General features: G+C 63.3%; 49 protein-coding genes (1 of these 49 running past the window's edge). 25 read left to right on the top strand and 24 right to left on the bottom strand.

All coding sequences use genetic code 11. The features are described 5' to 3' along the window. Positions 1 to 78 precede the first annotated feature (78 nt). The 3 genes from ACTHN9_RS14805 to ACTHN9_RS14815 all read right to left on the bottom strand — a co-directional run bounded on the left by ACTHN9_RS14805 (position 79) and on the right by ACTHN9_RS14815 (position 5041). Positions 79 to 1566: a purine-cytosine permease family protein gene (locus tag ACTHN9_RS14805; protein WP_440537521.1), complete on the bottom strand. Its 1488-nt coding sequence runs from the start codon at positions 1564 to 1566 to the stop codon at positions 79 to 81. 67 nt (positions 1567 to 1633) lie between these two features. Next, positions 1634 to 2323 carry a type IV pili methyl-accepting chemotaxis transducer N-terminal domain-containing protein gene (locus tag ACTHN9_RS14810; RefSeq protein ID WP_440537522.1) on the bottom strand — a complete coding sequence of 230 codons (690 nt, stop codon included), beginning with the start codon at positions 2321 to 2323 and terminating at the stop codon, positions 1634 to 1636. An 867-nt stretch (positions 2324 to 3190) separates the two neighbouring features. Next, positions 3191 to 5041 carry a M24 family metallopeptidase gene (locus tag ACTHN9_RS14815; RefSeq protein ID WP_440537523.1) on the bottom strand — a complete coding sequence of 617 codons (1851 nt, stop codon included), beginning with the start codon at positions 5039 to 5041 and terminating at the stop codon, positions 3191 to 3193. Positions 5042 to 5333: 292 nt separating this feature from the next. Here ACTHN9_RS14815 and ACTHN9_RS14820 point away from each other — a divergent pair, with 292 nt between their 5' ends. After that, a complete protein-coding gene (locus ACTHN9_RS14820; protein WP_440537524.1) occupies positions 5334 to 6071 on the top strand; it encodes a helix-turn-helix domain-containing protein in 738 nt (245 codons plus the stop codon). Positions 6072 to 6159: 88 nt separating this feature from the next. Here the strand turns inward: ACTHN9_RS14820 and ACTHN9_RS14825 are convergent, their stop codons facing one another. Beyond that, the gene (locus ACTHN9_RS14825) at positions 6160 to 6966 is read right to left on the bottom strand and encodes a COG4705 family protein (protein WP_440537525.1); all 807 of its coding nucleotides are present in this window, start codon (positions 6964 to 6966) and stop codon (positions 6160 to 6162) included. A gap of 296 nt (positions 6967 to 7262) precedes the next feature. Between ACTHN9_RS14825 and ACTHN9_RS14830 the strand changes: the two genes are divergently transcribed. Beyond that, positions 7263 to 8972 carry an acid phosphatase gene (locus ACTHN9_RS14830; RefSeq protein WP_440537526.1) on the top strand — a complete coding sequence of 570 codons (1710 nt, stop codon included), beginning with the start codon at positions 7263 to 7265 and terminating at the stop codon, positions 8970 to 8972. 86 nt (positions 8973 to 9058) lie between these two features. On the opposite strand, the gene ACTHN9_RS14835 is transcribed toward ACTHN9_RS14830, so the two are convergent. Then, positions 9059 to 9478, bottom strand: coding sequence for a secondary thiamine-phosphate synthase enzyme YjbQ (locus ACTHN9_RS14835; RefSeq protein WP_440537527.1), 420 nt, complete (start codon positions 9476 to 9478; stop codon positions 9059 to 9061). A 126-nt stretch (positions 9479 to 9604) separates the two neighbouring features. Here ACTHN9_RS14835 and mnmH point away from each other — a divergent pair, with 126 nt between their 5' ends. Beyond that, positions 9605 to 10654 (top strand): tRNA 2-selenouridine(34) synthase MnmH, encoded by a 1050-nt coding sequence (gene mnmH, locus ACTHN9_RS14840; protein WP_440537528.1) that lies wholly within the window; start codon positions 9605 to 9607, stop codon positions 10652 to 10654. A gap of 47 nt (positions 10655 to 10701) precedes the next feature. Here the strand turns inward: mnmH and ACTHN9_RS14845 are convergent, their stop codons facing one another. Together ACTHN9_RS14845 and ACTHN9_RS14850 are read right to left on the bottom strand one after the other, a co-directional pair. Continuing rightward, the gene (locus tag ACTHN9_RS14845; RefSeq protein WP_440537529.1) at positions 10702 to 12261 is read right to left on the bottom strand and encodes a methyl-accepting chemotaxis protein; all 1560 of its coding nucleotides are present in this window, start codon (positions 12259 to 12261) and stop codon (positions 10702 to 10704) included. Between the two features lie 224 nt (positions 12262 to 12485). Continuing rightward, a complete protein-coding gene (locus ACTHN9_RS14850; RefSeq protein ID WP_440537530.1) occupies positions 12486 to 13388 on the bottom strand; it encodes a DMT family transporter in 903 nt (300 codons plus the stop codon). A gap of 63 nt (positions 13389 to 13451) precedes the next feature. Here ACTHN9_RS14850 and ACTHN9_RS14855 point away from each other — a divergent pair, with 63 nt between their 5' ends. The 8 genes from ACTHN9_RS14855 (at position 13452) to ACTHN9_RS14890 (ending at position 20689) form a co-directional block, all read left to right on the top strand. Then, positions 13452 to 14354: a LysR substrate-binding domain-containing protein gene (locus tag ACTHN9_RS14855; RefSeq protein ID WP_440537531.1), complete on the top strand. Its 903-nt coding sequence runs from the start codon at positions 13452 to 13454 to the stop codon at positions 14352 to 14354. A gap of 198 nt (positions 14355 to 14552) precedes the next feature. Then, positions 14553 to 14888, top strand: coding sequence for an ArsR/SmtB family transcription factor (locus ACTHN9_RS14860; protein ID WP_440537532.1), 336 nt, complete (start codon positions 14553 to 14555; stop codon positions 14886 to 14888). Beyond that, positions 14885 to 15412, top strand: coding sequence for an SRPBCC family protein (locus tag ACTHN9_RS14865; protein WP_440537533.1), 528 nt, complete (start codon positions 14885 to 14887; stop codon positions 15410 to 15412). Before ACTHN9_RS14860 ends, ACTHN9_RS14865 begins: the two co-directional genes overlap by 4 nt. A gap of 92 nt (positions 15413 to 15504) precedes the next feature. Then, positions 15505 to 15942, top strand: a complete 438-nt coding sequence (locus ACTHN9_RS14870; protein WP_440537534.1) for a DUF1801 domain-containing protein — start codon at positions 15505 to 15507, stop codon at positions 15940 to 15942. A 35-nt stretch (positions 15943 to 15977) separates the two neighbouring features. Next, the gene (locus ACTHN9_RS14875) at positions 15978 to 16589 is read left to right on the top strand and encodes a TetR/AcrR family transcriptional regulator (protein ID WP_440537535.1); all 612 of its coding nucleotides are present in this window, start codon (positions 15978 to 15980) and stop codon (positions 16587 to 16589) included. A gap of 250 nt (positions 16590 to 16839) precedes the next feature. Beyond that, complete coding sequence (locus ACTHN9_RS14880) at positions 16840 to 17226, top strand: VOC family protein (protein ID WP_440537536.1); 387 nt, start codon at positions 16840 to 16842, stop codon at positions 17224 to 17226. Positions 17227 to 17356: 130 nt separating this feature from the next. Next, positions 17357 to 20293 carry an EAL domain-containing protein gene (locus ACTHN9_RS14885; protein ID WP_440537537.1) on the top strand — a complete coding sequence of 979 codons (2937 nt, stop codon included), beginning with the start codon at positions 17357 to 17359 and terminating at the stop codon, positions 20291 to 20293. Between the two features lie 63 nt (positions 20294 to 20356). Further along, entirely contained in the window at positions 20357 to 20689 is a 333-nt protein-coding gene (locus tag ACTHN9_RS14890) for a DUF2322 family protein (protein WP_440537538.1), read from the top strand. A 157-nt stretch (positions 20690 to 20846) separates the two neighbouring features. On the opposite strand, the gene ACTHN9_RS14895 is transcribed toward ACTHN9_RS14890, so the two are convergent. Beyond that, positions 20847 to 22004 (bottom strand): CaiB/BaiF CoA transferase family protein, encoded by a 1158-nt coding sequence (locus ACTHN9_RS14895; protein ID WP_440537539.1) that lies wholly within the window; start codon positions 22002 to 22004, stop codon positions 20847 to 20849. Positions 22005 to 22266: 262 nt separating this feature from the next. Here ACTHN9_RS14895 and ACTHN9_RS14900 point away from each other — a divergent pair, with 262 nt between their 5' ends. Then, positions 22267 to 24387, top strand: coding sequence for a D-(-)-3-hydroxybutyrate oligomer hydrolase (locus tag ACTHN9_RS14900; RefSeq protein ID WP_440537540.1), 2121 nt, complete (start codon positions 22267 to 22269; stop codon positions 24385 to 24387). A 31-nt stretch (positions 24388 to 24418) separates the two neighbouring features. On the opposite strand, the gene ACTHN9_RS14905 is transcribed toward ACTHN9_RS14900, so the two are convergent. Continuing rightward, positions 24419 to 25225, bottom strand: coding sequence for a YkgJ family cysteine cluster protein (locus ACTHN9_RS14905; RefSeq protein ID WP_440537541.1), 807 nt, complete (start codon positions 25223 to 25225; stop codon positions 24419 to 24421). Between the two features lie 402 nt (positions 25226 to 25627). On the opposite strand from ACTHN9_RS14905, the gene ACTHN9_RS14910 reads away from it, so the two are divergent. Next, complete coding sequence (locus ACTHN9_RS14910; protein ID WP_440537542.1) at positions 25628 to 26218, top strand: BPSL1445 family SYLF domain-containing lipoprotein; 591 nt, start codon at positions 25628 to 25630, stop codon at positions 26216 to 26218. On the opposite strand, the gene ACTHN9_RS14915 is transcribed toward ACTHN9_RS14910, so the two are convergent. The 5 genes from ACTHN9_RS14915 to ACTHN9_RS14935 all read right to left on the bottom strand — a co-directional run bounded on the left by ACTHN9_RS14915 (position 26211) and on the right by ACTHN9_RS14935 (position 32937). Continuing rightward, positions 26211 to 27332, bottom strand: coding sequence for a 3-deoxy-7-phosphoheptulonate synthase (locus tag ACTHN9_RS14915; RefSeq protein WP_440537543.1), 1122 nt, complete (start codon positions 27330 to 27332; stop codon positions 26211 to 26213). The genes ACTHN9_RS14910 and ACTHN9_RS14915 overlap by 8 nt on opposite strands. Positions 27333 to 27527: 195 nt before the next feature. Next, positions 27528 to 28862: an argininosuccinate synthase gene (argG, locus tag ACTHN9_RS14920; protein ID WP_440537544.1), complete on the bottom strand. Its 1335-nt coding sequence runs from the start codon at positions 28860 to 28862 to the stop codon at positions 27528 to 27530. A gap of 243 nt (positions 28863 to 29105) precedes the next feature. Then, positions 29106 to 30833, bottom strand: coding sequence for an FAD-dependent oxidoreductase (locus ACTHN9_RS14925; protein WP_440537545.1), 1728 nt, complete (start codon positions 30831 to 30833; stop codon positions 29106 to 29108). Positions 30834 to 30941: 108 nt separating this feature from the next. Further along, positions 30942 to 31937 carry a threo-3-hydroxy-L-aspartate ammonia-lyase gene (locus tag ACTHN9_RS14930; RefSeq protein WP_440537546.1) on the bottom strand — a complete coding sequence of 332 codons (996 nt, stop codon included), beginning with the start codon at positions 31935 to 31937 and terminating at the stop codon, positions 30942 to 30944. 28 nt (positions 31938 to 31965) lie between these two features. Then, on the bottom strand, positions 31966 to 32937 hold the full coding sequence (locus ACTHN9_RS14935; protein WP_440537547.1) for an ornithine cyclodeaminase family protein: 972 nt from the start codon (positions 32935 to 32937) through the stop codon (positions 31966 to 31968). Positions 32938 to 33116: 179 nt separating this feature from the next. Between ACTHN9_RS14935 and ACTHN9_RS14940 the strand changes: the two genes are divergently transcribed. Beyond that, the gene (locus ACTHN9_RS14940) at positions 33117 to 33749 is read left to right on the top strand and encodes a helix-turn-helix transcriptional regulator (RefSeq protein ID WP_440537548.1); all 633 of its coding nucleotides are present in this window, start codon (positions 33117 to 33119) and stop codon (positions 33747 to 33749) included. A gap of 16 nt (positions 33750 to 33765) precedes the next feature. Here the strand turns inward: ACTHN9_RS14940 and ACTHN9_RS14945 are convergent, their stop codons facing one another. After that, on the bottom strand, positions 33766 to 34365 hold the full coding sequence (locus tag ACTHN9_RS14945; RefSeq protein ID WP_440537549.1) for an acetate uptake transporter: 600 nt from the start codon (positions 34363 to 34365) through the stop codon (positions 33766 to 33768). A gap of 375 nt (positions 34366 to 34740) precedes the next feature. Here ACTHN9_RS14945 and ACTHN9_RS14950 point away from each other — a divergent pair, with 375 nt between their 5' ends. The 3 genes from ACTHN9_RS14950 (at position 34741) to ACTHN9_RS14960 (ending at position 37552) form a co-directional block, all read left to right on the top strand. Beyond that, positions 34741 to 35970 carry an MFS transporter gene (locus ACTHN9_RS14950; protein WP_440537550.1) on the top strand — a complete coding sequence of 410 codons (1230 nt, stop codon included), beginning with the start codon at positions 34741 to 34743 and terminating at the stop codon, positions 35968 to 35970. Positions 35971 to 36146: 176 nt separating this feature from the next. Continuing rightward, on the top strand, positions 36147 to 36698 hold the full coding sequence (locus ACTHN9_RS14955; protein ID WP_440537551.1) for a YbhB/YbcL family Raf kinase inhibitor-like protein: 552 nt from the start codon (positions 36147 to 36149) through the stop codon (positions 36696 to 36698). 20 nt (positions 36699 to 36718) lie between these two features. Further along, entirely contained in the window at positions 36719 to 37552 is an 834-nt protein-coding gene (locus ACTHN9_RS14960) for a helix-turn-helix transcriptional regulator (RefSeq protein ID WP_440537552.1), read from the top strand. Between the two features lie 21 nt (positions 37553 to 37573). On the opposite strand, the gene catC is transcribed toward ACTHN9_RS14960, so the two are convergent. The 3 genes from catC to ACTHN9_RS14975 form a co-directional block, all read right to left on the bottom strand. Continuing rightward, positions 37574 to 37852, bottom strand: coding sequence for a muconolactone Delta-isomerase (catC, locus tag ACTHN9_RS14965; RefSeq protein WP_440537553.1), 279 nt, complete (start codon positions 37850 to 37852; stop codon positions 37574 to 37576). A gap of 77 nt (positions 37853 to 37929) precedes the next feature. Beyond that, positions 37930 to 39057, bottom strand: a complete 1128-nt coding sequence (locus ACTHN9_RS14970) for a muconate/chloromuconate family cycloisomerase (protein ID WP_440537554.1) — start codon at positions 39055 to 39057, stop codon at positions 37930 to 37932. Between the two features lie 104 nt (positions 39058 to 39161). Further along, positions 39162 to 40097 (bottom strand): LysR family transcriptional regulator, encoded by a 936-nt coding sequence (locus tag ACTHN9_RS14975; protein ID WP_440537555.1) that lies wholly within the window; start codon positions 40095 to 40097, stop codon positions 39162 to 39164. Between the two features lie 177 nt (positions 40098 to 40274). Between ACTHN9_RS14975 and catA the strand changes: the two genes are divergently transcribed. The 6 genes from catA (at position 40275) to ACTHN9_RS15005 (ending at position 48290) form a co-directional block, all read left to right on the top strand. Further along, a complete protein-coding gene (catA, locus tag ACTHN9_RS14980) occupies positions 40275 to 41210 on the top strand; it encodes a catechol 1,2-dioxygenase (RefSeq protein WP_440537556.1) in 936 nt (311 codons plus the stop codon). A gap of 146 nt (positions 41211 to 41356) precedes the next feature. Further along, entirely contained in the window at positions 41357 to 42715 is a 1359-nt protein-coding gene (locus tag ACTHN9_RS14985; protein ID WP_440537557.1) for a Rieske 2Fe-2S domain-containing protein, read from the top strand. Continuing rightward, a complete protein-coding gene (gene benB, locus ACTHN9_RS14990) occupies positions 42712 to 43200 on the top strand; it encodes a benzoate 1,2-dioxygenase small subunit (RefSeq protein WP_440537558.1) in 489 nt (162 codons plus the stop codon). The genes ACTHN9_RS14985 and benB overlap by 4 nt, the downstream gene beginning before the upstream one ends. 37 nt (positions 43201 to 43237) lie before the next feature. After that, positions 43238 to 44260: a benzoate 1,2-dioxygenase electron transfer component BenC gene (gene benC / locus ACTHN9_RS14995; RefSeq protein ID WP_440537559.1), complete on the top strand. Its 1023-nt coding sequence runs from the start codon at positions 43238 to 43240 to the stop codon at positions 44258 to 44260. Further along, on the top strand, positions 44257 to 45033 hold the full coding sequence (benD, locus tag ACTHN9_RS15000; protein WP_440537560.1) for a benzoate diol dehydrogenase BenD: 777 nt from the start codon (positions 44257 to 44259) through the stop codon (positions 45031 to 45033). The genes benC and benD overlap by 4 nt, the downstream gene beginning before the upstream one ends. A gap of 134 nt (positions 45034 to 45167) precedes the next feature. Then, complete coding sequence (locus ACTHN9_RS15005; protein ID WP_440537561.1) at positions 45168 to 48290, top strand: diguanylate cyclase domain-containing protein; 3123 nt, start codon at positions 45168 to 45170, stop codon at positions 48288 to 48290. 27 nt (positions 48291 to 48317) lie between these two features. Here ACTHN9_RS15005 and ACTHN9_RS15010 read toward each other — a convergent pair whose 3' ends face one another. Genes ACTHN9_RS15010 through ACTHN9_RS15020 form a run of 3 tightly spaced genes read right to left on the bottom strand, consistent with a single transcriptional unit; the run spans position 48318 to position 51156 of the window. Then, a complete protein-coding gene (locus tag ACTHN9_RS15010; protein ID WP_440537562.1) occupies positions 48318 to 49094 on the bottom strand; it encodes a GntR family transcriptional regulator in 777 nt (258 codons plus the stop codon). A gap of 50 nt (positions 49095 to 49144) precedes the next feature. Further along, the gene (locus ACTHN9_RS15015; protein WP_440537563.1) at positions 49145 to 50092 is read right to left on the bottom strand and encodes a PDR/VanB family oxidoreductase; all 948 of its coding nucleotides are present in this window, start codon (positions 50090 to 50092) and stop codon (positions 49145 to 49147) included. Between the two features lie 8 nt (positions 50093 to 50100). Next, on the bottom strand, positions 50101 to 51156 hold the full coding sequence (locus tag ACTHN9_RS15020; protein WP_440537564.1) for a Rieske 2Fe-2S domain-containing protein: 1056 nt from the start codon (positions 51154 to 51156) through the stop codon (positions 50101 to 50103). 443 nt (positions 51157 to 51599) lie between these two features. On the opposite strand from ACTHN9_RS15020, the gene ACTHN9_RS15025 reads away from it, so the two are divergent. Together ACTHN9_RS15025 and ACTHN9_RS15030 are read left to right on the top strand one after the other, a co-directional pair. Further along, on the top strand, positions 51600 to 53081 hold the full coding sequence (locus tag ACTHN9_RS15025; RefSeq protein WP_440537565.1) for a benzaldehyde dehydrogenase: 1482 nt from the start codon (positions 51600 to 51602) through the stop codon (positions 53079 to 53081). A 146-nt stretch (positions 53082 to 53227) separates the two neighbouring features. Then, entirely contained in the window at positions 53228 to 54328 is a 1101-nt protein-coding gene (locus ACTHN9_RS15030) for an NAD(P)-dependent alcohol dehydrogenase (RefSeq protein WP_440537566.1), read from the top strand. Positions 54329 to 54478: 150 nt separating this feature from the next. Here the strand turns inward: ACTHN9_RS15030 and ACTHN9_RS15035 are convergent, their stop codons facing one another. The 3 genes from ACTHN9_RS15035 to ACTHN9_RS15045 form a co-directional block, all read right to left on the bottom strand. Beyond that, a complete protein-coding gene (locus tag ACTHN9_RS15035) occupies positions 54479 to 55252 on the bottom strand; it encodes an SDR family NAD(P)-dependent oxidoreductase (RefSeq protein WP_440537567.1) in 774 nt (257 codons plus the stop codon). A 46-nt stretch (positions 55253 to 55298) separates the two neighbouring features. Then, positions 55299 to 56198 carry an amidohydrolase family protein gene (locus ACTHN9_RS15040; protein ID WP_440537568.1) on the bottom strand — a complete coding sequence of 300 codons (900 nt, stop codon included), beginning with the start codon at positions 56196 to 56198 and terminating at the stop codon, positions 55299 to 55301. Positions 56199 to 56269: 71 nt separating this feature from the next. Next, positions 56270 to 57671 carry the 3' portion of a feruloyl-CoA synthase gene (locus tag ACTHN9_RS15045; RefSeq protein WP_440537569.1) on the bottom strand. The gene runs 455 nt beyond the window's last position, so only the last 1402 of its 1857 coding nucleotides appear in the window; the start codon falls outside the window, past its right edge — the gene reads right to left on this strand; its stop codon occupies positions 56270 to 56272.

Consider the following 57671-nt stretch of genomic DNA (forward strand, 5'->3'; position numbering starts at 1 on the left):
CGATAGGCGATAGGCGATAGGCGATAGGCGATAGGCGATAGGCGATAGGCGAGGTTCGACGAGCGCGGGTCACGGCAACTATCGCGACTGCCTCTCGGTGCCCGTCACGGGCTCGGGCACCCATCCGCCGGTGCCGGCGCCCGACGCCTCGCCGGGCAAAATTAGACGATCGGGTACGTGCGCGCGATTGCCCCGCACGGCAACGTAGTAGAGCACCGCGGGGACGACGAGGCCGACGATCCACGAAATGTCGGCGCCGCCGAGCTTATCGGCGAGCGGGCCGGTATAGAAACCCGTGGCGATGAACGGCATCTGCACCAGCACGCCGATCGCATAGACGACAAGGCCGACGACGTTGAAGCGGCCGTAGCGTCCATTGGGATCGTAGAGCGCGGGGATGTCGTAGCGCTCTTTCGTCACGCAGTAGTAGTCGACGAGATTGATTGCGCTCCACGGCGTGAAGAACGCCAATAAGAATAGGATGAACGACGAGAATGCTTTTAGGAACGCGTGCTGCCCTGCCAGCGCAAGCCAGACGACGATTGCCAGCATGCCCGCGATGCATGCCGTGCGCAGGGTAGCGGAGAGGCTGCGGCGCCCGGCTAGCCCTGTCGAAATTGTCGCGACGGACATGACGCAGCCGTAAGCGTTGAGCGTGGTGGCGGTGAGTTTGCCGAGTGCGATGGTGAAGTAAAGCCATGCGGCCGCCGCGCCGCTTCCGCCGAGGCCGACGACGAACGCTACCTCATGGCCGGCGAACGCATGGCCCGCGAGGGCTGCGGCGAAGACGCCGAACGTCATCGACGCTTGGGAGCCGATGACCGAACCCAGCCAAACTGCCCAGAAGGTGCGCAGCGACGAGGTACGACGTGGCAGGTAGCGCGAGTAATCGGCGACATAGGGCCCGTAGGCGATTTGCCAGGAGGCCGATAGCGACATCGCCAACAAGAAGTCGGCGACCGTGAAGTGTCGAATGGCCAAGAGTGCGCCGACATCGTGTTCGGCCAACAACCGGCTGAAGAGATAGACGAACGCCGCGACGCCGACCACGCTCATGAGACGTCCGAGCCCGTGAATGAGGCGATAGCCGAGAATGGCGGAGACCATGACCAGCGCCGCGAAAATCAGGACGCCCGCTGTGGGCGAGAGGCCGCTCAATTGCGCCACGGCCTGCCCGGCCAACACTGTTCCGCCGGCAGAGAAGCCGATGTACATGAGGCACACGAGCACAAGGGGCAGCGTGGCGCCTAGGACGCCGAATTGAACGCGGCTCGAGATCATCTGCGGCAGCCCAAGTCTCGGCCCTTGCGCGCCATGTAGTGCCATCACGGCGCCGCCAAGAATCTGCCCGAGGGCTAGCCCCACGAGCGACCAGAATACGTCGCCCCCGAGGACGACGGCGAGTGCGCCCGTCACGATCGCCGTGATTTGCAAATTGGCGCCGAGCCAGAGCGTAAATTGACCGACCGGTCTGCCGTGCCGTTCGTCATCGGGGATGTAATCGATCGTGCGGCGTTCGGCAAGCGAGCGGTTCGGTGCGTCGGATGCGGGAAGCGTAGTGGTCATGGCGCGGCGCGCGGCGCATCGGCCACGCATCTGTGACGAGATCGACCACGATACGTATCGCAAAATTTCAGCGCAAGCGGGCCGGCGCGGCGCGCGCCGTCATGACGCCGTGAATCATGCGCTCCATGTCCTTCACGATGTCCGACAGCAGCGAAGTCACGACCGCGAACTCTCGCCCATACGGCCCGGCGCGCCCCGCCGAAATGCGGGCATTGATCGCGACGATATTCGCTTGCATCGAGATCCGCCCGAGTTGTTCGGCCAGTTGCTCATCGCGCTTGGACGCCGCGCGTTCCACATTGCGCATTTCGTGTTGGTAGGCGAGCGTGATCGCCTGCAGCAATTCGAGCAGCGGCGACGCTTGCGCGACGAGCGCACCGGCCGCGGCCTGCGCATCACCCGATTCGGACGATAAGCGGGACGCGGCCATGCCGGCGTCGTCGATGAACCGGCGAATTCGTTCGTCGGCGCGATGCGAGCCGAAATACAGTTGGCGCAGTGCCTCGCAAAACACGCCGGGCAAACGATCGTTGCCTTCGACGAGATCGGCGTGGGCCGCGGCGAAAGTCGACAAGCAGCCTTTGGCGATAGCGGCCGCGTCCGCGTGGCCCTGCGCGGCGAGCAGCACATGGAGCACAATGCGCTGCGAAAGCATTCGTTGACGGCCGGCAAGATTGATGAGTTCGCCGATCGTCTCGGCGGAAACGGCGTGGTCCTCGCGCGCGCGGCGCGCATCGGTCGGCTTTAATTTGATCATGGCAGGGCGCGGCCCTGGGTTCGGCCGCTATAGCATTGGCTTGGGACACACCTGCGGCCGCGACGCGACGCGGGGTGGCGTTCCGATTGGCGCGAGCCTTTCGCGATCATCGGCCGGCCAGACCACGCAATAGCCATGCCATGCAACGGCTGCGGCGCGGCCTTTCATTTAGCGGTAAGTCGAGCGCGCCGGCGCGCACAAGCATGGCGAGGGGGGCCGCGCATCCGTGCGCGGGGGCTCCCGATGGTGCAGCCGGCACTGCCGCGGGGCGCGGGGGCGGCTCGCTAGAGCCGCCGACCACGAGCGAGTCGAAGGAAGGGCAGTCTAGGGCCTGACAGTCATAGCGGGCGTGAGAGACGAGCAGAGTGCAGTCGCGGGGCACGAACGAAATCGAGCATGAGCAGATTGGGCCTGACAGTCATTGCGGGCGTGTGGGTAAACAACCTTTGCTGTCCGCCCAAGGACGCGCCTTTCTTTTGGTTACTTTTCTTTGGAAGTGCAAAGAAAAGTGACCGCTGCCCCGCGGAGGGGCGACGCTAATAGACCGATAAGAAACCAAGTTCAACGACGAGCAGAGTGCAGTCGCGGGGCGCGAACGAAATCGAGCATGAACCGATTGGGCCTGACCGTCATCGCGGGCGTGTGGGGTAGACAACCTTTGCCGTCCGCCCAAGGACGCGCCTTTCTTTTGGTTACTTTTCTTTGGAAGTGCAAAGAAAAGTGACCGCTGCCCCGCGGAGGGGCGACGCTAATAGACCGATAAGAAATGAAGTTCCACGACGAGGCGAGCCTAGCGACAACGGAGCGACAACGGAGCGACAACGACAGCACCAACACCTTACCGCCCCGGCCGGAGGGGCGCCCAGTTCACAAAAGCGGGCAAGCGGTCACGCTATTCCCGAGTTCCGCGCAAACCCGCTCATACTCGCGCAGGTAATCGCGCTCGTTCTGATCGAGCATATCGACATCGATCAAATCCCAGTCATACCCGACGGCCACGATGTTCTCGAATTCGACCATCCCGGCGTGAGAAGCGCTTGGCCGAATAATGACGACATTCTCGATACGAACCCCGCCTTTCCCGGCCAGATAGATCCCAGGCTCGATAGAGATAACGGCATTGGGCACGAGCCCGAACTTCGACCCGGGTGCGAACCGCACCCCCGATTCATGCACGTGAATCCCGATGCCATGCCCGGTGCCATGGTTAAAGTCGTAGCCGCGCGCGCGGCAGACGTCGCGCACAGCTTCGTCGACCTCCTCTCCGGTCAGATCCGCGGGGAAGCGTGCAACAAGCCCTTTAATGCACGCCTTAAGCGCGATCGTATAAATTTCCCGCTGCCATGGCTGAGCTTGCGTAGCCGCATCGGTCTTGCGCAGCACGACGCGCGTGCAATCGGTGGCGAAACCGCCTTCGTAATAGGCGCCGCTGTCGAGCAGAACGAGTTCGCCGTCCTCGAGCGCGACGTCCGCGCTCGCGGCCGTGTAGTGGGCATGCGCGCTATTGGCGCCGTGCGCCGCGATCGTCGTAAAAGTGAGCCCCACGGCGCCGCGCGCGGCATAGGCATCGTTGATCTTACGCGCCAAGTCATACTCGGAATGCCGCTGTCCCGGCTCGCCGTACTTGGCCCAACGCATCGTTTGCGCGATGGCGGCGCTGCTGCGCGCGAACGCATCGCGGAAGCGATCGAGCACCTGGGGCGTCTTCGACGCACGCATCGATTCGACGGGACTGAAGCTCGAGTGCCGCGCATGCGGCCATACGCGGCTCAGCGCGTCCGGCATCGCACAATTGACCGACTCGGCGCCGTAGCAAATATGATCGACATCGAACAGCGCGAGAAAACGCGCGAGCGCAGCCAGGTCGTTTCGGAAGACCTGCAGCTTCGGGTAGGACTCGAGTTCGACCGGACACTCATCGCAGCCTTCGGGCAAATACAACGCCACTTGATCGCCTACCACGAACAAATATCCGAGATGCGACGACGCATTCGGCATGTGATAGCCGCGGCTATTCAAGAGGTAGCCGATATCGTCGGCCGCGCACGTGAGCCAGCACACGCGCGCACCCGCGTTGCCCAGATGGCCGCGCAAGCGATCGTTCAATGCGGCGATATTGCTGGCCACCGCCCTGCCCGTCATCGATTCCGGCACCTCGAAGATCGGCCGCGCCACCTGCCAGCCGGGCAAATCGATTGCGCGATCGATTTCGCGCGAGGAAAACGCGGTCCACCGCAGCGCACTGCCGCGCGTATCGTCGAACAAGCGGTCCCGTTGGCCAACGCTGACACGCAGCGCGTCGTAGCCGACCGAGCGCAACGTATCGGCATGCTTCGACAGCCACATGGCGAGGGCGGACCAGATCGGCAAACCGAGTTCCAGCTTCTCGAGGTGCACGTAGGCCGTGTCGCACTGCGATTCCGCTTGCAGGTGATAGCGGCCGTCGACGAACAACACGAAGCGCGCCACGCCGATTCGGGCCGCCGCCGCTTGGCTGAGGAAGATGCCCGAGCCCATCGAACCGTCGAAGCCGGACAGCGCGAAACGCTGGCTATTTCGACGCGGCACGTATTCGGTGATGAATTCGTCCTGCGACGTGACCACGAGCGCGTCGAGTTCGCTACGCTCGAGCAACGTGCTCAGGCGCGCCTGCGTATCGGCTACCGAAGGTTCGTAGGCCGGTAGATCGGAAAAGTTGTATTGAAGTCGGTCGATCATCGTTTTTGCTCGTTCGTCGATGCGCGCAGCGCTCGCGGTTGTCCCCATCGTGAAAACTACCGTCGCGGCGAATTTACGTCAAGCTAAAATTTTGGTGCTACTAAAACTTTCACCTCAATCCGCCCGTGCGCCCGACACAGCGCCCCACCCCGAAACTGCGCGGTACAATGCGCCCACATTGCTGCCGGGCTGTCACCGACGCGCCGATCCGCGCCGACAAGCGGCCTGCCTGTCGTACCGTGCGCCAAAGCGCCGAATCGACGGCTTACGGCGATCGCCGCCAAGAGGATTCATGGATTCGGATATCAATCACATCGGCCAGCGCATTCGGCGCCTGCGCCGGGAATCGAAGATGACGCTGCTCGAAGTGGCGACGGCGTCGAGCTTGTCGGTCGGTTTTTTGTCGCAGGTCGAGCGCAACTTGACGGGCATTTCCATCTCGTCGCTCGTCAATGTCGCGAAAGCGTTGAGCGTACCGCTCGGCGTCCTGCTCGAGCATCCTCGTCAAGCGCAGCCCGATTCGCACGAAGGGCGGCGCGAATCGTATCAAGTCGGCCCGATGCAGCAAAAGTACGAACGGCTATCGACGACGTTCGACGGCAGCATGCTCAACGCCGTCAAAGTGCTGATGATGGAAGGCTACAGCTCCGAGTGGGTCGCCCATGGCGGCGACGAATTCGTCTACGTGCTGTCCGGCAAATTGCGTTATACGGTCCGCAAAAAGGACTACGAACTCACGGCGGGCGATTCGCTGCATTTCGACGCGCAGCATCGGCACCGTGTCGTCAATGTCGGCCCCGGTCCGGCCGAGGTCATCGCCGTGGGCACCCTCCCGTTGTTCGACGACGGACATGCGGCGCTCGAGCCGCTCTCGCGCTCGCCCCAGCGCCGCGGCACAGCCGCTGCAAAGAAAACGGCGGCGCCGTTGCAGACGAAAGCGCGTGCGGCTGGCCGGTCGGCGCCAGCCCAACCGGCAGCGTCCGATAAGACCGCGCAGCCCGCGCGGCGGCGCGACAAGAAAAAAGCCTGATCCCGCTCGCCCTGCGGCTCGCAAGCGCATAGCGCGCCGGGCCGTAGGGCGAGCGCAGCCATCGAGCCGTCCGCCGCCCAAACGGGTGTCAGTGCGACGAGGAAACCGCCGCCCGCCGCGCATCGCGGCGCCAAAAATGCTGAACCACGACGACCGAGGCCATGACCGCGAGAATCGCGAGGGAAGCCGAGACGCGGTTCAGATTGAGCCCGCCTTCGGCGACCGGTTTGGTGAGCGTATCGCCGAGCGTGGCGCCGAGCGGGCGCGTCAGCACGTAGGCCGCCCAAAACAGTACGCCGATCGGCACGCGCCGCGCCAGCAGCCACACGAGCGCCACCACGACCAATAGCCCCGCGAACAGCAACGCACCGTGTTCGAAGCCGAGGCCTAAGTTGTCCGCTGCAAAATCGCCGAGCGCCGTGCCCAGCGTATTCGACACGAGAATCGTGACCCAGTAGAACACCTCATCGCGCGGCTTCAAGATATGGTCGTATTCGATTCGGCCGGCGGTGGCGCGCCATGCCGCCAGCACCATCAAGACGGCCAGCAGCAGGATCGCCGACGACACGACATAACCGAGTCCGGCCGTGCGATCGAGAAAATCCGAGGTCGTCGTACCGACGGTCGTCGTCGCGACCACCACGGCCCAGTATACCGCGGGGTGGTAGCTGCGCGAGCGGACCTGAATCGCCAGCGTGACGACGAAGAAGGCCACGAAGATCAGCGTCGCGACGGCGTAACCGAGCTGAAAGGTCATTGAAAGCGCATCGCCGCCGGTTTCGCCGACCGTCGTCGCCAAAATCTTGACGAGCCAGAACACGGCCGTCGCTTGAGGCACCTTGCTGAGCCATGCCTCGCTATCGTGCGGGACCGCCACCGAGGTTCGTGTGGTCATCTTCCGTTCTCCTTGATCGATTCGGGATGTCGAACTGCAAACGCGTCGCATTATCGCCAGCCTTACTTAAGGCTTGCTTATCAGCATCGTTCGGGCCACGGATGTTTCGTGCTCGATGCGGCTCAGCCCTTCCGCTCGTCCGGTTCTTCGCGCACGTGGACGTGCTCGTCGCGCGCCTCGCGCTACTATGTCGCCCTTATCGCCGAGCGCCGCGCACCGCTTTGCATGGCGATTCAATGCGCATCCATCCCGGTGCGCCCAGGCGCACATGCGCCCTGATCGACGGAGACAAGCCGATGCAAGAGCACACGCCGAAAGTCCCGCAGCCTCTCCCGCAAGAATCGGACAACGCGGACCAGCCCGCGAACCCCGATCGACGTCGCTTACTGGGCGGCCTCGCCGCCGTGGGCATGGGGCTTGCGCTGCCCGCGTGCGCGCCGCCGAGCAGCGCGGCACAGCGCGATGGCTCGCGCGCGCGAACGGCCGCCGAGGAAACGCTCGACGGCGCCCTGCGCGCACACGTGCGCCACATCGTCGTCATCTACGCGGAGAACCGCAGCTTCGCCAATTTATATGGGAATTTTCCCGGCACGCGTTATGCGCTCGACGCTGCCGCCGCGCAAGCCCCCGCGCAGTTGGATCGCGACGGCCGCACCCCTTTGCCGTACCTGCCGAAGATCTGGGGCGGCCTCGTGCCGCAAGCGCAGCAGGTCGGCTCGACCCGCTACATGATCGGCCAGGAAGCAATCGCGCACCTGCCCAACCGGCCGTTCGTCGTGGCCGACGCACACGGCACCCCACTGCCCAATGCGGTGATCACGCGCGACTTGTGGCACCGCTTCTATCAGAACCAGATGCAAATCAACGGCGGGCGCAACGACCAGTTCGTGGCCTGGGCCGATTCGGGCGCGCTCGTCATGGGGCATTACCGAAATTCGGCGCAGACCCTCCGGCTATGGAATCTGGCCCGGCAATACACGCTGTGCGACAACTTTTTCATGGCCGCGTTCGGCGGATCCTGGCTCAACCACATCTTCCTGATTTCGGCGCAGGCGCCGTTCTATCCGAATATCGCCACGAGCCCCGCCAGTCACTTGGTCTCGGTACTCGAAGGCGACGATCCGCTCGGCACGAGGCTCAAGCTTGCGCCTCATGCCGAGCCATCCGCGCTCGACGGGCCGCCCCAATTCGTTCGCGACGGCGCGTTCACGCCCGACGGATACGCCGTCAATACGATGGCACCGCCCTATCAGCCGAGCTTCGTCGCGCCGGCCCCGGGCGGCGATGCCACGCTCGCCGATCCCGCGAATCCGCGCGTGATGCCGCCGCAGCGCTACGCCACCATCGGCGATCGGCTCTCCGCGAAAGGCGTCGATTGGGCGTGGTACAGCGGCGCCTGGCAATACGCGCTCGAGCACCGCGAAACGGGCATGAGGCCGGACTTTCAATACCACCATCAGCCATTCAACTACTTTGCCAATTTCGCGCCGCGCACCGCCTTGCGCGAGCGGCATCTACGCGACGCGGGGGTGGGCAACGACGCATCGACCAACCGGTTCATCGCCGATATCGACGCGGGCCGCCTGCCCGCCGTCTCGTTCTATAAGCCGCAGGGCGATCTGAACATGCATGCGGGCTATGCGGACATCGAATCGGGGGACCGGCACATCGCCCATGTGATCGATCGCATTCGCAACGGGCCGCAGTGGAAGGACACCGTCATCGTGATGACGCACGACGAGAACGGCGGCTGGTGGGATCCGGTGGCGCCGCCGAAAGGCGATCGCTGGGGACCCGGCTCGCGTGTTCCGGCGCTCGTGATCGCGCCGTTCGCGAAGAAAGGGTTCGTCGACCACACGTTCTACGATACGAACTCGATCTTGCGGTTTATCGATCGCGTTCATGGTTTGACGCCGCTCGATGGGGTAGCGGCACGCCATCAAGCGTTTGCGGAGCGTGGGGAAACGCCGCCTGGGGATTTGACGGGTGCGTTGGAGTTGGGGTGAGGGGTGGGCCGGTGCGGGCAGCACCCATGCGCATCGGCTGCTACGCATTCGCTGCGTCGATTTCTCGCGATCGGCTGTCGAACAACCTACTCCCCCATCACATGCATCACCACATCCCGCGTATGCGGCTGCCGGCGATGCTCGAACAAATAGATCCCCTGCCACGTCCCCAACACCAGCGCGCCGTTTTCGATCGGGATCGATAGCTGTACCTGCGTGAGCGCGGTACGCAAGTGCGCCGGCATATCGTCCGGCCCTTCCGCGTCGTGCTCGTAGCGCTGCGCGTCCTCGGGCGCAAGCACCTCGAAATACCGTTCGAGATCCCGCTTGACGGAAGGGTCTGCATTCTCCTGAATCAAAAGCGACGCCGACGTATGCCGGCAATACAGCGTGAGCAAGCCCATCTCGATCGACTGGCGCGCGACGTACTCGCGCACTCGGTCCGTGATCTCGACTAGGCCGCGCCCACGCACGGCGATTTGCAGATGTTCGAGGGATTGGCGCATCGGTTCTCCTGGGTGCGACGGGGCGCGTGCTCGCCGCTTACTGAAAACCACAAGCATAGGCCATGCTCGGGTCCGCGCCGCGCCGTGTCATAATCGCCCGCACCCTCGCCCTTCTTTTCTTGGCCTGTGAAAGACCTCAGCGTCAACCTCGAGCGTCTGGCCGATTTCGACGAAATCGTCGATGTCCGCACGCCGCTCGAGTTCGCCGAAGATCACATCCCCGGTGCGATCAACGCGCCGGTGCTCGAGAACGAGGAACGTGTCGTGGTCGGCACGCTCTATGTGCAGGCCTCGGCATTCGAGGCGACCCGCGTCGGCGCGGCCATGGTCGCGCGCAACATCGCGCGGCACTTGGAAACGACTTTTGCCGATCGCCCTCGCGGTTGGCGCCCGCTCGTCTATTGCTGGCGCGGCGGCAAACGGTCCGAATCGCTGGCCGTCTGGCTCAATCTCATGGGATGGCAAGCGCGCCGGCTCGACGGCGGCTACAAAACGTACCGGCGTTCGGTGTTGGACGCGCTATCGGTATGGCCGCCGCGGTTCGAATACATCGTCCTCACGGGATCGACGGGGTGCGGCAAAACACGGCTGCTACGCGCACTGGCGAACACGGGTGCGCAAGTGCTCGACCTCGAACGGCTCGCTTCGCATCGGGGCTCTTTGCTGGGCGCCCTCGTAGGCGCGCCGCAGCCCTCGCAAAAGGCGTTCGAAACAGCACTCGTCCAAGCGCTGCGCGCGTTCTCCCCGGATCGTCCCGTGTTCATCGAAGCGGAAAGCCGCACCATCGGCCGCGTGGCGCTGCCCGACAGTTTGCTTGGTGCCATGCACCGATCGCGCTGCATCGGCGTGTATGCGCCGCGCGACGAACGGATCGCCTTCTTGCTCGACGACTACGCGCATTGGTTCGACGCGCCGGGCGAATTCAAAGCGCAATTGACGAAGCTGATCGGCTTGCACAGCCGCGAATGCGTGACGCGTTGGTGTCGTCTGATCGATGAGCATGCGCGCGCCGAACTCTTCGACGAACTGATCGCGCTGCATTACGATCCGGCATACGCCCGCAGCAGCAAAGGCCATTTCGTCGAATTGCCGCGCGCGATTGCGTTCGAACTCCATCCGAACGCCGCGGACATCGATGCGCAAGCGCGAGCGTTGCTCGCTCGCTTACACCTGTGAGGTGAGCGGCGCGCAGGTCGCACGCCGCCCGCCTTCGGTCGACCGCGTCAGCACCCGGCCGCGCGCACGCGGAATGTGCCGACGACGTCGGACAGCAGGCGGGCCTGCTCCTGCATGGCCTGTGCGGCGCCGGCCGCTTGCTCGACCATCGCCGCGTTTTGCTGCGTGGTCTGGTCCATTTGCGCAATCGCGATGTTCACTTGCTCGATGCCGCGGCTTTGCTCCTCCGAGGCGGCCGAGATTTCGCTGATGATATCGGTCACGCGTTTGACCGAATGCACGAGCGACTGCATCTTGCCGCCTGCGCTTTCCACTAACGTTTTGCCATTCTCGACGCTGCCGACCGATTCTTCGATGAGCGCCTTGATTTCCTTCGCGGCTTCGGAGCTACGCCGCGCGAGGTTGCGCACTTCGCCGGCGACGACGGCGAAACCACGGCCTTGCTCGCCCGCCCGCGCGGCCTCGACCGCCGCGTTCAGCGCCAGGATGTTCGTCTGAAACGCGATGCCCTCGATGACGGAGATGATGTCGACGACCCGTGACGAACTGGCCGCGATATTCTGCATCGTCGCCACAACTTGCTGCACGGCCTCGCCGCCTTCGCCCGCGATTCGCGAGGTATCGGCCGCCATTTGGTTGGCCTGGCGCGCGTTGTCGGCGTTTTGCTTCACGGTCGCCGTCAACTGCTCCATGCTCGCTGCCGTCTCGCCGAGCGACGCGGCTTGCTCTTCCGTACGCGAGGACAAGTCGAGATTGCCCGCCGCGATCTGCTGCGCCGCGTCGTTGATCGTTTCGGTGCCGCCGCGAATGCGATGCATCGTTTCCGCCAGCCGGTGCTGCATGCGTTGCATGGCGTACACCATGCTGCCGTGGTCGCCGTCGCGCACGAGCACATCATGCGTCAGATCGCCCCCGGCGATCGATTCGGCAACGGAAGCGGCATAGGCGGGCTCGCCGCCGAGACTACGTTGAACGTTGCGAATGATCATGACGAGCGCGAACGAGCTGATGCCGCCAATCACGAACATCGTCAGCAGATAGGAAATCAGGCGCGCGTAAAAGGCGTCGTCGATGTCGTTCAGGTAGACGCCCGAGGCGACGTACCAGTCCCAGGGGGCAAAGCGCTCGACGAAGGAAATCTTCGGCACCTCGGACGATTTGCCGGGGAACCGCGCCATGTAATCGACGTAACCTTGGCCATGCGCCCGAGCCACCTTCAACAGCTCGACGAACAGCGCCTTGCCGTTTACATCTTTGTAATTGCTCTGGTCCTTGTTGACCAAGTTGGGCAAGACCGGATGCATGATCACGACGGTGTTGGCATCCGTGATGAACAGATAGCCGTTCCCCGGATAGCGCATCGCGGCGAGCCGCGCCATCGCCTGTTTCTTGGCCTCCTCCTCCGACAACTCGTGGCGCTCGGCCATTTGCTGGTACTGCGCCACCACGTTGACGCCGGCCTCCACGATGTTGCGAATGGCGGCTTTGCGCCCGCTCAGCATCGTGTCACGCGTTTGCAGCGCCGCCCAACCGCCGAAGAGCAATAAGCCCACCCACATCACGAGCAAGGCCAACCCTAATTTTTTACTGAGCGTCAGACGATCCACTTCCCTCTCCGGCAAAGCCGATGCACATGGCGGGTGCGATGCGATCGGCGTGTCATCAACAATGGCTTCTAGTTGATTAACGGCGCGCGTCGGCAATTCTGCAGGGCGGGTTAATTCGGAGTGCAGAGTATTTTTCGAGCTTGGCTTTCAAGGAGATTACCGAAAAAAAGTAGGATTATTGAGCCGCGGCATTCGCTTCGAGCAGCGATTCATTGCAAGCGCCGTCACCGGCGCCCGCGCCAGGCGACATACGCAACGCCGACGATCACCATCGCCCCGCCGGTCACCGTGGCGATATGCACCCGCTCGCCCGTGAGCACGATGGAAAGCGCCGTCGCCACGGCCGGCGTTAGATACAAGAAGTTCGCGGCCCGCGCCGCCCCGAAGTAGCCGAGCGCGTAGGCCCACGTCGCATAGCCCAGCGCGGCGGGGAAGACGCCGAGCACGACAACGGCGTGAACGATCCGAGGCGATGCGCTCGACAGCTCGCTCAACGCGCCCGGCAGCCAAGGCGCTAACAGCAGCGCGCCGGCCAATAAGGTATAGGCGGCGCAAGGCAGCGGGCCGTAAAGGGGAATCAGGCGGCGCTGCATGACGATAAATGCCGCGGAGCTTACCGCCGCGATCAAAATGAGGCTCGCGCCCGCGCCCGGCACGAGACCGCCCGGCTGTCCAGACGCGATCACACCGATACCCGCGAAGCTGAAGATCGAGCCGAGCCATGCCCAACGGTTAAAGCGTTCGCCCAAAAACATCGTCGCGAACAATGCGGTGAAAATCGGCAACGTATTGACGATGAAACTGGCCGCGCCTGCCGCAACCGTCTTTTCTCCCGTGTTCAGCAGCGCGTTGTAAAGCGCGATCCCGAAAAATCCGCAGAGTACGAAGCGCATCGCATCGCTCGCCGTCGGCAACCTCGGGCGACGATAGGCCAACCAAGCCGCAACCAGCAACGCCGCCGTGCCGAAGCGCGCGGCGGCGAGATGCAGCGGCGTGAGGCCTTGGAGGCCGATACGGATGAACGGGAAGGCGCTGGCCCACGAAACGATCGTGAAGGCCACGGCCGCCGCAGCCAACGCTGGGGCGGCAAACGCAGAGGAGCGAGCGGAGGAGGCGGGTGTATTCATGTGGGCATGATCGATCGTTTTAAGCTGTTAAGCTAGCGCACAGATCGATAACGAGGCGTGATTGTGGAACACAGCTCCGAATTCGCTCGGCCGCCGCTCGCCAGCCTCGAAACGGTTTGCGTCGTGGCCCGGGAAGGCTCGTTCAGCGCCGCAGCTCTTGCGACGGGCGTCACGCACGGCGCCATCAGCCGTCGCATCGCCGCCGTTGAAAATTGGCTCGGCTATCCGCTGTTCGAACGCCACGGACGAGGTGTGCGTCTCACGCCCGACGGGCAGCGGCTGCTCGGCCGAATCGAGCAAGCATTTTCGATCATCGACGGCGCATCCGATCAATGGCGCCCCGCTCGCGTGCCGCGCATCGTCAAAGTCAGTATCACGCCCGCATTCGCTCAGTTGTGGCTGTTCGATCGGCTCGCCGCCCTCGAGGCCGGGCCGCCCCCGCTCACCGTGCAGCTCGACATCACGCATCGCAATGCCGACGTGGCGGCCGGCGAAGCCGATATTGCCGTGCGATGCGGCCGTGGCTACTGGCCCGGCCTCGACTCCCGGCCCTTATTGCCCGAATCGCTGTACCCCGTGGCCGCCCCCGCGATCGCAGCCAAACTCGATGCGGGCAAGTCTGCTCGACTGCTCGATTGGCCATTGCTGCACGACTCCGATCTCACCGGCTGGCGTACGTGGTTCGGCGCACAAGGCATTTCGTTGAAACCGAGACCGCAGGATCGGCGATTCGAGGACTACGGCCTGGTACTGGCAGCGGCGCAAGCGGGGCTCGGCATCGCGTTGGCGCGCGAACCGTTTTCGAACGGCTGGCTGGCACGCAACGACCTGGTGCGCATCGGCCGCACGGCGGTGGCGTCCCCGCTGGCCTATCACGTGCTGACCGCGAAACGCGAAGTGCGTCCCGAAGTGCTGGATCTCGTCTCCCGGCTCGTGCGGGCGGCCGCGCAATCGGCCCGCGCCTAGGCACGAGAGGCCGCTAGCCTTTGCTCACCCGATCGGCGAGTTCACTGGCGCGCCGCATCCCGGCGCAAATCGGCTTCCCTCGCAAGCGGGCAAATCGGGCGAAATCTGGCGAAATCCGGCAACGCGGGCCCAACCTTCGATCTTCTCCGCCCAAAACATTCCTTGACACGTATATACCTATATACGTATATTAAGCGCATGGAATCGACATTCGCCGTCATTGCCGAGCCGAGCCGCCGCGCCATCCTGAGTTTGCTCGCCGCTTCCGAGCGGTCGGTGGGCGACATCGAGCAGGCGCTGAACCTATCGCAGCCTTCGGTTTCGAAACATCTGCGCGTACTGCGCGAAGCGGGGTTCGTCGAATCGCGTATCGATGCCCAGCGGCGCGTGTACCGGATCCGGCCGGAACCGCTTCAGGAGATCGACGCCTGGCTCGCGCCGTTCCGTCAATTCTGGTCTCGGCACCTCGATGCGCTCGAACGGCATCTCGATGAAACGCATCCTCCACCCCGTCGAAAAGGCCATAAGCCATGAACAAACGTGACGAATACCAGCCCGGTGCCGCCAGCGGTGCGCATGTGCAAAAGGAAGGCGAAAAGTGGACGCTCGTGGTCGTGCGCGATTTGCGCCACGCCCCGGCGAAGGTCTGGAACGCTTTGACGGATCCGGCCTGCCTGCGCGAATGGGCCCCTTTCGACGCGGACGCGAATCTGGGCGCGGTCGGCCCCGTGACGTTGTCGACGGTCGGTACACCCACGCCTACTATCAGCGAAACACACGTGACGCGCGCCGATGCCCCCAATGTTCTCGAATACCGGTGGGGCAATAACGATCTGCGCTGGACGCTGGAAGCGACCGATACCGGCACCCGCCTCACCCTCTGGCACAACATCGACCGCGGCTTTATCTCGATGGGGGCGGCCGGCTGGCACATTTGCCTCGACGTGCTCGATCGTCTTGTTGCCGAAGAGCCCATCGGGCGGATCGTCGGCGGCGAAGCCATGAAGTTCGATTGGCCTCGCTTGAATACCGAGTACGCTCAGCAATTCGGACTTTAACGAGCGGCGGTTTCGCGCAGCATCCCTCCCCCGCGCGGCGCAATGCCTATGTGCCGCGCCTCCATGCAACTGCCCTGGTTGAAAACGACGAAATGAAAAAATCGACTACAAGTGCAACCGAAACCGCAGATACACCGGCATCCGAACGGATCGACGCCCGCATCGCCGATCTCGGCGATTGGCGCGGCGAAACCTTGAGCGCCATGCGCACGCTCATCAAAGAGGCGGAGCCCAATGTCGTCGAAGAATGGAAATGGATGGGCACGCCCGTATGGTCGAGCAGCGGAATCATCTGCACGGGCGAATCGTACAAGTCGGTCGTCAAATTGACGTTCCTCAAGGGCGCGTCGCTGCAAGATCCGACGAAACTATTCAACTCGAGCCTCGACGGCAACGCTCGCCGCGCCATCGACATCCATGAAGGCGAGCACGTCGATGCCGAGGCGTTCAAAGCGCTCGTGCGCGAAGCGGTCGCATTGAACGAGTCCAACGCAAAGGCGAAGGCAAAGCCCAAACGCGCCAAGCCGTGACGGCCGTTTGGCGCCCGCCCGGAACGAGCACGACGATGACCGACCGATCGCCGCAAAAACAGTTCAAACCCCGCAAGGCCCCCAGCCAGTCGCGCTCCGAGGAGACGGTGGCGTCGATCGTCGAGGCGGCCGCGCAGGTACTCGAAAACGAAGGTTTCGAGGGATTCAATACGAACGCGGTCGCTCGCCGCGCCGGCGTCAGCATCGGCTCGCTCTATCAATATTTCCCCGGCAAGGACGCGCTCACGGTCGCCCTCATTCGGCGCGAAACGAAGCGGTTCTACGACGACATGGCCGTTGCGCTGACTCAACGTAGCGGCAAGGCGGCGCTCGAATACCTGATCGGTGCCGCTGTCCGGCAGCAATTGCAGCGGCCCATGCTCGCCAAGCTGCTCGATATCGAGGAAAGCCGCCCGGCATTGCGCGGCGAAGTGGGCAAGCCGGAGCTGGAGAACTTGTTCGTCACGGTCATCCGACGCGCTATCCCGAAGCACCTGCATCCCGAGATCGCCGCCGGCGATCTCTATGCGATCACCCGAGGCATGGTCGATGCCGCCGGCGAGCGTGGGGAAACCGACCTCGAGAGCCTAGAGCGCCGCTTGCGCGCCGCGGTGTTCGGCTATTTGTCGAAGATGGGCACGGACTGACCCGTTTTGCCGGTGACGGCAGCCGGCAAATGCGAGCAATCCGAGCGCATGCCCTATCGGCCGATCGCCGCAGCCGTTGCCGCATGGGGCCTTCGCGCCCCACCGGCACGTGGCTCGGATGCGAGTTGTTGAATGCGAGCTTTTACTTATATTCTGATGTCTCTCGTGACTAGCGATACGCGGCAATCAGGCCGCTTCATCCGCGCTTCATCTATTGAGAGACCGATCGATGACACTTGATACGAAAACGATGAAGCTCAATCATTTGAGCTTCCCTTCGGCCAACGTGGCCGTTACCGCCCAATTCTTCGAACGGCAATTAGGTTTCACCATAGCCGGCACATGGGATAAATCTTGTATTCTCAAGCGCCCTGGTTTCGACGTTGTTATCGACCATGTCGACGACGAAACGCTCAATTGGCCGAAAAACTTTCATGTCGGTTTCGAATTGCCGAACCTTTTAGCGGTTCGCGAGTTATATGACCGTTTCGTGACAGAAGGAATCAGGATGGAAACGGGCATTTTCAATAACGGCCGCGGCTCGCGATTCTTTTGTCGCGAGCCGGGCGGCGTGATGTTCGAAATCAATACGCGTTCGGACGCTGCGCAGAAATACCGGGGCACGTTCGACGACTGACGGCGCCGGGCACGCCGAGGGCATACCCGCGCTTCAGAATTGCCGTTTTCAGCCGTTATCCATGCTGTTGGCACGCGCCCGCGCGCAAACGACATGACCGCTGCCAGGATACGTGCCTGGGCGGCCATGCGTGGACAAAAACAGCCTTTTCGACGGCATGAATACCCCTGGGATCGACAACGAAGACGAATACCGCGTGCCCGTCGGCGACTTGCATGTCGCCGTGATCCGGTACGACGCACTCGGGCGGCGGCGCTACATGAACCGTGCCGCCACGGCCATCATGCGCGCGCACGCCGAATCGGAACTGCTCGCGCCCGCTACGCTCGAGCGCTATCGCGAGGCCATTCGCGAGGTTGCCGCCACCGGCATCACACGCGAGATCGAGTTGCCGTTCGATGCTCGGCCCGAATGGCAGCGCGAGCATTACCTGGTGCAGCTCATGCCCGATCCGGTTCGGGACCAAGAACGCGGCGTGCTCGCGCTTTGCTTCGACATCAGCCGTCGCAAGCTCGCCGAAACGCAGTTGCGCGACCGCGAATCGTTTCTCGAATCGCTGCTCGATACCATCCCCATCCCCGTTTTTTGGAAGGATCGGCAGGGCCGGTATCTTCAGCTGAACAAAGCTTTTCAGGACTTCCTGGGAATTTCCAAGGAGCAGTTCGTCGGGAAAACCGTCTTCGAGGTAAACCCTTACGAGCTGGCGAAGGTCTACTTCGCGAAAGACGAGGAGTTGTTCGCGAACGGCGGCATCCAGCGATACGACTTCAAGGCCCGCAACGCGCGGAAAGAAGACCGCGACGTGGAATACACGAAAGCGGTGTTTCACGATGCCGAAGGTCGCCAGGCCGGGCTGATCGGCGCCATCTTGGACGTTACCGAACGCAAGCGAGCGGAAACCGAGTTGCGCGCGCAGTACGAAAAAATCCTGCAACTCAACAAGAATCTCGAAGACAAGGCGAGCGAGCTGTCCGAGGCCCGCGCGCATTTGATGAACGTGCTGCACACCATTCCCGACATGGTCTGGTTAAAGAGCACGAGCGGCGAATTTACGATCTGCAACCATGGTCTGGAACGATTCGTCGGCAAATCGAAGGCTGAAATTCTGGGAAGAACCGATTACGATTTCTTCGACAAGGAATTAGCCGATTTTTTCCGCGAGCGGGAAATGGCGGCCATCGACGCCATGCGTATTTGCGTCAACGACGAATGGGTGGTCAGCCCCTCGACCGGCGAGCGAATCTTGCTGGAAACGCGCCGGCTACCGGTACTCGATGCGAGAGGCGTGGTTACCGCCGTGTTAGTGGTGGCGCGCGACATCACGGAACGCCGCCGCTTCGACGAGACATTGGCACGACGCGAGCGCGAGTTCCGCACGTTGGTCGAGCATTCCCCCGACACGGTGGCCCGGTACGATCGGAACCTGCGCCGGCTTTACGTCAATCCCACGTTCGTGGGGCTCGCCGCGGGTGGCATCCAGGCCTTGATCGGCAAGACGCCTTCGGAGTATCCGGGCGGACCGAACACGATCCTTTACGAGCGCGAACTGGCGCAAGTGTTCGTCAGTGCGGCCGATCGGCAGTTCGAATTGCGATGGCAACCCGCCGAGGGCGGCCAGCTATGTCAACTCATTCGGTTGACGCCGGAACTCGGCCCCGACGGCACCGTGGAAACGGTGCTCGCGATCGGACGCGATATCACCGAGCTGCATGCATCGCGCGACAAGATTCATCGGATGGCGTATTTCGATGCCCTGACGGGGCTACCGAACCGCACGTCGTTCAACGAGACGTTGCGCCGGCTCACCTGCGCCAATGCCGAGGATCGACTGACGGCCGTGATGATGATCGACATGGATCGCTTCAAGAGCGTCAACGATACGATGGGTCATGCTGTCGGCGATGAGCTGCTGCGCGAAGCGGCGGCGCGCTTGCTCTCGAGCGTGCGTCCCGGCGATACCGTGGCGCGCTTCGGCGGCGACGAGTTCGCCGTGCTGCTGCCCGATGTCCGCAACCGAAGGACCGTCGAACAGATTTCGGCCACGATCATCAAGCGGCTTGGCGAACGCTTCGTGTTGAACGGCAAGGAAGTGTTCATTTCGTGCAGTCTCGGTATCGCGCTCTACCCGATCGATAGCTCCGACGTAGACGACCTGCTGAAGTACGCCGATTCCGCCATGTATCTGGCGAAGCGGTCGGGGCGTCGCGGTTTCCGTTTCTACACGAACGACTTGACGATCGAGGCGGCGGCGAATCTTCAACTCGAATCGCAGTTGCGCCGCGCGATCGAACGGGGCGAACTGGAAATTCATTATCAGCCGCAAGTCGCGTTTCGCGATGCCGAAGTACTCGGCTCGGAGGCGTTGCTCAGATGGAATCGTCCGGGATCGGGTTACATCGCGCCGGATCAGTTCATCCCGCTTGCGGAAGAAACAGGCCTCATCGTCGATATCGGCCGTTGGGTGTTACGCGAAGCCTGCCGTGCCGCCGCGCAGTGGAATGGCGACGGCCGGCGCTTGCACACGGTCGCGATCAACCTGTCGGCCCGGCAGTTTCAGTCGCGCGGTTTAGTGCCGATGGTCGAGAAAATCCTCGTCGACACGGGTTGCCGGCCCGAGTGGCTGGAACTCGAAATCACGGAAAGCTTGCTCTTGGACGAGGACGATACGGTGGCCTATGCGCTGTCGGCGTTCAAGCAGATGGGACTCGCGATCGCGATCGACGATTTCGGTACGGGTTACTCCGCGCTCAGCTATCTGACGCGCTTCCCCATCGATACGCTGAAAATCGATCGGACGTTCGTGCAAAAGGTAACGATCGATCGTCGGCATGCCGAACTCGTCAAGGCGATTTTGTCGATCTCGCACTGCCTGGGCCATCGGGTGATCGCGGAAGGCGTCGAGACGATGGAGCAAGCGGCCTTTCTCCATGGGTACGGATGCGAGGTGGCGCAGGGATTCCTTTACAGCAAGCCGCTGCCGAAAAGTCAGATCGGCTTGCTGCCGCGCCATCTCACGCCGAAAATCGAAGCCAATGTCCCGGTCGATATCGAGAGCGACGGGCGGTAATCGACGGTCGGGAACGGACTACAATACAGCCCGCTATTCCAACCCGATAAGCGGAGCTTTTCAGTGATCCAACCGACCCAAGTATTCAAAGACAACCTCGCACAGCTACCTTCGATCGATGCCGTGCAACGCATCGATCTCGTCGACGACAAGGGCACGGTGGTGGCCACCATCGAGAATCAACCCGGTAAGCAGGGGTCGCTCGCCGTTTATCACTACTTGCGTCAAGCATTTGGTCAACTCGACGGTCAAGCGGCGGAGCACGGCCTCGCGATATTCGCCGAACACACGGCCGATGCGCGCAACCGTCCAGGTGCGCATCCGAATGTCGATCGGTTGTTCGAGGTAGTATCGAGCGGGCAGACGCTGCGTATCGAGGTGATCGGGAAGGCTTAAAGCGTGTGCGGACGGGAGCGGCTTGCCGCTCTCGGCGCGGCAACGCTCGAGGTCGGATGTCGCTGCCCGCTTTCAGTAATTTTTTAAAAATTACTGAAAGCGGGCACCTCCGAGGTATCGCACCTCGCGCTCCGGCGATGGTGGGCCCGCGCCTCGTTCAATGCCGATCGCTCGCCCTGCTCTTGAACCTCCCCAAAATCTCCTGCGTATGCTCGCCGATCTTGGCCAGCGCTTGCCGCACGCCTAGTCGCCTTCCGCCCATCGCGAGCGGCAGCAATACGACATCGGTCGTCCCGCCGTCGTCGGTCGTCATCGGCACCAGGCTGCCGCTCGCCTTGAGATGAGGATCGTCGAGCAATTGCTCGGGGCGGACGATGGGCGCGTACGGAATGCCGGCCGCCTCCAACTGAGGCATGAGTTCGTCGACGCGACGCGACGCCAAACTCGCCGCAAGTCGAGGAATCAGTTCGGTACGCGCCGCCACGCGCTGTGCGTTCGTGGCAAAGCGGGGATCCGTCGCAAGATCGTCGCGTTCGAGTAGCGCGCAAAGCGCAAAGAATTGCTTATCGCTAACGGCACCAATGAACAGTTGTTCGCCCTTCGCCAGCGCGAACACGTCATAGACGCTCCACGCCGACACGCGCGCCGGCATCGGCGGCAATGGCTGATGGGTCATCGCATATTGCTGCATATGCTGCGAACACAAGAACACGCAATTTTCGAATAGCGCGCTCTGCACCTCTTGCCCTCGCCCCGTGCGGTCGCGTTCGCGCAGCGCGGCCAGAATGCCGATCACGCCGAACATGCCGCCCATGATGTCGTTCACCGACGCGCCGGCACGCAGCGGACGACCGGGCGGCCCCGTCATATAGGCCAAGCCGCCCATCATCTGCACCACTTCGTCGAGGGCGAGCCGCTTATCGTAAGGCCCCGGCAAAAAACCTTTATGCGAGGCATAGACGAGCCTCGGATAGCGCGCACTCAACGCATCGTAGTCGAGCCCGAACTCGCGCATGAGACCGGGCCGAAAATTTTCGATCAGGACATCGCACTCGCCGATCAAATCGACGGCCTCGGCCTGTCCGGCCGGCGTTGCGATATCGATGACCACGCTCTTCTTATTGCGATTGAACGTACGAAAGAAGCCGATACCGAGCCCCGGGAGCCGACGCGTCTTGTCGCCGCCAGGCGGCTCGACCTTGATGACTTCAGCGCCGAGATCGGCGAGGATCATGCCGCACGTCGGCCCCATGACCATGTGCGTGAATTCGACGACGCGAATGCCGTCGAGCGGGAGCGAAGCGGAAGGAGTCATCGGATATCGGCAGGAGAAATCGTTGGGAGCACGATGGGTAACGATGGGAACTTTAGCCCTTCTCGGCCCTCCATCGAGCACTTTTTCGGTCCCGAAATCGCCGCTTGATAGCCGCTCGAAGTTTCCGCACAATCGCGTCGTCGACCGGCGGCGACGCGCTCGCAGTACATGCGCTCCTCCTATCCGTCGATGTCATGGCAGTGTCAAGCAGGGTCTTCGCATCTAAACGGCGCAACGCGCCACGCCAAGCTAGGAGACACCGATGAAAGCCATTGCACGTGTAGCCCGAAGTTCGGCCTTACTGACCTGCGCGGCGATCGCCGGCGCATGCCTTTATTCCACCGCCAATGCCGACGATAGCCGCGACGCGCCGCCAGGCCAAAATCGCTTGCCGTCGTTCGTCGTCCCAGGCAGCCTGCGCACCGCAACCTACGACGGCGTCACCGACGATCTGTTGACGGCTGGGCTCGGCAAGACCGGGCTCGAGGGCCCCGCGCCCGCCATCGCGAACCCGACCAGCCCGACCTCCGCCGAACTTCGCCGCCTGGCGATTTGGTCGAACTACCGCGCACTCGTCGATATGTCGCCGAACGGCGGCTACGGCCGCTTTTGGGGGCCCAATGTCGATCTCGACGGAAACGACACGCTCGGCGAAGGCAAGATTCCCGGCACCGAATATCTCGCCTACGCCGACAACGGAAGCGGCCGGCAGAACGTCACGCTGATGGTGCAAGTTCCCGCGCACTTCGACCCGAGCAACCCCTGCATCGTCACAGCAACGTCGTCGGGTTCGCGCGGCGTCTACGGCGCGGTTTCGGCGGCCGGCGAATGGGGGCTGAAGCGCGGATGCGCCGTCGAGTACAACGACAAAGGCACCGGCAACGGCGCCGAAGAATTGGAGACGGGCGACGTGACCCTTATGGACGGGCGTCTGGCCAATGCGGTGAGCGCCGGACACGACAGTCTATTCACCGTCGATGCGAGCCAGGGCGAGATCGCGCGCTATAACGCCGCCTTCCCCTATCGATACGCGTTCAAGCACGCCCATTCGCAGCAAAACCCCGAACAGGATTGGGGCAAGGACACGCTCGATGCGATCAAGTTCGCGTATTGGGTGCTTAACCAGCAGTTCGGTCCGGCGCTGGGCCATTCGCATCGTCGCGTTCGCTACGCGCCGGGCAGCATCACGACGATCGCGGCTTCCGTCAGCAATGGCGGCGGTGCCTCGCTCGAAGCGGCGGAGCAAGACGAACGCGGGTGGATTACCGCCGTTGTCGTCGGCGAACCGCAGGTTAATGTCCGCATGCCGCACCGAGCCCATGTGCTAGAAGGCGGACAGCCGATCGCGGAAGCGGGCAAGCCCCTCGCCGATTACGTCACGCTCGCGAATCTGCTGCAGCCGTGCGCCGCGCTGGCACCGGCAGCGGCGGGCGCGCCGTACCTGACGGCGCTCCCAGTCGCCAAGACGATGGCGATCCGGCAAGCGCGGTGCGCATCGCTCGCGGCAGCCGGATACGTGACGGGCGGCGACTGGCAAGCTCAGGCGGGCGATGCGCTCGCGCAATTGCACGCGGCCGGTTACGAAGCCGATTCCGATCTACTGCAAGCGCCGATGTGGGATTCGCAAGCGGTCCCGGCCGTTGCCGTGACGTATGCCAACGCCTACACGCGCTCGAGCGTGCTCGACAATCTGTGCGGATTCAGCTTCGGTACGACGAATGCGGCGACGGGTGCGGCAGGCGTGCCGCCGGCGATCGCGCCGATGCCGACCGTATTCGGCCTCGGCAACGGCATTCCTCCGACGAACGGCATCAATCTCGTCTACAACGAAGGGCCCGGGGGTGCCGCCGATCATCGGTTCGCGACACCCGATGCGAGCTTCGCCGGCGCGGTATGTATGCGCCGCTTATGGACGCAGCACGATCCGCGCATGATGGCCAGCGTGCACGCGATTCGGGTCGACGCGAATTTGCATGGCAAACCCGCGATTCTCGTGCAAGGCCGCAGCGATGCATTGGTGCCGATCAACCACGCTTCGCGTGCCTACCTGGCCGCGAATAGCGCGAGAGAAGGGGCAAGGAGCCAAGTCTCGCTCTACGAGATCGCGAACGGCCAGCACTTCGATGCGTTCTTACCGTTCCCCGGCTTCGACACGCGGTTTATTCCCGTCCACTACTACTATCTACAAGCGCTTAATCTCATGTGGCATCACTTGAAGGATGGGGCGCCGCTGCCGCCATCGCAGGTGGTTCGCACGGTGCCGCGCGGGGGCATGCCGGGCGCCGCGCCGCCGCTCACGGCAGCGAACTTGCCCGCGATCGCGCCCAATCCGAGCAGCAATGCGATCGAGGTCAGCGCGGGAGTCGTGAACGTTCCGCACTAGGCCGATTGTCTACGTATCGGCTGTATCGGCTTTAACCAGCGGGACCGGCGAGCGATAAGTAGGAAAACGCCGCGCTCGGGCGGCCATGGGCGAATTCGCCATGGGCCCCGACCGCGGCAAGGGCATCGACGCTCGCTTTTCGATCCGAGAGCAATGTCCATTCGCTGCCGGCAGCGTCCGCCTCGATTGAAGCGCTGCCGGCCGACGTCTCGGCTCGCACGGCCGACAAAGCGTCGAGCAAAACACCGCGGGCCGGCGAATGAACGACGAATCCCTCGTTAGCAATCGCGGCGCGATCGATACCGAGCGCTCGACACAGTCGCGCCTTCAGAGGCAGTTCGTCCGCATCGGCCCGGCGAGAGCGTTCGATTGCTTCGATCGTGCGCGCGTCGACCAAGCGCCCCGCGCGCACCAGCGCCGGCAAGCCGGGAGTCCATGCATCGGGAGGACAGGCTTTGTGCCGCGGATCTAACGCAATGAACGGATTGATCTCCGCCGGGTAAATCCGGCACACCAACGGCCGCTCGCCATAAATACCGCATCGTTTGTTCGGCAGCAGGTTCGGGCACGGCCCCGCGAATGCGGCCGCCAAGATCACGGTCACGCGAATCGGCAGCTCGCCGCAGGTCGCGGCAAACGATCGGCGGCGTTTGTGCGCCGCCCACGCGTTCTCCGGCGGCGGCTCGGCCAGCCAGGGCACGGCCTCGCACAAAATCTCGACGGATGCGCCGCGCGACAGCCACGCGATCGCTTCTTCAACCGTGAGCGGCAAACGCAAATCGTGGCAACACTTGGCGCACTCGGTGCACGCGAAATCGACGTCGGGAGGGTTCATCATCTTGTTGCGCCGGAAAAGCGGGGCGCAAGACCGCCCGCGCATGAATGCGCAGACGGCGTCGGCGAGAGAAGCGGCCCGGATTCCGATAGTAGCCGATCATGGCTCGACACACCTGAAGGGCTGCTGAAGCGCGCGACGTTCACGGGCATTCGCGGCATTCGGCCCGCGAGCGAGTTGGCCTCGTCTGCCTCATCCGATAGGAAGCGACCGAACGTCGCGCGCATGGGAACGACAGCAACACTCGGAACGATGAGCACGGTCGGACCGGCAAGGAACGGAAAGGATAACGGAAAGGAACGATAGGAACTCAGGCGCCCTCGCCCTTGTCTGTGCCTAAAGACTGCCACCGACACCTACACCGCGGCATACCGCAACCGATTCGTTCGCTTCTCGGGAGAATTCATGCAACGCCGTCGATTCATCGCCATGACCGGGGCCGTGCTCGCATCGAGCGGGCTTTCGCTAACCGGCTGCACCACCACCGCCCCGTCCTCGTCGGACACGCCGGAGGCAAGCGCCAAGCGGCGCGCGACGATCGATGCCGATGTCGATGCCACGCTGACGCGGCTCTATGCGAACGTGCAAGGCTCGCACGAACTCGTCGACAAAGCGCGCGGCGTATTGGTATTTCCGTCGGTCATCTCGGCCGGCTTCTGGTTCGGCGGCCAGTACGGCCAAGGCGCGCTGCGCATCGGCGGACAAACGAGCGGGTATTACAGCGTCGCGGCGGCCTCGTTCGGTTTGCAGATCGGCGCGCAATCGAAGGCGATCGTCATGCTGTTCATGACGCAAGAAGCGCTCGATAAGTTCACGAGCAGCCAAGGCTGGGCGGCCGGCGTCGATGCCACGGTGGCCGTGGTGACCGTCGGGGCGAACGGCAATGTCGATACCGCGACGGCAACGAAACCCGTCGAAGCGTTCGTCCTGACTAACGCCGGTTTGATGGCCGGCGTCACGCTCGAAGGAACGAAAATCTCGAGGTTGTTTATTTGAGCGACCGCCGGCGCCGGACCGCCTGCGCCAGCGTTTCGAGCACGGGCTCCGTTTGCGCCCAACTCAAGCAGGCATCGGTAATCGACACGCCGTAGCGCAACGGCACGCCGGGCTTCAAATCCTGCCGTCCGGCTTCCAGATGGCTTTCCACCATCACGCCGACGATGCGCTTCTCGCCGCCCGCGAGCTGGGCGGCGATATCGCCTGCCACGTCGATCTGCCGGTCGTGCGCCTTACCCGAATTGGCGTGCGAGCAATCGATCATCACCTGCTCGCGCAGGCCCGCCGCGCGAAGCACCGCGCAACACTCGTCGACGCTCTTCGCATCGTAGTTGGGCCCCTCCTTGCCGCCGCGCAGAATCACGTGCGCATCCTGATTGCCGCGCGTTTCGAAGATCGCGGCCATGCCCATTTTCGTCATGCCCATGAACGCGTGGTTCGCCCGCGCGGCCACGATGGCATCGGCTGCGATTTGCACACGGCCGTCCGTCCCGTTCTTGAAGCCGACGGGACAGCTCAATCCCGACGCGAGCTGGCGATGGCTCTGGCTCTCGGTCGTGCGTGCGCCGATTGCCCCCCAGGCGATCAGATCGGCGATGTACTGCGGGCTGAGCAAGTCTAAGAATTCGGTGGCGGCCGGCAAACCCAGGTTGCTGACGTCGAGCAACAAGCGCCGGGCCGCACGCAAACCTTCGTTGATGCGGAAGCTGCCGTCGAGCCGAGGATCGTTGATATAGCCCTTCCACCCCACTGTCGTACGCGGCTTTTCGAAGTACACGCGCATGACGACGAGCAAATCCTCGCGCAGCTCGTTCGCCGCCGCCTTGAGGCGGTGCGCATATTCGAGCGCTTGATCGTGATCGTGGATGGAGCATGGGCCGACGACGGCCACGAGCCGATCGTCGCGGCCGTGCAAGATGTCGCCGATCTCGACGCGGGCACGTTCCACCAAGGTCTGGACCGAGGGCGGCACCGGCAATTCGTCCTGCAACAGCGCGGGCGAAATCAGCGGACGGACGGCGCCAATGCGAACGTCGTCGATGCGCGTCGTATCTTGCGTTTCGTCGGCAACGCCGACTTCTCGATCGTGGGAAGGGTTATCGATGCTTCTCATAGCCGTTGCTCCGGGCCGCGTGCGAAGCGTCGATTATCGCACTTGCGGGCGGCCGCAAGCGATCCGCCCCGTCCAGATGCGACATACCGCATGCGGCCGATGCTCGCATGCGGTATGAGGGGGCCAGAGGGCCCGCAGCCGGACGGCCATGGGCGGCGATGGGCGGACTGCTTGGCGGATTGCTTGCCGGACGGCTTACTTATCGTCGCCCTTGATTTGAGGCAATGCCGACGCTTCGCCCGGCGTCAGCAAGCCGACTTGCGAGTAGATCCGCAGCTTCTCGCGCGTATCGGTGATATCCAGATTGCGCATCGTCAGCTGGCCGATCCGATCGCGCGGCGAGAACGTCGATTGAACCTTCTCCATCGAAAGCCGCTCGGGCTGATAGGTCAGGTTCGGCGATTTCGTGCTGAGGATCGAATAGTCGTTACCGCGACGCAGCTCGATCGTCACTTCCCCCGTGACCGCACGCGCGACCCAACGCTGCGCCGTTTCGCGCAGCATGATGGCTTGCGGATCGAACCAGCGGCCTTGGTAAAGCAGGCGGCCGAGGCGGCGACCGTTGTCGCGGTATTGCTCGATCGTGTCTTCGTTATGGATGCCGGTGACGAGGCGTTCGTAGGCGATGAACAGCAGCGCGAGCCCCGGGGCTTCGTAGATGCCGCGGCTCTTCGCCTCGATGATGCGGTTTTCGATCTGATCGCTCATGCCGAGGCCATGACGGCCGCCGATGCGATTGGCTTCGAGCAGCAGCTCGACGGCATCGGTATATTCGACGCCGTTCAGCGCCGTGGGACGACCTTCTTCGAAGCGAATCGTCACTTCTTCCTTGGCGATTTGCACGTCGTCGCGCCAGAAGGCCACGCCCATGATCGGGTTGACGATCTTGATGCCCGATTCGAGGCTTTCGAGATCCTTCGCTTCGTGCGTGGCGCCGAGCAAATTCGAATCGGTCGAGTAAGCCTTTTCGGCGGACATCTTGTATTCGAAGCCCGATTGGCGCATGAATTCCGACATTTCGGCGCGGCCGCCCAGTTCGTCGATGAACTGCTGATCGAGCCACGGCTTGTAGATCTTCAGGCCCGGGTTCACGAGCAGACCGTAGCGGTAAAAGCGCTCGATGTCGTTGCCCTTGTAGGTACTGCCATCGCCCCAGATGTTGACGCCGTCTTCCTTCATCGCCGCAACCAGCATCGTGCCCGTGACCGCACGGCCGATCGGCGTCGTGTTGAAGTAGGTGACGCCGGCCGTCGAGACGTGGAACGCGCCGCATTGCAGTGCCGCGATGCCCTCGGCCACGAGTTGCGCGCGGCAGTCGATCAGGCGTGCACCGGCCGCGCCGTATTCGAGCGCACGGCGCGGGATCGCATCGTAATCGTCCTCGTCGGGCTGGCCGAGATTGGCCGTGTAGGCATACGGGACGGCGCCCTTGAGCTTCATCCAATGCAGCGCGGCGCTCGTGTCGAGGCCGCCGGAAAAGGCGATACCGACCTTCTGGCCAGTCGGGAGGCTTTCAAGAATAGTACTCATGAAGGAAACCGTTCAATCGAGGATGGAGGGTAAATCGCGCTAACCGGCCGTCTGGAGCCCGCGCGCCGCATCCCCGCCCGAGCCGGGCGCTAAGCGACGCGCAAAAACGCTATTGTAGCCGGTGCGCGGGGCACCGCCGGATTTGGCGGCCTGCATCCGGCCAAGGGCGGACGGATACGCGCGCGAGCGCCGGGGCGCCGAGCCCGCGCGAACGGCGTGCGCGTGGCGGGCCGGGCGACGCGTTCAACCCGGCCGCCCCGCTTCGGACAGCGATTGCAGGTAGGCGTGAATCTGGCTCACGACCGCCGCACCGTCGCCGACGGCGGACGCCACGCGCTTCGTCGATTCCGCGCGCACGTCGCCGATCGCAAACAGCCCGGGAATGTTCGTCTCCAAGGGGAACGAGGTATGTTCGTTCGGATGCCGGGCTGCATGCGCGGCGGCCGTGCCGGTAGAGACGAAGCCGTTGCGATCCAATTCGACGCCGCTCGACGCGAGCCAATCGGTTTTCGGGTCCGCGCCGATGAACAAGAACAGATGGCGCGACGGCACGACCTCCCGCTCCTTGCCGCGCCGGATCGCGACATGCGCCAGCCCGGCTTCGTCGCCCTCCAGCGCATCGAGTGCGCATCCGGTACAGAGCGAGACGTTGGGCAACGCGCCGATGCGGTCGATCAGGTATTTCGACATGCTCGCCTCGAGCGAGCGGCCGCGAATCAACACACGAATACTACGGGCGAAATTCGCCAGAAAGACAATCGCCTGCCCCGCCGAGTTACCGCCGCCGATCAGGACGACGTCCTGGCCCTTGACCAGTTTCGCTTCGATCGGCGACGCCCAGTAGTAGATCCCCCGTCCTTCGAAGCGGTCGACGTTTTGTACGGCCGGCTTGCGATACGCCGCGCCGCTCGCGATCACGACGGCGCGTGCGCAGACGGTCTGGCTGTCGGCCAAGGTCAGGCGGAAATGGTCGTCTTCGCGCGCCACGGCGGCAATCTTGCTCGGAATCGCCAAATGCGCGCCGAATTTTATGGCCTGCTGATAGGCGCGTCCGGCCAATGCTTGTCCGGAGATGCCGGTCGGAAAGCCGAGATAGTTTTCGATCCGGGCGCTGGCGCCCGCTTGGCCACCCGGCGCACGTTCGTCGAACACCGCCACCGACAAGCCTTCGGTGGCGGCATACACGGCGGCGGCGAGCCCCGCCGGTCCCGCGCCGACGATCGCCACATCGTAGACGCACGCCGATTCGAACGAGGGCACGAGCCCCAGGCAGGTGGCGAGCCGGACTTCGTCGGGGGCGCGCAACACCGTGCCGTCGGGACAGAAAACGAGCGGAAAATCGTCGGGGCCGAATGTGATGTCGGCCAGCAGCGCGACGGCTTCCTTATCTTCATGCGCATCGAACACCGTGGACGGATGGCCGTTTCGCCGCAAGAAGCCTTGAAGCGCGATCACGCGCGGGTCGAGACCGTCGCCCACGATAATCGGCCCCAGCCCCATCTGAATGAGCCCGATTCGCCGCAGGATCAGCGCGCGCATGATGCGTTCGCCCAATTGCGCATCGGCGACGATCAATGCACGGAGCTTGTCCGGCGAAACGACAAGCGTGTCGCAGTCGGTTTCGGCGATCCCATCGACGAGCGCGGGTTTGCCGGATAGCTGCGCCACTTCCGCCATGAAGCTGCCGGCCTCGTGCTCCGCCACCCGCCTCCAATTGCCGGCCCGGTCGCGCGAACACACGCGCACTCGCCCATTCAGCAGAAGGTACAGGCCTAAGGAAACGTGGCCGGCTTGGAAGAGGCAATCGCCCTGCTTGAAAGACATGGGCGTCGCAAAGCGGCGCAAGCTCGCGATTTCGGCTGGCGATAGCTTCGGAAACAATTGATGCTGGCGGTGTTCGAGCGAGGAAAACGGCACTTCCTCGTCCTGCCCCGGTGCGCCGGCAGGAGAAACGATCGCTGGGCTATTCATGGGTGGGCCTCGGCTTCTCGGTTAACGCCGCCCCGCGCGGGCGTTCGTTGCTCGATCGGCCCATCCGGCGCTGGCGATGGCCAGCTTAGCAAGGTTTGGCGAAAGGCGTTACCCAGAAACGCGTAGTGCCGCGCCATCTTGCGCCACCAACGCGCAGAACCGGTCGAGGTCGATGTTGCCGCCGCTCACGATCACGCCAACCCGCTTGCCTTGGAGCGAACCCTTCGCGCCCAGCACGGCCGCCAACCCGAGGCACCCGGTCGGTTCGACGATCATCTTCATGCGAGCCGCGAAGAACTTCATCGCATTCACCAACTCGGCATCCGATGCAGTGAGGACATCGTCGACATCGCGTTTGATGATGCCGAACGTGTAATGCCCGAGGTGTTGCGTCTGCGCCCCGTCGGCGATCGTTTTCGGCGTGTCGATGTGAACGATGGCGCCGCTGCGCAGCGACTGCTGGCCGTCGTTGCCGGCTTCGGGTTCGACGCCGTACAACACGCATTGCGGCGCGAGCGCGCGTGTGGACAACGCCGTGCCCGACAAAAGCCCGCCGCCGCCCAACGGGACGAATAAGTGATCGAGCGCGCCCACTTCCTCGAACAATTCCTTCGCGGCCGTGCCTTGCCCCGCCAATACGTCGGGGTGGTCGTAAGGCGGGATCAGCGTGAGGCCCTGCTCGTCGGCAAGCCGCTTGCCGATCGCCTCGCGATCTTCGCAATAGCGATCGTAGACGACGACATTCGCGCCGTATCCTTTCGTCGCCGCGACCTTCGCCGCCGGCGCATCGTGCGGCATGACGATCGTTGCCGGCATGCCCAGAATCTTCGCGGACAGCGCGATGCCCTGGGCGTGATTGCCCGACGAAAACGCCACTACCCCTGCCGTGCGCTGCTCCGGCGAGAACTTCGAGAGTGCATTGAACGCGCCGCGAAACTTGAACGCGCCCATCCGTTGAAAGTTCTCGCACTTGACGAATACCTCGCCGCCGACCAGCTCGTTTAGCGTCCGCGACGTGTGAACCGGAGTGCGATGGGCGAAGCCATCGATGCGCGCGGCAGCGGCCTCGACGTCGGCATAGGTAGGAAGGGGGTACGTAGTCATGTGGGATTCGCCAGTCAAATGTCTTCTATTACCAGGGCCATGCCACCGAAGTGCCGAGCCCTTGTTCCATCGCTCGCTCGTAAAGCAAGCGCGCGACCGTGAGGTCCTGAAGCGCAAGACCGGTCATGTCGAACACGGTAATGTCGCGTTCGGCGCGCTCGGCCGCCCTGTTGCTCGCCAGCAGGTCGCCGATTTCCGTGCAAGGCAGATGCGGGGCCCATTGGCATTCTCCAATGCCGCGCGCCTGATCCCGATCGTCGACGAAAATCCGGGCGCGCGACAATACGCCCTCCGGCAGTTCGCGCTTGCCGGCTGTATCTGCACCGACGCAAGTCAAATGCGTGCCAGGCTGAACCGCATCGGCATCGAACAATGGCCCCGCACCCGGTGTCGCGGTGATGACGATGTCGCTGCTCGCTACCGCATCGTTATGGTCTCTTGCGATGTCGATGTCGCATCGTTGCCGGAAGGCCGATTCGAACGCGGGCGCCGGCGTACCGCCGGGCGTCACGTACTGCACCGTGCAACGCCGCGGCAGCAGCGTCAAAGCATACTCGAGCTGGACGCGTGCCTGCACACCCGTGCCGAAAACGCAGATTCTGCTGCTTTCCGGGCGCGCAAGCAACCGCAAGCCGAGACCGCCGGCCGCGCCCGTGCGAGCGGTGGTAATGGCGTTGCCGTCCATGATGCAAAGCGGACGCCCCGTGCTCGGATCGAATAGCGCAACGGTTGCCTGATGAGGTTCGCCGCCGAGCGCGCGGTTGCCGGGCCAGAACCCGGCCGCTTTGAATCCTAGGAGGTCCTGGCTCGCGACGTCGCCGGATTTGATGCCGAATACGCCGCCCGTGTGCAGCCGTTCGCGAACGACGGGAAACACGCGACCCGCGCGCCGGCTATGCAAGACGAAGGCTTCGCGAACGGCCGCCGTGACTTGCTCGGGTTCGAGGATGGACCCGACGATATGGCCGTCGAGCAAGAGGAGTTGAGCGTCTGTGGGCATAGGGGCGATCGGCGGATTGTCCGGCATCGATAGGCATCGATGTTTGTACAGTATGTCTAGTATTAGACACATAGTCAAGATGTCGCGATGCGGCGAGGCCACCCCGTCGATCCTCTAGCACCTCGATCGATCGCGGCCGACCCTATACACTATGGTCAAATGTAGATGAAGAGTCCAAGATGGCTAAGACAAAACTGACCGCCGAACAGCAGACGATACTCGAGCAGGTGAAGCACATTGCGGCGGGGCTCGGCCAGACGTTGGCCCCCTTTACGGAAGTGGTCGTTCACGATCTGCGTTCGCCGAAGCACGCCATTTTGGCGATCCACAACAATCTTTCCGGGCGCCGCGTGGGCGATCCGGCCACGGAACTCGGCCTGGCGCGCATCGCCGACGACGATTACCCGCAAGTGTTGGCGAACTACGCGAATCGGTTCAGCGACGGACGGCAGGCGAAGAGCACGTCGATCGGCATCAAGGATTCGCAGGGGCACTACTTCGCCGCGCTGTGTTTGAACGTCGACGTGACGCTGTTTCGCAGCATCGCGACATTGCTCGATCAGTTTTCGATTCCGAATGCGGAAGGCGTCGGGGAATCGCTCGATCCGTCCAATGCTCACTCGCTGCGCGAGCGAATCGACCGCTTTGCCGTCGGCTTGGCAACGACGCCGCAAGCGCTGCGCACCGACCAGCGCAGAGCGCTCATGCAAGCGCTGAAGGAAGAGGGATATTTGGAATTGAGGCGATCGATGGAAACGATCGCGCACCACCTCGGTGTTTCACGCGCGACCGTCTACAACGATACGAAATAGCGAGGGGATGTCTCGCTCAGTGCGCGGGCGCTTGGACCATCCGTGCGCTAGCTTGCCCGATCGGCAGGACGGCGTGCCCGTATGCTTCGATCATGATCTCCGCGGCCGACAGGTAGAACGCCAATACGGCAGTCAGCAGGCCCATGTATCCGCCGGCGGTATGCAGCGCGGCAGAGCCCGTCCATTCGCCCGCGGCGAGCAGGAAGAAGGTGATCCACAACGCCAAAAAAATGGCTTGCAGCGCCTTCGGCGAGCGAAACGTGCCGAGCCACATGTAGAACGTGAACACGCCCCACAGGCACAGATACCAGCCGACGAAGCCGGCGGGCACGTTATCGTGCAGGAACAAGACGAAGAGCGCGAACGACCACCAGAACGCACCGTAGCTGATAAACGCCGTCGCACCGAACGTATTGCCGCGCGGCAACTCCATCACGCCCGCGATCATTTGCGCGGTGCCCCCGAACGCGAGCGCGCAGGCCAGCACGAGGTTCACGGCACCGCCGGGGTACCACCCCGCGTTGACCATGCTGAGCAGCCAAGTCGTGAGGGCAAATCCGGCAAGCCCGAGCGGGGCTGGGTTGGGGTATTTCCGCGCTTCGCTTATCTGACTCACTGTTGTCTCCTTGATTGTGGGATCGCGGTGCGCATGCATCGTCTGTCCCGGCTGCCTTTCGATAAAGCATGCCGCCTTGCAGTTCGAAAGGTTGCGTTCGATGCGGGCATCGACCGTGCAAGACGTGCGTTGCGCGCCGCCGCCAACATTGATAGCAACATGCGCTTACTCGAAACTTACCGGCCTCGCGTGCGATTGCGGTCGTCGACGATCCGTCGCCTTGTCTTTTGTCTTTTGACTTTTACCTTTTCTTTCGCTTTCTCTTTCGCCTTCTTTCTCCGCTGGAGGTCCCTACCCCCGGCAAGCGAACTTTTCGCCACGCCACTAGAATGGCTCCTTTTCGGGTAAACACCCTCTTGATCGCGGCGATCGGCAATGCACCAGTTTGAAGCAGCAAAAAATACGAAGACGGCCTGGGTCCTCCTGGCCTTGGCCGTCGGCGGTTTCGCGATCGGCACGACCGAATTCGCGACGATGAGCGTCCTGCCCCTATTCGCGCGAGGGCTCGGCATCACGGCGCCGGTCGCGGGTCATGTCATCAGCGCGTACGCATTGGGCGTGGTGGTGGGCGCGCCCGCACTCGCCGTACTGGGCGCCCGGCTCGATCGCCGCGATTTGCTGATCGCGTTGATGGCGCTGTTCGTGGTGGGCAATGGATTGAGCGCGCTCGCACCGAACTACCACTGGATGCTCGTGTTCCGCTTCATCAGCGGCTTGCCGCATGGCGCCTACTTCGGCGTCGCGGCACTCGTCGCGACCTCGCTCGTCCCAGAAAACCGCCGTACCGTCGCCGTCGGCCGAATGTTCCTTGGGCTCACGGTCGCCACGATCGTCGGCGTACCGTTCGCGAATTGGCTCGGCCATGCGATCGGCTGGCGCTGGAGCTTCGCCTTCGCCGCTTCGATGGGCGCCCTCACGATGACTTGCGTGCGGCTGTTGGCCCCCGCCACCCCGGCATCGGCCGGCGCCAGTCCCTTGCGCGAACTCAATGCGCTCAAGCGCGCGCAGGTTTGGTACACACTCGGCATCGGCGCCATCGGTTTCGGCGGCTTGTTCGCGGTCTACACGTATTTGGCCAATGTCCTCGCCTCCGTCACGCATGCATCGCTCGGCACCGCATCGCTCGTGCTGAGCGTGTTCGGCGTAGGGATGACGATCGGCAACCTCGTCGTGCCGATGTTCGCCGATCGCGCGGTGATGCGCACGGCGGGACTCTTGCTCGTCTGGAGCGCGCTGACGTTGCTGGCTTTCCCGTTGGCGGCTTCGAACGTCTGGGCGATCGCGGTGGACGTCTTTCTCATCGGCTTCGGCGGCGCGCTCGGCACCGTCTTGCAGACGCGCTTGATGGATGTCGCCGAAGACGCGCAAAGTCTCGCGGCGGCGCTCAATCATTCCGCCTTCAACACGGCCAACGCACTCGGGCCGTTCCTCGGCGGCCTCGCGATTGCCGGCGGGTTCGGCTGGACCTCGCCGGGATGGGTCGGCGCATTGCTGGCGCTCGCCGGTCTCGCCGTCTGGGCGATGGCGGGCTACGCGCAGCGCAATGCCGAGCGCCGGGCGGCCCGGTTGCAAAACAGCGCCTGTTTGGAGACGCACGGGCGCTGAGCGCTGAACGTTCAGCACCGAACGTAGCGGCGGATTTTCAGCGAGATGAGGCTTAGTCGAAAAAGAAGCAGATTGAGCGAATGACGACAATTCATGGCCGGAATGCAACGGCGCTTAGCCCAAGCGCTTCGCATAATCCATGGACCTACTTCACACGTCACTCGACAAAAGGCCCCATGAAAACTGCCGCCTGCATGCTCGGTCTGTTGACCTGCCTCGCCGCCTCGCTCTCGCCCGCGTATGCGGCCGACTTTACCGTCACGACGAATAGCCAAGCCAACGGCCGCTTCGGTCAGGCCCAAGTCAGTACGAGTTTCGGCTGCCACGGGGGTAACCTGTCGCCGCACGTTGTTTGGCAAAACGCTCCCGCGGGCACGAAGAGCTTCGTCATCACGATCTTCGACCGCGACGCGCCCACGGGATCCGGCTGGTGGCACTGGGTCGTGGCCGATATCCCCGCGAACGTAACAGAACTGCCCGCCGGCGCCGGCAGCGCCAACGGCACTTTACCCATCGGCGCCAAAACCATCGCCAACGATGCCGGCCAAGCCGAGTACATGGGCATCTGCCCGCCTCCCGGCGAAACGCACCGCTATGTCATCACCGTGAACGCGCTGAAGGTCGACAAGCTCGACCTGCCGAACGGCGCGACACCGGCGCTGGTAGGCTATCTGACTCATTTCAACAGCATCGGCAAAGCCACGACAACCGTCTTGGGTAGCCGCTGATCCTACAGGCCTAGCCGAAGATGGAACCGCACATCGCACAACGCACGGGCGTCGGAATCGGCGCGATCGTCGAACAGCAGCAAGCGCTCGAGTTCAAGCGGCTGTTCATCGACAGGCCGCTGCTCGTGATGGTCGAGCGCGGCGCGAAAATCGTGCGCTGGGCCGGCGGCGAATACCTGATCCGCGCGGGCGAGGCGGTGGCCATCGCGGGCGGGCAGGCGCTCGACGTCGTCAACCGCCCGCCGGAGCGCGGCAGCTACCGCGCGCGCTGGCTCGCCTGCGACGAGCACCTGATCGCGGCCCACGCCGCCCAACATCCGGAGCAACCGACGATCCGTCACGCGCTCGCCATCGTCGAACCGTGCGCCGAATTCGGCGCGGCGTTTCATCGCGCGATCCACGCCATCGACGACGCCAGCGTGCCCATCGCGATCGCCCAACATCGCGTGGCGGAGACACTGCTCTGGATGGGTCTGAACGGAGGGCGTTTCGGATCGGCCGCTGCCGACATGCTGACCGCCAAGGTCAGACGGCTGATCATGACCGACCTCGCGAACGAATGGAGCGCCCCGAGCGTGGCCGCGGCACTCGCCATGAGCGAATCGACGATGCGTCGCAAGCTCGCGGACGAAAACGCGACACTCACCGAAATCGTGTCGGACACGCGCATGTCGTTCGCACTGAATTTACTGCAGTCGACGCAGCATAGCGTCACGCAGATCGCTTGCGACGTCGGCTACAAGACACCGTCGCATTTCGCCGCGCGGTTTCACCAGCGGTTCGGCTTTTCGCCCACTGCGATCCGCCGCCGGCTGGCCGATCAATATCGCGCAGCGAGCATGGCGGACGGCTAAAGGCTCATTGGACGCGACGCTTCAACGAATCGAAGACGGATGCCGCGCCAGCGCCGTGACCTGCATCGTCATATAAGGAAACAAGGGCAGTGCGGACAGAATGGCGTGCAGTTCGTCGTGCGATTCGACGTCGAACACGCTGTAGTTCGCGTACTCGCCGACGATTCGATGCAACTGCTGCCATTTTCCGTCTCGTTGCAATTGCTGCGAGTAGGCCTTCTCGCGTGCCTTGATCTCTTCGGCCTGCGCTTGCGGCATATCGTGCGGCAAATGGACGTCCATTTTGACGAGGTACAGCATGATGGCTTGCTCCTAACGGGAGACGCTCTTTTTGCCTTTTGCGAGAGCGTCGATGTGAGCGTATCGCTCGCGCGAACTCAGGCTTGTTTGTCGCGCCGATAAAACGCGAGCTTGTCTTCGTCGATTTCGAGCCCGAGCCCTGGGCCCGCCGGAAGATGCAGATCGAAATCCCGGTACACGGGGCGCACCGTGACGATGTCGTCCTTGAGCAGCAATGGCCCGAAAAGCTCCGTGCCCCACGACAACTGCGCAAGCGCGGCAAAGCCGTGCGCCGACGCAATGGAGCCGATGCTGCCCTCGAGCATGGTGCCGCCGTACAGCGACACACCGGCCGCATCGGCAATCGCAGCGGTGCGCATCATGGGGGAGAGGCCGCCCGATTTGGCGATCTTTAACGCGAATACATCGGCACATGCGCCGTGAACAAGTTCGAGCGCATCTTCGGGGCCTGTCACGCCCTCATCGGCCATGATGGGCACGACAAAACGTGCCGCAAGCCGCGCCAACGCGCCGCGATGCTCGCGCGGCGTGGGTTGTTCGATCAGGTCGACGCCGGCCGCCTCCAACGCTTCGATACCCCATGCCGCCTCCGTTTCGCTCCAAGCCTGATTGACGTCGACCGTCACGCTCGCACGATCGCCGAGCGCGGCTTTGATCTTCGACACGTGTGCCACGTCGTCGCGAACGCTGCGTCGCCCGATTTTCAGTTTGAAGGTGCGATGGCGGCGTTCGGCAAGCAGCATCTCGGCTTCGGCGATATCGCGGTCGGTATCGCCGCTCGCCAGCGTCCAAAGGACGGGGAGCCGCTCGCGAACCGCTCCGCCCAGCAGCGTGGAAACCGGCACGCCCAGTCGCTTTCCCTGCGCGTCCCAGAGCGCGGTTTCGATGCCGCACTTGGCGAACCGATTGCCGCGCGCCACCTTGCTCAGTTTGAGCATCGCCCCGTTGATGTTGGCCGCGTCTTGTCCGACGAGCGCCGGTGCGAGGTAGGTGTCGATGGTCAGCTTGATGCCTTCGGGGCTCTCTTCTCCGTACGAGAGCCCGCCGATGGTCGTGGCTTCGCCTATCCCTTCGATGCCATCGCTCGAACGCAGACGGACGATCACCATGGTTTGCTGCTGCATCGTGGCCATGGAAAGCTGATGCGCGCGAATGGTCGGGAGGTCGACCAAAATCGCTTCGACGGACGTGATGTGAGCGTTCATACCTAGCGTGTTGGATGGAATACGTTGGCGCAGTATTGCCCGCGCCATCTCCGCGTGTCCAAGACCATCGACGTCTAGTGCCATACCCTCGGGGTATCGCCGCCCTACGCGCCCCCTTCCCCTGTCCTGTCCGTACGAGGCAGGTAGGGAATCTGCTCTTCCTCGTACAAGCGATAGATCAATTCCAGCATTTCCTTGATGTCGCGCGATTCGTCCATGGCACGCGTGCTCATGATGAGCGGCGAGACGAGTGTCGGATCGTCGAGTTCCTTGTAGCTCACATCGTCGCGCTTCAATCCATGCACGCTGCTCGGCACCACCGAAATCCCCTCTCCCGCCGCCACGAGCCCCAATGCGATCTGCAACTCGCGCACTTCATAGATGCGGCGCGGCGAAAGCGACCGATCCTGGAACGCCGACAACACCTGATCGGCATAGCTCGGCCTGGGCGCTTTCGGAAAGATGATCAGCGTTTCGTTGATCAGATCGCGAAGCGAGAGCACGGGTTTCGCTGTCGAAAGCGGATGCCCGACCGGAAGCGCTACGATCAACTTTTCTTCGCGGAGCACCACACGGCGAATGTTGGCGTCTTCATGCCGAATGCGGCCGAAGCCGACATCGATTTGGCCGTCTTTGAGCGCGCGGATTTGATCCATCGTCGACATCTCGTGCAGACTGAGTTCGACCGTCTTGTTCTCGTCGCGGAATCGTCGAATGATTTTCGGGAGCATGCCATAGAGCGTCGACCCCACGAAACCGACCGACAGACTGCGCTCGATGTTGCCGACCCGTCGCGTCATCGATTCCAATTCGCTCGTCTGCGCCAACAACTGCACGGCATGCGAGTAAAAGAACTTGCCGGTTTCCGTGAGCCGCAACGGGCGCGCATTGCGCTCGAACAGTTGCACGCCCAGCGTTTCCTCGAGTTGTTGGATCTGACGACTCAGCGGCGGCTGCGCAATGTGAAGCCGCTGCGCCGCGCGCGTGAAGTTGCGCTCTTCGGCGACCGCGACGAAGTAGCGAAGGTGACGCAACTCCATCTCCATACCTCCCAGATATAGCGCAATACTAAATCAGTGTTGGACTGCCGCTTTTAGCGTCCATTATGCTGCCTTCACACTTTGCTTCAGCGCCCGATTATACCTTCAGAGCATACTGTCGGCGCACTGAAACGAGGGTTTACCCCATCCGAAGATTGAGAGTGCGAGGAGCAGACAATGAGTGTCAACGTGTTCGATTCGAACGAAGTGCAGGCCTTGCTGAAAGCCGCTGCGAACTTGGGAAGCGCGCAGGGCAACGCGCGTATCAAGCAGGTCACCCATCGTCTGCTGAGCGATCTATTTAAAGCGATCGACGATCTCGACATGACGCCCGACGAGATCTGGGCCGGCGTCAACTACTTCAACAAGCTCGGGCGCGATGGCGAAGCGGCTTTGCTGGCGGCCGGATTGGGATTGGAAAAGTATCTCGACATTCGGATGGATGCCGCCGACCGCGAGGCCGACATTCACGGCGGCACGCCGCGCACGATCGAAGGCCCGCTCTATGTGGCGGGTGCGCCGATCCGCGACAGCGTATCGAAGATCGACATCGACCCGGACGACAATGCGGGCCCGCTCGTCATTCGCGGCACGGTGACGAGCACGGACGGCAAGCGCGTGGCGGATGCGGTGGTCGAATGCTGGCACGCCAACTCGCACGGCTTTTATTCCCACTTCGACCCGACCGGCGCGCAAAGCGACTTCAACCTGCGCGGCGCTGTGAAGACCGGCTCGGACGGCCGATACGAATTTCGCACCTTGATGCCGGTCGGCTACGGTTGCCCGCCCCAAGGCGCCACGCAACACCTGCTCGATGCGCTGGCGCGTCACGGCAATCGTCCGGCGCATGTGCACTTCTTCGTCACGAGCGAGCACACCCGCAAACTGACCACGCAAATCAACATCGAAGGCGATCCGCTGATTTGGGACGATTTCGCTTACGCCACGCGAGAAGAGTTGGTGCCTCGCGTCGTCGATAAAACCGGCGGCATCGCGCTGGGACTGAAGGCCGACGCGTACCGGGAAATCGAGTTCGATATCGTGCTGACGCCGCTGGTGCAGGGTCAGGACAATCAAATCGTCCATCGAGCGCGCCTCGCCGCGGCGGCGTAAGGCACGTACGCACGTAGTAAAGCGCGTAGCGACTCACCGCGGCGGCAGGCACGCGCCGCATGTCGCTCCGGCGCACGCTTTAAACCACGAATCATTTGAACCAATGCGAAGGACTTCTTCAAGAAGCCCGCATAGGGAGAGCACGCATGTCCGCCACCATCGACAAAGCCCGGCAGTTGAACGAATTGCTGAGCGTCGCCGTTCAAGACGATCGGGAAAACGGCGTGTTTCGTTGCCGCCGAGACATCTTCACGAATCCCGATCTATTCGAACTCGAGATGAAATACATCTTCGAGCGAAACTGGGTCTACCTCGCGCACGAAAGCCAGATCCCGAACCCCAACGATTACTACACGACCTGGATCGGTCGTCAGCCTATCGTCATCACGCGCGACAAAACCGGCGAATTGCACGCCGTCGTCAATGCCTGCGCACACAAGGGCGCGATGCTCTGCCGCCGCAAGCACGGCAACAAAGGCAGCTTCACGTGCCCGTTCCACGGCTGGACATTCTCGAACGCCGGCAAGCTGCTGAAGGTGAAAGACGAGAAGACCACCGAATATCCGGTGCAATTCAACAAGGAGGGCTCGCACGATCTGAAGCGGGTTGCACGCTTCCAAAACTATCGCGGCTTTTTGTTCGGTAGCCTGAATCCCGATGCGATGCTGCTTGAAGACTATCTGGGCGAGACGAAGGTCATCATCGACCAAATCGTCGCCCAGGCGCCGGACGGCCTGGAGGTGCTGCGCGGCAACTCCACCTATATCTACGACGGCAACTGGAAGATGCAGATGGAGAACGGCTGCGACGGCTATCACGTCAGCACGGTTCACTGGAACTACGCCGCGACGATGGGCCGGCGCAAGGAGGACGGCACCAAGGCGGTCGATGCAAACGGTTGGAGCAAATCGATCGCAGGCGTCTATGGATTCGAGCACGGTCATATCCTGCTTTGGACCAACACCATGAATCCGGAAGTGCGGCCGGTTTATCGGCATCGCGACGAAATCGCGGCCCGCGTCGGCCAAGACAAGGCGAAGTTCGTCGTCAATCAAACGCGCAATCTGTGTCTGTATCCGAATGTGTTTCTGATGGACCAGTTCAGCACGCAGATCCGGGTGGTGCGTCCGATCGGCGTCGACCGAACCGAAGTCAGCATCTTTTGCTTTGCGCCGAAGGGCGAAAGCGACGAGGACCGCGCGACGCGCATTCGCCAATACGAAGACTTCTTCAACGTATCGGGCATGGGAACCAGCGACGATCTAGAGGAATTTCGGGCCTGTCAGTCCGGTTACGCCGGTTCGGTGCCGGGATGGAACGATCTGTCTCGCGGCGCGCCGCTGTGGATCCACGGGCCCGACGAAAACGCGAAATCGATGGGTTTGAACCCGCTGATTTCGGGCGAGCGCAGCGAGGACGAGGGTTTATTCGTGGTCCAACACGAGTATTGGGTTCGAACGATGCGCGATGCCTTGAAATGGGAACAAGCGGAGGTCTCGGCATGAACGTCGACTACCTGAAGATTTGCGCGGCTTTGTATCGCGAAGCGCGCTTGCTCGACGACCGGCAATGGGACGAATGGTTGGCGTGTTACACGGAGGATGTCGTGTATTGGATGCCGGCCTGGGATGACGACGACACGCTCACCGACAACCCCCAGAGCCAAATCTCGCTGATGTACTACCCGGATCGCAGCGGCCTGGAAGACCGCGTGTTCCGCATCAAGACCGAACGCAGCGGGGCATCGATGCCGGAGCCCCGCACGAGCCATCACGTCGCCAACGTGGAGGTGCTGGCCGAGCGCGACAGCGAAGTGCATGTCCGATACAACTTCAACACGCTGAGCCACCGCTACCGCATCACGGATCAGTTTTTCGGCACGGCGTACGTGACGTTCCGCAAAGTCGACGATCGCTTGTTGATTTCGAACAAGCGGATCGTGTTGAAGAACGACTATATCCGCCAAGTGCTCGACGTGTATCACGTCTAGTGCCGGCGGCAGGAAGAGATAGGAAGCAGGAGGCAACGTGTCAAGCTACAACATCGCACTGAACTTCGAGGACGGCGTTACCCGCTTTGTCGAATGCAAAGCCGGAGAAAAGGTTTTGGACGCGGCCTTTCGGGCCAAGATCAACCTCCCGATGGATTGCTCCGACGGTGTGTGCGGCACCTGCAAGTGCCGCGCCGAAAGCGGCCGTTACGACCTCGGCGACGAATACATCGAGGATGCGCTGAGCGACGGCGAAAAGCAAAGCGGCCTGGTGCTAACGTGCCAGATGGTGCCGCAAAGCGATTGCGTCATCGCCGTTCCCGCTTCGTCGACGGCCTGCAAAACCGCGCAAAGCCGATTCGCCGCAACGGTCGCGAACGTCGAGCCGCACAACGACGCGGCCGTCGTGCTCGAATTGAACGTGGCCGGTGCGGCGCCGGTGTTTCTGGCGGGGCAATACGTCAACATCGACGTGCCCGGCAGCGGCCAGCATCGCTCGTATTCGTTTTCGTCGGCACCGGGCGAAACGAACGTCCGCTTTCTGATCAAGAAGATTCCCGGCGGCACGATGAGCACTTGGCTCGAATCCGCCCGGCCGGGCGAGCGCGTGGAGATGACGGGGCCGCTCGGCAGCTTCTACCTTCGCGCCGTGCAGCGCCCGCTTCTGTTTCTTGCAGGCGGCACCGGCTTGGCGCCGTTCCTATCGATGCTCGAAGTCTTGGCCCGCGATCGATCGCAACAGCAGATCCATCTGATCTATGGCGCGACGCGCGATCTCGATCTCGTGCAAGTCGAAGCGATCGAAGCGTATGGCGCGAGGCTACCGAACTTCACCTTCGGCACCGTCGTCGCGGATCCCACGTCGACCCATCCGCGCAAGGGCTGGGTGACCCAGCACATCCCCGCTCAATGCCTGAACGATGGCGATGTCGACGTGTATCTGTGCGGGCCGCCGCCGATGGTCGACGCAGTACGCGGGTATTTCGACGAGCACGGAATAACGCCCCATAGCTTCCACTACGAGAAGTTCACGCCCAATGCGGCCGCGGTGGCGGTATGAACGGACAACGATTCGAAGGGAAGGTGATGGTGGTGACCGGCGCGGCACAGGGGATCGGCCGCGGCGTCGCCCTGCGCGCCGCAGCGGAAGGCGCGAAGGTTCTGCTGGTGGACCGGGCCGAGTTCGTCGACGAAGTGGCTGCCGAAGCGATCGACGCCGACACCGCTGGGTTCGTCGCCGACCTCGAAACCTACGACGGTGCCGCGTCCGCCATGGCTTTTGCCGTGCAAAAGTTCGGCCGAATCGACATTCTCGTCAACGGCGTGGGCGGCGCCATTCGGATGCGCCCCTTCGCCGAATTCGAGCCGACGCAGATCGACGCCGAAATCCGCCGGTCGCTCATGCCTACCTTGTACGCGTGCCACGCCGCGCTGCCGTACATGCTAGCGCAAGGCCGCGGCACGATCGTCAACGTATCGTCCAATGCCACGCGCGGCATTCGGCGGGTACCCTATTCGGCGGCGAAAGGCGGCGTGAACGCGATGACGCAGTCGCTCGCGATGGAGTACGGCCCGCACAACATCCGGGTGGTCGCCGCCGCGCCCGGCGGCACGCAAGCGCCCGCGCGCCGGGTCCCGCGCAACGCGGCAGGCGACAACGAAAACGAGCAGGCCTGGATGAGCGAAGCGGTCGCACAAGTGACCGAAGCGACGTTCTTTAAGCGCTATGGCACGATCGACGAACAAGTTGCGCCCATTCTCTTTCTCGCTTCCGATGAAGCGAGCTATATCACCGGTGCGGTATTGCCCGTCGCCGGCGGCGACAACGGATGATCCGGGCGCGCGCCTAAATCGCGAAAACGGTAACGCCGACACGGCTCCATGACGACGCGACTTAAAGTAATTTCGCGTTTTGCCGATATTTCCTATGGATAGCGAACTCAACGAGCTACCGGGAAATAGCGTTCATGTCCACCTTCATGCCCTGTTGGCAGCCGATCCGACGATGCCTGCTCGCGCCGCTGCTCGCGGTAGCGGCGGGCTGGGCCATCTCGCCCGCCGATGCGGCCAATGCTTGGTACGACGGCGCGACACCCGTCTTTCGCCATATCGAGGTGACCGGCGACATCGCCCCCACGGCGATGCTGCAGGATCGCGACGGTTTGATCTGGATTGCCTCGCAAACGGGCCTAGCGAGCTGGGACGGCTATCGCTTCCATGGCTATATCGCCAATCCGGGCAATCCCGGCAGCTTGCCCTCCTCTTACGTCAATGCGCTGTGCGAGGACGGCGACGGCCGCCTCTGGGTCGCCACCGATACTGGCGCTCTGGCGCGGCTCGACAAGGCAACGGACCGTTTCTCGGTGGTGGGCGCCGGCCCCCACGGTTTGAGCAGCCAAAGCGTGTTCGCGCTCGCCGCCGATGGCAAGGATGGCCTTTGGGTGGGCACGGCCGCCGGGCTGGACCGCTTAGACCTCTCGAGCGGCAAGGTGCGGCATCAAGCCGACGGCGGCATTGCCCCGGGCCTCCCGGCAAGTCGCATCAACGCGCTGCTCGTCGACCGCCACGGCGACCTGTGGGTCGGGACGATGCACGGCGTCTACCTGCTGCGAGCCGGCGCCCGCGCCTTCCAGCCGGTGGCGACGCTCGCGAGTACCGGGGGTGCCGTCGAAGTGTGGCAATTGATGGAGGACGAAGCCGGGCGTATCTGGGTGGGCACGCGCGCCACGGGCGCATTCGTGATCGAACCGGGCACGACCGCGGCGCGTCAGATACACGAGAGCGTACCGAGCGGCAAACAAGGCAGCGAGGCAGACTGGGTCGACGCGATGGTCGACGCGGGCGGCGGCAAAGTGTGGCTCGGCACTTGGCCTCGGGGCATTCTTCAGGTGGACACGCGCACCTGGACGACGCAGCGTCTACGTCACGACCCTGCGGTATCGGGAAGCCTAGGCCAGGATGGGGTGTCGGTGTTGCTGCGCGATCGCAGCGGCCTCGTCTGGGCCGGCGGCCCGAATCTGTTCGATTCGATCGACCCGCAACAACGGGCGATTTCCACCTGGTACGGCGGTGGCGGCCGCCTGCTCGGCGGGACGAACGCGGCAGTCACCGCGGTGCTCGTGCGGCCCGATGGCAGCGCCTGGCTCGGCAGCAACAACGGCGGCGTCGACATTGTTGCGCCTAACGGCGCGCCGGCGTGGCAACTACCCGCCGCCGGGGAAGGTGGGTCCGGCACGACGCTGCCCAAGAGCCCCGTCCTTTCCATGGCCGATGGATCGGACGGCGAAGTCTATATCGGTACCGGCAAGGGCCTGTACGGCACGCGCGATCGCGGCCGCCGTGTCGAGCGGATGGCATTCCGCGGCCTGTCGCGCACGGGGTTGACGAGAGCGCTATTGATGACCGGCGACAGGCTCTGGATCGCGGAAAACACCGGGCTCAGTTATGTCGATCACCCAGCGCAGGGTGCCGTCGCGCAGCCCGTTCCCGGCTTGCAGGGCATCGACACCATGACGCTCAGCGGCTCCGCGGACGGATCGCTGTGGGTGGGGACGTCGACAGGCCTCGCGCGATACTGGCCCGCCACGGGCCGCGTGGAGTGGCCCTGGCCCGAGACGCCAGGGCAGGCCGGGTTGCCTCGCAGCGAAGTGACCTCGGTGGCCAAGGACAGCCGCGGCAGGCTGTGGGTCTCGTTCTACGGCGGCGGCGTGCGCGTGATCGAGCCAGGCGCGGGCGGTGCGGCCGCGCACGTGCACCGCATCGGCCATGAGCAGGGCCTGCGCAACAACGCCGCGAACGCCTTGTTGCTCGATGCGCAAGGCAACGCATGGGTGAGCACCGAAAGCGGCATCCTGCGCATCGACCATGACACGTTCGCTACGACGATGTTGCAACAGGCCGACGGCGTCGGACTCTTGTCTTACTGGACGTCGTCGGCCGGCGTCGCGTCGCGCGACGACCTGCTCTTCGGCAGCTACGGTTTGACGATCGTACATCCGGACCAATTTCGCCCCTCGCGCTTCAAGGCCCCGATCGTCCTCACCGATCGGAATGGCCGGCCCGCATCGCCGGCCGGCATCACGCTCGCCCCTTCGCAACGCACGTTGGAGGTCGCCTTCGCGCTGCTCGACTACCGGGCCCCAGCGCGCACGCGCTACGCCTACCGGCTGGCCGGCTTGGAGGACGCATGGACCGACTCGCCCGCCACCTCGCGCATCGCGCACTATACGAATCTGCCTCCGGGCGACTACACGCTTCAGGTGCGAGCGTCGAACAGTCCAAATGGGTGGACGGCTTCGGTTAGCCTGCCCATCCATGTCGAGCCGGCGTGGTACGAAACGATTGCCTTTCGCACCATCGTGGTGGTGGTGCTGGCAGCGTTCGGGATGCTGCTGCAACTGCGCACGCGGCTGTTACGTCGCCGCGCCGCGGCGTTGGAGGCGCTCGTCGCACAGCGCACCCGCGAACTCCAGCAACGCTCCGATGAACTCGTGCTGCGCACGGCGGAGTTGCAAGCGAGCGAACAGCGGCTTGCGCAACTGGCTTACTTCGATGGGCTAACGGGTCTTGCGAACCGGCGGCATTTCAATGACGATCTGCAGCACATGGTTCAATTGGCGCACCGAGGCGCCGAATTTGCGCTTTTGCTCGTCGATCTCGATCGTTTCAAACCCATCAACGATGCCTACGGCCACGATGCCGGCGATGCCGTGCTGAACGCCGTGGGGGCACGCCTGCGCAACGCAACGCGTGAAGTCGATCTTGTCGCGCGCCTCGGCGGCGACGAGTTTGCGGTATTGCTGTTTCAACCGGGCGACGGCGCGGCCGTGGCCGCCGTCTGCGAACGGATCCTCGCCGCGTTTGCCGAACCGATCTGCTATAGCGGCCTGTCGTTGGAAGTAGGCGCGAGTATCGGCGTGGCTACATGCCCGCGTGACGCGAACGATGCGATGGCGCTTTACAAGGCCGCGGACGTGGCGCTTTATGCGGCGAAAGAGGCGGGCCGCGGCGTCTGGCGCCCGGCGCAGGCGTCGGAAGCGAGCGAATTCACCGAGACGATATTGCCCGTTGCGGGCGGCGACAACGGATAGCGGTTAGCGCGCATCGAAAGCCGCGCCTCAATCGGGCATCTGCTCGTCACGGATTAAACTTGCACCGAACACGCGCGATCGCAGCGCCTCGTTGTTCAACGCGTTCTCCAAGTTGCGATGGGCGATGCGCGCATGCTCGCGCATCAACGCTTCCGCACGCGCCCCCTCGCGCCGCTCGATCGCATCGAGCACCGCGCGATGCTGCGCCTGTGCCACGACGAGCACCTGATAGGCGTCCCGCGCGACCGATTGCACTTCGACGAACCCGCTGGGCGACGCGAAAGGCAATGCCATGGCCTTGGCGAGTTGCCGCTCGACGACACTGCTGTTACACGCCGACGCGAGCAAGCGATGAAACCGCTCATTGAGTTCCACGTAGCCCGAGAACTTCGCCTCGCTCATCTTCGGCGAAGCGAGCAGCGCGTCGATGCCATTCACGCATTCGTGCAGCTGCGACAGCAACGATGGCAACACGCCGCGCTCGGCCGCCAGGCGCGCGGCCATCCCTTCGAGCGTGCCGCGCATCTCGATCGCGTCGTAAATTTCCGCCGTGCTGAACGAGCGAACCGCATAGCCGCCCGAGGGCACGGCATCGAGCAGGCCCTCGTCCTGCAGCCGCATGAGCGCCGCGCGCACGGGCGTGCGCGACATGCCCAGGCGCTCCACCGCCCAAAGCTCGGTAATGCGAGCGCCGGGCGCGACCTCTCCGGCGAGTATCACCTCGCGCAGCCCCAATTGCGCCTTGACCGTTTGCGACGCACCGGCCGACGCCGCCTCTGCCGTTACTGCCTCGATTGGCTCCATTCGACTCCTTGTGCGGATGCTTCATGCGATGCGCGGCCCGCCGATCCGCTTTAAAGGTCGAGCACGAGCATCGGCGATTTAGACCTCGAACAACACGGCAAGAATCGATCGTTGGCGGCTTTTTCGTCATCCATCAAATAGACGTCGCGATGATCGGGCTCGCCCGACAGCACACGCGTCAGGCACGTGCCGCATACGCCCTGCTCGCAGGAGGTGGGCACTTCGACGCCTGCTTGCGCGAGCGCGGCGACAACCGTCACGTCGGGGGCGACGTCGATCACGCGTCCCGTCCTCGCCAAGGTCACCTGGAACGAGCCGCCGCCCTCCGGCACGCCGGGCGCCGCGAAAAACTCGCGATGCACGTTCGCGTCGCTCCACCCTGCGGCCTTCGCGGCATCCATCGCCGCCGCGATGAAACCCGTCGGGCCGCATACGTAAAGATGCGTATCGTCGGCGCGAGCTTGCGCGAGCAATGCGTCCAGTCGCAATCGCTCCCGCGCTTGCGCGTCGTCGAAGTATAGATGAACGCGCCCGGCGAACCGCGGCTCGGCAAGCCGTTCGCGAAATGCCGTCCGAGCCGCGCTGCGCGTGCAGTAGTGCATCTCGAACGCAGCACCGGCGCGATCGAGCGCCTCGGCCATCGATATGATCGGCGTGATGCCGATGCCGCCGGCCAATAGCAGCGAACGACGCGCCTGCGGATCAAGCGGAAAATGATTCTTCGGTTCGCCGATATCGATTAAGCGGCCCTCCTCCAACGCGTGCATCGCGAGCGATCCCCCGCGCGAATGGGCGTCGCGCAGGACCGCGATCAGGTACCGATGCGATTCGTTGGGGGGATTGCACAGCGAATATTGCCGTACGAGCCCATCGCGCAGCGTGACATCGATATGCGAGCCCGCGGTGAACGGCGGCAATGCCGCCCCGTCGGGATGCACGAGTTCGAACGCGCAGATATCCGTGGCGACGGGGAATTTTCGGGCGAGTTTGACTTGCATGATCGCGCTCACGAAGCGGTGCCGGGCACGGCGGCAGCGGCCTCTTGCCGCGCCATCAGCCGATCGATCACGCGTCGAGACTGTACGCCACCCGCGTCGATGTTCAGCTTCAGAAGATTGCGCTGCGGATAGTCGAGCAGATTACGCTGCTGCGCTTCGAGCATTTCAAGGTCTTCCGCAAAAATCTTGCCTTGGCCCTCGCGGATCTTCGCCGTGAGTTCGGCATCATTGGGACGGAAATTGCGCGCCATGCCCCAGAAATACCAGATCGACGTTTCCGTTTCGGGGGTGATGAAATCGACGACGATGCTGGACGCCTTGTGTCGGGGATCGGCATGATATCCCCCGTGCCCGGCATGGGCCACACCGACTTCGATCATCACGTGGCTCGGCGGCGTGAAGCGGCAAATCTGCCAGCGATCGCAGGGCACGTTGTCCGCCAGACCGTTGCCGCGTAGCGCCGCGGCCCAAAACGGCGGCGGCACGATGTTCTCCATGAAGCGCCTGGTCACGACCGTGTCGCCTTCGATTTTCGTCTGCGGGGCCGATTCTTCGATTTCCGCCTGACCGATGCTCGACGCATGCACGTACGTCTCGTGCGTGAGATCCATCAGGTTATCGATCATGAGCCGGTAATCGCATGCGATGTGGTAAAGGCCGCCGCCATAGGCCCATTCCGGATTGTCGGCCCACTCGAGCCGGTGGATCTGTTCGGGATCCGCGAGCGCCGCATCGCCGGGCCAAACCCAAATGAAGCCATCACGCTCGACGGCGGGATACCGGCGCGTTTGCGGAAACCCGCCTACGCGCTGGCATGGCATCGACGCGCACTTCCCGTCGGCGGCGACCGTGAGGCCGTGATAGCCGCAAACCAATTGACCGTCGCGAACGAACCCTAGCGAAAGCGGCGCACCGCGATGGGGGCAGAAATCTTCCAGCGCGGCGACGACGCCATCCTGCCCCCGGAAAAAGACCATCCGTTCATTGCAAATGCGCCGGCCGAGCGGTTTCTCGGCGAGTTCGCCCGGCGTGCAAGCCACATACCAAGCGTTTTTCAGGAACATCAGCCGCCTCCTTCTTTGTATACATTTTTGCCTATCGGCCGCTTCGAGGTGGACGATCTTCTGACCGCCGAGCACGATGAAAATGCCACTTTTCCTAGCATTCATCATTATTTCGACAGATCCGGGTCACGAACCGGCAGACCAAATTTGTCATCAACGCATCTAATTGTATACAACGAAGGCAAAATCGCCAGCGATCATGATGTTGCATCGGGTAAACGACTACACCGCGAGCGACACCGAATGGTGCCGGTTGCATCCGCAGAATCGCCCCCCTCGCTTCGCAAAATCGATGGTTGACATATTTGTTATGTGATATAACTTTCCAGAAGACGATGACCGCATGCAACCGCGGTCGTGCGATGCGCCGACATCGGCCGCGATCGCTGCATTGGGCGCATCCGCGGCAACCCAGAACGATTTCAACCATGGAGACATCGGACATGACAGACAGCCCACGCAATCCGCTCATCGACCAGCATGTTTGGACCGGCCGTTTGTTCGGCGGGGCGGACGGTACCTGGTTTGCAGCGGGCGAGACGCGAGACGTCACGGAGCCCGCCACGGGCGAACGGCTCACGAACGTCGGGCTGGCCCGCGCATCCGACGTCGCGCGGGCAGCGAAAGCCGCGGCTGCCGCGCAACCCGCGTGGGCCGCCCTGGCACCGCGCGATCGAGCCGCCATCATGCGGCGGGCAGCCGCCGCACTCGAACGCAATCTCGAACACGCGGCGCACTATATCGCTCGGGAAACCGGCGGCATTCCAGCCAAAGCGCAACTCGAAGTTGCCGAAGCCGCCACGCAGCTCCATATCGCGGCCGGCCTGCCGCTACAACCGCAGGGCCTCGTGCTGCCGTCCACCGCGGGACGGACCAGCTACGCGCGGCGCGTCCCGCATGGCGTTGTCGGCGTGATCTCGCCATTCAATTTCCCGTTGATCCTTTCGATGCGCTCGGTGGCACCGGCGCTTGCACTGGGTAATGCCGTGGTGCTCAAGCCCGATCCGCAAACGCCCGTCAGCGGCGGCTTCCTGATTGCCCGCGCGTTCGAAGAAGCCGGACTGCCGCCCGGCGTGCTGCAGGTTGTCCCCGGCGATGCCGATGCCGGCGCAGCCGTGGTCGAAGCCCCCGAAGTGCGGATGATCGCCTTCACGGGATCGACCGCTGCCGGCCGCAAGGTCGGCGAACTCGCCGGCCGTTTGCTCAAGAAGGTATCGCTCGAACTCGGCGGCAAAAACACGCTGATCGTGCTCGACGATGCGGACCTCGACCTGGCGGCGAGCAACGCCGCATTCGGTGCGTTCTTTCACCAAGGGCAGATTTGCATGGCGACGGGCCGCATCGTCGCGCATCGCAAGATCGCCGCCGAGCTGACACGCCGTCTCGTCGAAAAAGCCACGACGTTGCCGGTTGGCGATCCGGCCAGCGGCAGGGTCGCCATCGGGCCGCTCATCAATGCTCGGCAGTTGCAAAACGTCGATTCGATCGTGCGCGCATCGGTCGAAGCCGGCGCCGTACTCGAAGCCGGCGGCACCTACGATCGCCTGTTCTATAAGCCGACCGTGTTGTCCAACGTGCGCCCCGGCATGCGCGCATTCGACGAAGAAATCTTCGGCCCCGTGGCAGTCGTCACGCCGTTCGACAGCGACGACGAAGCCGTGGAACTGGCGAACCGCACCGAGTATGGCTTGTCGTGCGGCGTCATCGGCACCTCGCTGTCGCGTGCAACGGCTGTCGGCGATCGGCTCAAATGCGGCCTACTGCACATCAACGGCCAGACGGTGGCCGACGAATGCGTGAACCCGTTCGGCGGACGCGGCGATTCCGGTAACGGCGGCAGCATGGGCGGCCCGGCCGACGCCGAGGAATACACGCAATGGCAATGGGTCACGGTGAAAGGCGCGGCCGAGCGCACGCCGTTTTGAGACGCTTGAAAATCGCTTCGGAGCGGCACAGCGGCGCCCCCACGATTCGGGGTCGCCAGCCGCCATCGCATGGCATGGCAAGCGCCAATGACTGAATGACGAATGGCCTTCAAAGAGGGGCCCGACGTGAGCACGGAGACGAAACAATGAAAATCAAAGCAGCGGTGGTTCGCGAAAAAGGCGGCCCGCTTTCAATCGAAACGCTCGAACTCGAAGGACCGCGCGACGACGAGATTCTCGTGCGCGTCGTCGCAACGGGTGTCTGCCACACCGATGTCGTCGTACGCGACGCACTGTTGCCGACGCCGCACCCCGTCGTGCTCGGCCACGAGGGGGCCGGCATCGTGGAGCGCGTCGGGCGCAGCGTAACCAAGGTCGCCCCCGGCGACGCGGTCGTCATGACCTACGATTCGTGCGGCCGTTGCCCCGCCTGCGCCGCGCATGCACAAAGCTATTGCCACGCGTTCTTCCCGCGCAATTTCTTCGGGACGCGCAGCGACAGCTCGACCGCCCTCTCGAAAGACGGCGAGCGCATCCACAGCCATTTCTTCGGCCAGTCGTCGTTCGCCACCCACGCTGTATGCCATGAGCGCAACATCGTCAAGGTACCCGCCGACGCCCCGCTCGAATTGCTCGGCCCGCTCGCCTGCGGCGTGCAGACCGGCGCCGGCGCCGTCATGAATGCTTTGCGCGTGCCGGCGGGGGCTTCGTTCGCCGTATTCGGCAGCGGTTCGGTTGGGTTATCGGCCGTCATGGCGGCACGCGTGGCCGGTGCGACGACAATCGTCGCAATCGATCTGCACGACGCCCGGCTCGATTTCGCGCGCAGCGTCGGGGCGACGCATACGCTCAATCCCGAACGCGATGACGTCGTGGCGGCATTGATCGCCCTGACCGGCTACGGCATCGACTACACGCTCGACACGACAGGCAATGCGAAAGTCATACGCCAAGCGGCGGATAGCCTAGCGCCGCATGGTACTTGTGGCATCCTCGGTGCATCCGCGCCCGGGACGGAAATCGTGCTCGATGCGGTGCACTTCATGAGCGGCGGCCGGCGGGTCATGGGGATCGTCGAAGGCGAATCGACGCCCGATACGTTCATTCCCACGCTGATCCGCCTCTATCAGCAGGGGATGTTCCCGTTCGATCGCCTGGTGAAGTTCTATCCCTTCGACCAAATCAACGAGGCGATCGCCGATTCGCTCGACGGCAAGACGATCAAGCCGATCGTACGAATGGATTGAAGCAGTCAGAACCCGCCGCGCGATGTAGGACCGTGCGGCGGGTTTCAAATGGCAAGCGACAGAATCGGATCCGGACGAATTCGGGCCGAACAGCTCGATACGGCTACGGTTTCGACTCTGGCTTCGTTTGCGCGCGGCGTCGAATCCACTTCAACGCGGCGCCATTCTCAACGCGCCATCCAGCCGAATGACCTCCCCGTTGAGCGCGACGTTGCCGACGACGTGCAACGCAAGATCCGCGAATTCTTCGGGCTTACCGAGCCGCTTAGGGAACGGGATCGACTGCGCGAGCGATTGCTGTGTTTCCTCCGGCAAGGCATAGAGCAATGGCGTGAGAAACAGCCCCGGCGCGATGGTCACGACGCGCACGCCGAACTGCGCCAAATCGCGCGCGAGCGGGAGTGTCAGCGAGACCAGCCCGCCCTTCGACGCCGCGTAAGCCGCTTGCCCGATTTGGCCGTCATAGGCTGCCACCGACGCCGTGCAGACAATGACGCCGCGCTCGCCGTCTTCCATCGGCTCCGCTCGCGTCATGCGCGCCGCAGCAAGCCGGATGACGTTGAATGTCCCTAGGAGATTCACATTGACGATGCGCGCGAAGTCTTCCTGCGGCATCGCGCTGCCGTCGCGGCCCACCAGACGCTTCGCCCCTCCGATGCCGGCGCAGTTGACCAAAATGCGTGCCACGCCGTGCGCGCGCTCGCCAACCTCGAGCGCCGCCTCGACCGACACGCTGTCCGTGATATCGCAACGCGCCGCCTGGGCTACGTTGTGCCCCAGCTCCTCGACGAGCGCATGGAGCGCGGGTTCATTGACGTCGAGCAGCGTGACGCGCGCCCCCGACGCTACCAGCGCGCGCGCGGTCTGCGCACCGAGCCCCGACGCCGCGCCGGTCACGAGCGCCGCTTGATCTTTCGTTTCCATCGATTTCTCCGTCGTTTTCAGGCCCGCACAGGGCCTTGCAGATCATTCAAGCCGCCGGTGCGGACGACGCGGCGCCAAGCCCCAGCAGCCGCACGGCGTTCTCTTTAAGCAGCAGCGAATGCACTTCAGGCTTGAATCCCGCTTTCTGAAAATCCTCCAACCAGCGGTCGGGGCGAATCAACGGAAAATCCGAGGCGAATAGCATGCGTTCCTTCAAGAGCGTGTTGGCGTACTGCACGAGCTGCGGCGGAAAATACTTCGGCGACCATCCCGACAAATCGATGTAGACGTTCGGCTTGTGCAGGCAGATCGAAAGCGCTTCGTCCTGCCACGGCCACGACGGATGCGCGATCACCACCTTCATCTCGGGAAAATCGGCGGCGACATCGTCGACATAGATCGGCTCCGAATACTTCAAGCGCAGTCCTCCGCCCCCGGGCATGCCGCTGCCGATACCCGAGTGCCCACTATGGAACACGGCGGGCAGCCCGTATTCGGCGATCACCTCGTAGAGCGGATAGGCCATGCGATCGTTGGCATAAAACCCCTGAACGGTCGGATGAAACTTGAAGCCGCGCACGCCGCATTCTTCGATCAAACGTCTTGCTTCGCGCGCGCCCATCTTGCCTTTATGAGGATCGATGCTCGCGAACGCGATCATGATGTCGCGGTTGTTCGCGGCGAACTCGGCGATCTCCTCGTTCGGGATCCGGCGGCGCCCCATCTGGCTCTCCGCATCGACCGTAAACATGACGAAACCGATCTTGCGCTCGCGGTAATACTCGATCGTCTCGGGAATCGTCGGCCGCCGGCCTTGACGCAAGACAGTGCCGAAATACTTGTCGGCGGCCTCGTCGAATTCCTTGCCGAATAGATCGGGCGGCTGACAGCACGACACCTCCGCATGCACGTGCGTATCGATCGCGATTAAGTTGTCGATGTCCATGCGATGCCTTCCTTAATGATTAGGTATCCTAAATACAAGCACGATAAAACTGAAGCGTGTTCGGCCGCACCCTAGCCGCGCGGCAGCCAAATTCGCAGCGCGGCGTCGCCGCGATACAGCGCTTCGACGGTAGCCGCACGCTGCGCGAGAACCGCGCGCTGATTAATCGAGCCCTTATCGGTCAACTCGCCGGTCGCCAGCGACGGCGGCGGATCGAGCAGTGCCGCACGGGCCACCCGATTCGCACTGCCCGTGCCTTCGGCATGGAGCTTGTCGAGCATTTGCTGAAACGCCTCGACCACACGTGCATCGGCGAATACCTGCGCCGCTGGCGCATCCGGCGCTTGCGCCAGCGCGCGGCATGCCGTCAAGCTCGGCACAAGCAATACCCCTACTTCGGCACGGTCGTGGCCGGTGATCACCACATCGGCAACATACGGGCTACCCGCCTCGATCACGCGTTGCCGCAACGGCCCCACGCTGACCCATGTGCCCGTGTTGAGCTTGAAGTCCTCGGCCACGCGGCCGTCGAAGACGAACCCGCGATTCAGGTTCGACGGATCGAGCCAGCGCACCGCATCGCCGGAGCAGAAGAATCCTTCGTCGTCGAACGCTTCCCGAGTCTGCTCAGGCGCGCGCCAGTACCCGGGCGTGACGTTCGGCCCGCGATACCGCACCTCGAGCTTACGGCCCGCGCCATCGCCGATCGGAACAAGCTTCAGTTCGATACCCGGCAGCGGGACGCCGACCTGCCCGGCACTCACCTCGGTTTCGGCGATCATCAGCGCGGAAGGCGCCGTTTCCGTCATCCCGAGCCCCGTGTTCATCACAACCCGCTCCCCGCAGTGCGCGACCGCGCTCGCATGCAGACGGTCCCAGACGGGCTGCTCCAACGCCGCACCGGCATAGAACTGCATGCGCAACCGCGCATAGAAGCGCTCGCGCAGCGCGGCATCGGCTTCGAGCGCGCGGGCAATTTCCTCCCACCCCTTCGGCACGTTGAAATAAACCGTCGGCGAAATCTCTCTCAGGTTGGCAAGCGTTGTCGCCATACCGCCCGCAGTGGGTTTGCCGTCGTCGATATAGAGCGTGCCGCCGTGAAACAAAGTAAGCCCGAAGTTCTGATTGCCGCCGAACGTATGGTGCCAGGGAAGCCAATCGAGAAAAACCGGCGGCGCTTCGGCAAGGAACGGCCATACCGCCGTCTCCATCGCCAGGTTACTCGACCACATCCGGTTCGTATTGATCACGCCCTTCGGCATCTTCGTCGAACCGGAGGTGAACAACAACTTGACGATGGTGTCGCCGTTCGTCGCCGCACGGGCACGATCGACCGCCTCCGTCGCGTGCGTTTCCAATAAATCGGCAAGCGTCGTGCACGGGCGCCCTGCCGGCGCCGCATCGCTCACCACTACCTCTGTGCCGGCCGGCACGGCCTCCGCAATTGCAGCGCCGAACCGCGTCCCGTCATCG

The sequence above is a fragment of the Trinickia sp. genome, from assembly GCF_051953405.1.
Taxonomy (GTDB): domain Bacteria; phylum Pseudomonadota; class Gammaproteobacteria; order Burkholderiales; family Burkholderiaceae; genus Trinickia.

Coding starts and splice junctions, on each gene's coding strand:
- ACTHN9_RS14915 (WP_440537543.1), bottom strand. CDS start 27,332: ATGAGAAGCATCGATAACCCTTCCCACGATCGAGAAGTCGGCGTTGCC.
- ACTHN9_RS14815 (WP_440537523.1), bottom strand. CDS start 5,041: ATGATCGACCGACTTCAATACAACTTTTCCGATCTACCGGCCTACGAA.
- ACTHN9_RS14950 (WP_440537550.1), top strand. CDS start 34,741: ATGCACCAGTTTGAAGCAGCAAAAAATACGAAGACGGCCTGGGTCCTC.
- catC (WP_440537553.1), bottom strand. CDS start 37,852: ATGCTGTACCTCGTCAAAATGGACGTCCATTTGCCGCACGATATGCCG.
- ACTHN9_RS15025 (WP_440537565.1), top strand. CDS start 51,600: ATGACAGACAGCCCACGCAATCCGCTCATCGACCAGCATGTTTGGACC.
- benB (WP_440537558.1), top strand. CDS start 42,712: ATGAACGTCGACTACCTGAAGATTTGCGCGGCTTTGTATCGCGAAGCG.
- ACTHN9_RS14960 (WP_440537552.1), top strand. CDS start 36,719: ATGGAACCGCACATCGCACAACGCACGGGCGTCGGAATCGGCGCGATC.
- ACTHN9_RS14805 (WP_440537521.1), bottom strand. CDS start 1,566: ATGACCACTACGCTTCCCGCATCCGACGCACCGAACCGCTCGCTTGCC.
- ACTHN9_RS14930 (WP_440537546.1), bottom strand. CDS start 31,937: ATGACTACGTACCCCCTTCCTACCTATGCCGACGTCGAGGCCGCTGCC.
- ACTHN9_RS15030 (WP_440537566.1), top strand. CDS start 53,228: ATGAAAATCAAAGCAGCGGTGGTTCGCGAAAAAGGCGGCCCGCTTTCA.
- catA (WP_440537556.1), top strand. CDS start 40,275: ATGAGTGTCAACGTGTTCGATTCGAACGAAGTGCAGGCCTTGCTGAAA.
- ACTHN9_RS15020 (WP_440537564.1), bottom strand. CDS start 51,156: ATGTTCCTGAAAAACGCTTGGTATGTGGCTTGCACGCCGGGCGAACTC.
- ACTHN9_RS14935 (WP_440537547.1), bottom strand. CDS start 32,937: ATGCCCACAGACGCTCAACTCCTCTTGCTCGACGGCCATATCGTCGGG.
- ACTHN9_RS14970 (WP_440537554.1), bottom strand. CDS start 39,057: ATGAACGCTCACATCACGTCCGTCGAAGCGATTTTGGTCGACCTCCCG.
- ACTHN9_RS14870 (WP_440537534.1), top strand. CDS start 15,505: ATGAAAAAATCGACTACAAGTGCAACCGAAACCGCAGATACACCGGCA.
- ACTHN9_RS14850 (WP_440537530.1), bottom strand. CDS start 13,388: ATGAATACACCCGCCTCCTCCGCTCGCTCCTCTGCGTTTGCCGCCCCA.
- ACTHN9_RS15035 (WP_440537567.1), bottom strand. CDS start 55,252: ATGGAAACGAAAGATCAAGCGGCGCTCGTGACCGGCGCGGCGTCGGGG.
- ACTHN9_RS14865 (WP_440537533.1), top strand. CDS start 14,885: ATGAACAAACGTGACGAATACCAGCCCGGTGCCGCCAGCGGTGCGCAT.
- ACTHN9_RS15005 (WP_440537561.1), top strand. CDS start 45,168: ATGTCCACCTTCATGCCCTGTTGGCAGCCGATCCGACGATGCCTGCTC.
- ACTHN9_RS14880 (WP_440537536.1), top strand. CDS start 16,840: ATGAAGCTCAATCATTTGAGCTTCCCTTCGGCCAACGTGGCCGTTACC.
- ACTHN9_RS14910 (WP_440537542.1), top strand. CDS start 25,628: ATGCAACGCCGTCGATTCATCGCCATGACCGGGGCCGTGCTCGCATCG.
- ACTHN9_RS14875 (WP_440537535.1), top strand. CDS start 15,978: ATGACCGACCGATCGCCGCAAAAACAGTTCAAACCCCGCAAGGCCCCC.
- ACTHN9_RS14925 (WP_440537545.1), bottom strand. CDS start 30,833: ATGAATAGCCCAGCGATCGTTTCTCCTGCCGGCGCACCGGGGCAGGAC.
- ACTHN9_RS14810 (WP_440537522.1), bottom strand. CDS start 2,323: ATGATCAAATTAAAGCCGACCGATGCGCGCCGCGCGCGCGAGGACCAC.
- ACTHN9_RS14835 (WP_440537527.1), bottom strand. CDS start 9,478: ATGCGCCAATCCCTCGAACATCTGCAAATCGCCGTGCGTGGGCGCGGC.
- ACTHN9_RS15015 (WP_440537563.1), bottom strand. CDS start 50,092: ATGCAAGTCAAACTCGCCCGAAAATTCCCCGTCGCCACGGATATCTGC.
- ACTHN9_RS14975 (WP_440537555.1), bottom strand. CDS start 40,097: ATGGAGTTGCGTCACCTTCGCTACTTCGTCGCGGTCGCCGAAGAGCGC.
- ACTHN9_RS14905 (WP_440537541.1), bottom strand. CDS start 25,225: ATGATGAACCCTCCCGACGTCGATTTCGCGTGCACCGAGTGCGCCAAG.
- ACTHN9_RS14825 (WP_440537525.1), bottom strand. CDS start 6,966: ATGACCACACGAACCTCGGTGGCGGTCCCGCACGATAGCGAGGCATGG.
- argG (WP_440537544.1), bottom strand. CDS start 28,862: ATGAGTACTATTCTTGAAAGCCTCCCGACTGGCCAGAAGGTCGGTATC.
- ACTHN9_RS14900 (WP_440537540.1), top strand. CDS start 22,267: ATGAAAGCCATTGCACGTGTAGCCCGAAGTTCGGCCTTACTGACCTGC.
- ACTHN9_RS14985 (WP_440537557.1), top strand. CDS start 41,357: ATGTCCGCCACCATCGACAAAGCCCGGCAGTTGAACGAATTGCTGAGC.
- benD (WP_440537560.1), top strand. CDS start 44,257: ATGAACGGACAACGATTCGAAGGGAAGGTGATGGTGGTGACCGGCGCG.
- ACTHN9_RS14955 (WP_440537551.1), top strand. CDS start 36,147: ATGAAAACTGCCGCCTGCATGCTCGGTCTGTTGACCTGCCTCGCCGCC.
- ACTHN9_RS14820 (WP_440537524.1), top strand. CDS start 5,334: ATGGATTCGGATATCAATCACATCGGCCAGCGCATTCGGCGCCTGCGC.
- ACTHN9_RS14940 (WP_440537548.1), top strand. CDS start 33,117: ATGGCTAAGACAAAACTGACCGCCGAACAGCAGACGATACTCGAGCAG.
- ACTHN9_RS15040 (WP_440537568.1), bottom strand. CDS start 56,198: ATGGACATCGACAACTTAATCGCGATCGATACGCACGTGCATGCGGAG.
- ACTHN9_RS15010 (WP_440537562.1), bottom strand. CDS start 49,094: ATGGAGCCAATCGAGGCAGTAACGGCAGAGGCGGCGTCGGCCGGTGCG.
- ACTHN9_RS14860 (WP_440537532.1), top strand. CDS start 14,553: ATGGAATCGACATTCGCCGTCATTGCCGAGCCGAGCCGCCGCGCCATC.
- ACTHN9_RS14895 (WP_440537539.1), bottom strand. CDS start 22,004: ATGACTCCTTCCGCTTCGCTCCCGCTCGACGGCATTCGCGTCGTCGAA.
- ACTHN9_RS14830 (WP_440537526.1), top strand. CDS start 7,263: ATGCAAGAGCACACGCCGAAAGTCCCGCAGCCTCTCCCGCAAGAATCG.